At 70.4% G+C, this 57,671-nt stretch carries 48 protein-coding genes and 2 pseudogenes (1 of these 50 only partly in view); 15 read left to right on the forward strand and 35 right to left on the reverse strand.

Annotated elements, in window-relative coordinates; translation table 11 throughout:
• On the forward strand, window positions 1-822 hold the 3' portion of the coding sequence (locus ABZ842_RS23225) for a helix-turn-helix domain-containing protein (protein ID WP_361539701.1). Its footprint begins 723 nt before the window's first position; the window shows 822 of its 1,545 coding nt (coding positions 724-1,545); its start codon lies off the left edge, out of view; the stop codon is at window positions 820-822.
• Window positions 823-964: 142 nt separating this feature from the next.
• Window positions 965-1,702, forward strand: coding sequence for a class I SAM-dependent methyltransferase (locus tag ABZ842_RS23230; protein ID WP_361539704.1), 738 nt, complete (start codon window positions 965-967; stop codon window positions 1,700-1,702).
• Window positions 1,703-1,766: 64 nt separating this feature from the next.
• Here ABZ842_RS23230 and ABZ842_RS23235 read toward each other — a convergent pair whose 3' ends face one another.
• On the reverse strand, window positions 1,767-2,288 hold the full coding sequence (locus tag ABZ842_RS23235) for a hypothetical protein (RefSeq protein ID WP_361539707.1): 522 nt from the start codon (window positions 2,286-2,288) through the stop codon (window positions 1,767-1,769).
• 203 nt (window positions 2,289-2,491) lie between these two features.
• On the opposite strand from ABZ842_RS23235, the gene ABZ842_RS23240 reads away from it, so the two are divergent.
• Window positions 2,492-5,455: a BTAD domain-containing putative transcriptional regulator gene (locus tag ABZ842_RS23240; protein ID WP_361539710.1), complete on the forward strand. Its 2,964-nt coding sequence runs from the start codon at window positions 2,492-2,494 to the stop codon at window positions 5,453-5,455.
• Window positions 5,456-5,609: 154 nt separating this feature from the next.
• On the opposite strand, the gene ABZ842_RS23245 is transcribed toward ABZ842_RS23240, so the two are convergent.
• The 22 genes and pseudogenes from ABZ842_RS23245 to ABZ842_RS23350 form a co-directional block, all read right to left on the reverse strand.
• On the reverse strand, window positions 5,610-5,789 hold the full coding sequence (locus tag ABZ842_RS23245) for a hypothetical protein (RefSeq protein ID WP_361539713.1): 180 nt from the start codon (window positions 5,787-5,789) through the stop codon (window positions 5,610-5,612).
• Between the two features lie 18 nt (window positions 5,790-5,807).
• The gene (locus ABZ842_RS23250; RefSeq protein WP_361539716.1) at window positions 5,808-6,689 is read right to left on the reverse strand and encodes a peptidoglycan-binding protein; all 882 of its coding nucleotides are present in this window, start codon (window positions 6,687-6,689) and stop codon (window positions 5,808-5,810) included.
• A gap of 32 nt (window positions 6,690-6,721) precedes the next feature.
• Window positions 6,722-8,305, reverse strand: a complete 1,584-nt coding sequence (locus ABZ842_RS23255; protein ID WP_361539719.1) for a DUF6519 domain-containing protein — start codon at window positions 8,303-8,305, stop codon at window positions 6,722-6,724.
• Window positions 8,306-8,428: 123 nt separating this feature from the next.
• Window positions 8,429-10,615 carry a hypothetical protein gene (locus ABZ842_RS23260; protein ID WP_361539722.1) on the reverse strand — a complete coding sequence of 729 codons (2,187 nt, stop codon included), beginning with the start codon at window positions 10,613-10,615 and terminating at the stop codon, window positions 8,429-8,431.
• Window positions 10,612-14,406 carry a putative baseplate assembly protein gene (locus ABZ842_RS23265; RefSeq protein WP_361539725.1) on the reverse strand — a complete coding sequence of 1,265 codons (3,795 nt, stop codon included), beginning with the start codon at window positions 14,404-14,406 and terminating at the stop codon, window positions 10,612-10,614. Before ABZ842_RS23265 ends, ABZ842_RS23260 begins: the two co-directional genes overlap by 4 nt.
• Window positions 14,403-17,594: a putative baseplate assembly protein gene (locus ABZ842_RS23270; RefSeq protein WP_361539728.1), complete on the reverse strand. Its 3,192-nt coding sequence runs from the start codon at window positions 17,592-17,594 to the stop codon at window positions 14,403-14,405. Before ABZ842_RS23270 ends, ABZ842_RS23265 begins: the two co-directional genes overlap by 4 nt.
• Window positions 17,591-17,959, reverse strand: a complete 369-nt coding sequence (locus ABZ842_RS23275; RefSeq protein WP_361539731.1) for a GPW/gp25 family protein — start codon at window positions 17,957-17,959, stop codon at window positions 17,591-17,593. Before ABZ842_RS23275 ends, ABZ842_RS23270 begins: the two co-directional genes overlap by 4 nt.
• Entirely contained in the window at window positions 17,956-18,318 is a 363-nt protein-coding gene (locus tag ABZ842_RS23280) for a hypothetical protein (RefSeq protein WP_361539734.1), read from the reverse strand. Before ABZ842_RS23280 ends, ABZ842_RS23275 begins: the two co-directional genes overlap by 4 nt.
• 68 nt (window positions 18,319-18,386) lie before the next feature.
• On the reverse strand, window positions 18,387-18,911 hold the full coding sequence (locus ABZ842_RS23285) for a phage baseplate assembly protein V (protein WP_361539737.1): 525 nt from the start codon (window positions 18,909-18,911) through the stop codon (window positions 18,387-18,389).
• 57 nt (window positions 18,912-18,968) lie between these two features.
• The gene (locus ABZ842_RS23290; RefSeq protein ID WP_361539740.1) at window positions 18,969-20,108 is read right to left on the reverse strand and encodes a hypothetical protein; all 1,140 of its coding nucleotides are present in this window, start codon (window positions 20,106-20,108) and stop codon (window positions 18,969-18,971) included.
• Complete coding sequence (locus ABZ842_RS23295) at window positions 20,101-20,460, reverse strand: hypothetical protein (protein WP_361539743.1); 360 nt, start codon at window positions 20,458-20,460, stop codon at window positions 20,101-20,103. The genes ABZ842_RS23290 and ABZ842_RS23295 overlap by 8 nt, the downstream gene beginning before the upstream one ends.
• A 6-nt stretch (window positions 20,461-20,466) precedes the next feature.
• Window positions 20,467-21,159, reverse strand: coding sequence for a hypothetical protein (locus tag ABZ842_RS23300; RefSeq protein WP_361539746.1), 693 nt, complete (start codon window positions 21,157-21,159; stop codon window positions 20,467-20,469).
• On the reverse strand, window positions 21,156-21,728 hold the full coding sequence (locus tag ABZ842_RS23305) for a hypothetical protein (protein WP_361539749.1): 573 nt from the start codon (window positions 21,726-21,728) through the stop codon (window positions 21,156-21,158). The genes ABZ842_RS23300 and ABZ842_RS23305 overlap by 4 nt, the downstream gene beginning before the upstream one ends.
• Window positions 21,729-21,853: 125 nt before the next feature.
• On the reverse strand, window positions 21,854-28,537 hold the full coding sequence (locus ABZ842_RS23310) for a DUF4157 domain-containing protein (protein ID WP_361539752.1): 6,684 nt from the start codon (window positions 28,535-28,537) through the stop codon (window positions 21,854-21,856).
• Window positions 28,534-28,818, reverse strand: a complete 285-nt coding sequence (locus tag ABZ842_RS23315) for a hypothetical protein (protein ID WP_361539755.1) — start codon at window positions 28,816-28,818, stop codon at window positions 28,534-28,536. Before ABZ842_RS23315 ends, ABZ842_RS23310 begins: the two co-directional genes overlap by 4 nt.
• Window positions 28,809-30,722, reverse strand: coding sequence for an ATP-binding protein (locus tag ABZ842_RS23320; RefSeq protein WP_361539851.1), 1,914 nt, complete (start codon window positions 30,720-30,722; stop codon window positions 28,809-28,811). The genes ABZ842_RS23315 and ABZ842_RS23320 overlap by 10 nt, the downstream gene beginning before the upstream one ends.
• 96 nt (window positions 30,723-30,818) lie before the next feature.
• Entirely contained in the window at window positions 30,819-31,691 is an 873-nt protein-coding gene (locus tag ABZ842_RS23325; RefSeq protein WP_361539758.1) for a DUF4255 domain-containing protein, read from the reverse strand.
• A 4-nt stretch (window positions 31,692-31,695) separates the two neighbouring features.
• Window positions 31,696-32,442 carry a hypothetical protein gene (locus ABZ842_RS23330; protein WP_361539760.1) on the reverse strand — a complete coding sequence of 249 codons (747 nt, stop codon included), beginning with the start codon at window positions 32,440-32,442 and terminating at the stop codon, window positions 31,696-31,698.
• Entirely contained in the window at window positions 32,435-33,181 is a 747-nt protein-coding gene (locus tag ABZ842_RS23335; RefSeq protein WP_361539763.1) for a hypothetical protein, read from the reverse strand. The genes ABZ842_RS23330 and ABZ842_RS23335 overlap by 8 nt, the downstream gene beginning before the upstream one ends.
• 81 nt (window positions 33,182-33,262) lie before the next feature.
• Window positions 33,263-33,787: a phage tail protein gene (locus tag ABZ842_RS23340; protein WP_361539766.1), complete on the reverse strand. Its 525-nt coding sequence runs from the start codon at window positions 33,785-33,787 to the stop codon at window positions 33,263-33,265.
• Window positions 33,788-33,815: 28 nt separating this feature from the next.
• Complete coding sequence (locus ABZ842_RS23345) at window positions 33,816-35,666, reverse strand: phage tail sheath C-terminal domain-containing protein (protein ID WP_361539769.1); 1,851 nt, start codon at window positions 35,664-35,666, stop codon at window positions 33,816-33,818.
• A 576-nt stretch (window positions 35,667-36,242) separates the two neighbouring features.
• A pseudogene (locus ABZ842_RS23350) lies at window positions 36,243-36,616 on the reverse strand (transposase family protein); the annotation flags it as partial.
• A gap of 201 nt (window positions 36,617-36,817) precedes the next feature.
• On the opposite strand from ABZ842_RS23350, the gene ABZ842_RS23355 reads away from it, so the two are divergent.
• Window positions 36,818-37,072, forward strand: coding sequence for a hypothetical protein (locus ABZ842_RS23355; RefSeq protein WP_361539772.1), 255 nt, complete (start codon window positions 36,818-36,820; stop codon window positions 37,070-37,072).
• A 53-nt stretch (window positions 37,073-37,125) separates the two neighbouring features.
• Here the strand turns inward: ABZ842_RS23355 and ABZ842_RS23360 are convergent, their stop codons facing one another.
• Complete coding sequence (locus ABZ842_RS23360; protein ID WP_361539775.1) at window positions 37,126-37,614, reverse strand: helix-turn-helix domain-containing protein; 489 nt, start codon at window positions 37,612-37,614, stop codon at window positions 37,126-37,128.
• A gap of 118 nt (window positions 37,615-37,732) precedes the next feature.
• Between ABZ842_RS23360 and ABZ842_RS23365 the strand changes: the two genes are divergently transcribed.
• Complete coding sequence (locus ABZ842_RS23365; RefSeq protein WP_361539778.1) at window positions 37,733-38,059, forward strand: hypothetical protein; 327 nt, start codon at window positions 37,733-37,735, stop codon at window positions 38,057-38,059.
• A gap of 48 nt (window positions 38,060-38,107) precedes the next feature.
• Here the strand turns inward: ABZ842_RS23365 and ABZ842_RS23370 are convergent, their stop codons facing one another.
• On the reverse strand, window positions 38,108-38,500 hold the full coding sequence (locus ABZ842_RS23370; protein WP_361539854.1) for an ATP-binding protein: 393 nt from the start codon (window positions 38,498-38,500) through the stop codon (window positions 38,108-38,110).
• A gap of 714 nt (window positions 38,501-39,214) precedes the next feature.
• Between ABZ842_RS23370 and ABZ842_RS23375 the strand changes: the two genes are divergently transcribed.
• On the forward strand, window positions 39,215-39,961 hold the full coding sequence (locus ABZ842_RS23375; protein ID WP_361539781.1) for a phage Gp37/Gp68 family protein: 747 nt from the start codon (window positions 39,215-39,217) through the stop codon (window positions 39,959-39,961).
• Between the two features lie 46 nt (window positions 39,962-40,007).
• On the opposite strand, the gene tcmP is transcribed toward ABZ842_RS23375, so the two are convergent.
• Complete coding sequence (gene tcmP / locus ABZ842_RS23380) at window positions 40,008-41,204, reverse strand: three-Cys-motif partner protein TcmP (RefSeq protein ID WP_361539784.1); 1,197 nt, start codon at window positions 41,202-41,204, stop codon at window positions 40,008-40,010.
• A 37-nt stretch (window positions 41,205-41,241) separates the two neighbouring features.
• On the opposite strand from tcmP, the gene ABZ842_RS23385 reads away from it, so the two are divergent.
• Complete coding sequence (locus ABZ842_RS23385) at window positions 41,242-41,655, forward strand: hypothetical protein (protein ID WP_361539787.1); 414 nt, start codon at window positions 41,242-41,244, stop codon at window positions 41,653-41,655.
• A 131-nt stretch (window positions 41,656-41,786) separates the two neighbouring features.
• Window positions 41,787-42,029, forward strand: a complete 243-nt coding sequence (locus ABZ842_RS23390) for a hypothetical protein (RefSeq protein ID WP_361539790.1) — start codon at window positions 41,787-41,789, stop codon at window positions 42,027-42,029.
• Between the two features lie 30 nt (window positions 42,030-42,059).
• Here the strand turns inward: ABZ842_RS23390 and ABZ842_RS23395 are convergent, their stop codons facing one another.
• From ABZ842_RS23395 to ABZ842_RS23410, 4 genes are all read right to left on the reverse strand, one after another.
• The gene (locus ABZ842_RS23395; RefSeq protein WP_361539793.1) at window positions 42,060-42,581 is read right to left on the reverse strand and encodes a hypothetical protein; all 522 of its coding nucleotides are present in this window, start codon (window positions 42,579-42,581) and stop codon (window positions 42,060-42,062) included.
• 187 nt (window positions 42,582-42,768) lie between these two features.
• Window positions 42,769-43,062: a hypothetical protein gene (locus tag ABZ842_RS23400; RefSeq protein WP_361539796.1), complete on the reverse strand. Its 294-nt coding sequence runs from the start codon at window positions 43,060-43,062 to the stop codon at window positions 42,769-42,771.
• A 341-nt stretch (window positions 43,063-43,403) separates the two neighbouring features.
• Window positions 43,404-43,727: a hypothetical protein gene (locus ABZ842_RS23405; protein ID WP_361539799.1), complete on the reverse strand. Its 324-nt coding sequence runs from the start codon at window positions 43,725-43,727 to the stop codon at window positions 43,404-43,406.
• Between the two features lie 8 nt (window positions 43,728-43,735).
• Window positions 43,736-44,568 (reverse strand): IS5 family transposase gene (locus tag ABZ842_RS23410; protein WP_361539857.1). Its coding sequence is split into 2 segments (ribosomal slippage): window positions 43,736-44,221 and window positions 44,224-44,568, totalling 831 coding nucleotides; the frame shifts between segments, so codons are not numbered across the junction.
• Window positions 44,569-44,586: 18 nt separating this feature from the next.
• Here ABZ842_RS23410 and ABZ842_RS23415 point away from each other — a divergent pair.
• Window positions 44,587-44,841, forward strand: coding sequence for a hypothetical protein (locus tag ABZ842_RS23415; RefSeq protein ID WP_361539802.1), 255 nt, complete (start codon window positions 44,587-44,589; stop codon window positions 44,839-44,841).
• A 38-nt stretch (window positions 44,842-44,879) separates the two neighbouring features.
• Here ABZ842_RS23415 and ABZ842_RS23420 read toward each other — a convergent pair whose 3' ends face one another.
• The gene (locus ABZ842_RS23420; protein WP_361539804.1) at window positions 44,880-45,572 is read right to left on the reverse strand and encodes a hypothetical protein; all 693 of its coding nucleotides are present in this window, start codon (window positions 45,570-45,572) and stop codon (window positions 44,880-44,882) included.
• A gap of 911 nt (window positions 45,573-46,483) precedes the next feature.
• On the opposite strand from ABZ842_RS23420, the gene ABZ842_RS23425 reads away from it, so the two are divergent.
• The 6 genes and pseudogenes from ABZ842_RS23425 (at window position 46,484) to ABZ842_RS23450 (ending at window position 51,767) form a co-directional block, all read left to right on the forward strand.
• Window positions 46,484-47,806 (forward strand): pentapeptide repeat-containing protein, encoded by a 1,323-nt coding sequence (locus tag ABZ842_RS23425; protein WP_361539808.1) that lies wholly within the window; start codon window positions 46,484-46,486, stop codon window positions 47,804-47,806.
• Between the two features lie 738 nt (window positions 47,807-48,544).
• Complete coding sequence (locus ABZ842_RS23430) at window positions 48,545-48,961, forward strand: hypothetical protein (RefSeq protein WP_361539811.1); 417 nt, start codon at window positions 48,545-48,547, stop codon at window positions 48,959-48,961.
• A gap of 63 nt (window positions 48,962-49,024) precedes the next feature.
• Window positions 49,025-49,396 carry a hypothetical protein gene (locus ABZ842_RS23435; RefSeq protein ID WP_361539814.1) on the forward strand — a complete coding sequence of 124 codons (372 nt, stop codon included), beginning with the start codon at window positions 49,025-49,027 and terminating at the stop codon, window positions 49,394-49,396.
• Window positions 49,397-50,061: 665 nt separating this feature from the next.
• A pseudogene (locus ABZ842_RS23440) lies at window positions 50,062-50,939 on the forward strand (IS5 family transposase).
• Between the two features lie 27 nt (window positions 50,940-50,966).
• A complete protein-coding gene (locus ABZ842_RS23445; protein ID WP_361539817.1) occupies window positions 50,967-51,248 on the forward strand; it encodes a hypothetical protein in 282 nt (93 codons plus the stop codon).
• Window positions 51,249-51,548: 300 nt separating this feature from the next.
• On the forward strand, window positions 51,549-51,767 hold the full coding sequence (locus ABZ842_RS23450; protein WP_361539823.1) for a hypothetical protein: 219 nt from the start codon (window positions 51,549-51,551) through the stop codon (window positions 51,765-51,767).
• A gap of 52 nt (window positions 51,768-51,819) precedes the next feature.
• Here the strand turns inward: ABZ842_RS23450 and ABZ842_RS23455 are convergent, their stop codons facing one another.
• The 4 genes from ABZ842_RS23455 to ABZ842_RS23470 all read right to left on the reverse strand — a co-directional run bounded on the left by ABZ842_RS23455 (window position 51,820) and on the right by ABZ842_RS23470 (window position 57,661).
• On the reverse strand, window positions 51,820-52,026 hold the full coding sequence (locus ABZ842_RS23455; RefSeq protein ID WP_361539826.1) for a hypothetical protein: 207 nt from the start codon (window positions 52,024-52,026) through the stop codon (window positions 51,820-51,822).
• 542 nt (window positions 52,027-52,568) lie between these two features.
• Entirely contained in the window at window positions 52,569-52,829 is a 261-nt protein-coding gene (locus ABZ842_RS23460) for a hypothetical protein (RefSeq protein WP_361539829.1), read from the reverse strand.
• Between the two features lie 50 nt (window positions 52,830-52,879).
• Window positions 52,880-56,713 carry a hypothetical protein gene (locus tag ABZ842_RS23465; RefSeq protein ID WP_361539832.1) on the reverse strand — a complete coding sequence of 1,278 codons (3,834 nt, stop codon included), beginning with the start codon at window positions 56,711-56,713 and terminating at the stop codon, window positions 52,880-52,882.
• A 780-nt stretch (window positions 56,714-57,493) separates the two neighbouring features.
• Window positions 57,494-57,661, reverse strand: coding sequence for a hypothetical protein (locus ABZ842_RS23470; protein ID WP_361539835.1), 168 nt, complete (start codon window positions 57,659-57,661; stop codon window positions 57,494-57,496).
• Between the last annotated feature and the right edge of the window lie 10 nt (window positions 57,662-57,671).

Consider the following 57,671-nt stretch of genomic DNA (forward strand, 5'->3'; position numbering starts at 1 on the left):
ACGGACGGTACCGGCACACCGGACCTGCCCCCGGGCGTCGAGTTGACGGACGGCCAACGAGGGCTTTCCGTAGTTGAGTTGAAGGCGACGGACACTCGGCGCAAGGACCTGCCCGGGGCCAAGGTCGAAGCCTGGGGCAAGGACCACGACGCCGTCGGGATGTCCTTCGACGACACGACGGGATACTCCGTCGCCCTCCCGCCCGGCGCGTCCGCCGCGGACCTCGCGAAGGCGTCCACCGCCTCGGTGGGCGTCCCCTTCACCGTACGGCGCAGCAGCATGAAGAAGGCCGACGTCGAAGCCGTCGCCGCGGACATCAGGTCCTTCGCGGGCAAGCAACCGACGCACCAGTTCGGCTTCTCCCACTTCTACGGACAGATCGACAACGCCCAGTACCCCATCTGGGACCTGGCGAAGATCACCGGTTCCCAGTACCTGAGCGCCGTGTACCGGTCCGAGTTCACCGCCACCCAGGTGTCCGGCGCCTCCGATCCCACGCTCGGCCACCCCGGCCAGACGGGCATCTGCGTCAGCGGAGGAGGTTACGCGACCGAGGAGAGGTGCGGCGCCTCGATACGCAACCTGAACGCGACGCTGTGCGTCCAAGGTCAGTGCACCAACGGCCTCGCCACGTTCTCGCGCGGCAGCCAGAGCCAGATGGCCGGGTACGGCGACTCGGGCGGCCCGGTGTACTTCGTGAACAACAGCAACGGCCGGCTCCACATGCAGGGCATCTACGTCGGCGGCAGTCCGTACCAGTACTACCTGGAGAAGCACTCCAACATCCGCTCCCTCTTCTCCGGCAGCGTCCACCTCGGTTGAGGACGGCCACGAACCCGCGGGCCCGATGAAGGACACGTGAGCGGGGCCGGCCAGCTCGAAAGGGCAGCGCGCACACCCCTGCGTACCTCGCGAACCGAAAACCGCACGCGCTCCCGCACCGCGCCGCTGTACGGTCGGCCCCATGGCCAACGAGATCTTCCGGGACCACCGACTCGCCGCGATCTACGACCCGCTCCACCCGGACCGGAGCGATCTCGACGCCTATCTCGCGATGGCGACCACGTTCGGGGCGCGCCGGGTGTTGGACATCGGCTGCGGTACGGGAGTGTTCGCCCTGCTGCTCGCGGACCGCGGGATCGAGGTGACGGGCGTCGACCCGGCGCGGGCGTCGCTGGACGTGGCCCGGGCGAAGCCGGGCGCTGACCGGGTGCGTTGGATCCACGGCGACGCGACCGCGGTCCCGACCTCGCCGCCACCGGAGTTCGACCTGGCGACGATGACGGCGAACGTCGCCCAGCAGATCACCTCCTCCACGGAGTGGACCGCCACGCTCCGGGCCGCCCGCGACGCCCTGCGTCCGGGCGGTCGGCTGGTCTTCGAGACCCGCGACCCGGCCCGCCGGGGTTGGGAGTCCTGGACGCGGGCGGAGTCGTACGAGGTCGTGGACGTCCCCGGTGCCGGTGAGATCGAGAACTGGTTCGACGTCCTGGCCGTCGAAGAACCCTTGGTGACGTTCCGTCACACCTGTGTCTTCCGCACCTCGGGAGCTGTTCTGACCTCGGATTCGACGCTCCGCTTCCGCACCCGCGACGAGGTCGCCACGGACCTCCTGGCGGCGGGCTTCCGCACCCCCGAGGTCCGCGACGCCCCGGACCGCCCGGGCCGCGAGTTCGTCTTCGTCGCGGAACTCCCGGCGTGACCGCGGACGCGCCAGCCGTCTCCCGCGGCCACCTACCGCCGGCGCCCTCAGGCGCCCTTCCGGCCTACCGGTCCTGAGCGACCAGGGTGAGCAGGGGCGGAAGCGTTCGCCGTGCGCCACCGCACTCGTCACACGTGCCACGGATGGCGAACCACCACGCCGTCGTCACGCACGTGGTGCCCACGGCCGCCGCGAGCAGCGGTCGTCGCCAGCGGCGGCGAGCGGCCGAGGAGCCGGGCGCCGACTCGGAACGCGTCGGCGGCGGCACCGGGGACGGCGGGGCGGGGGACGGAGCCGACTGAGCCCGGGCGGCGATCGCGCCCCGCGCCCGGGCCCACGACTCGACCGCCTCCTCGTCGCGGGTGCACGCACGGACGAAGGCCACCAGGACTTCCTCGCGCGGAAGGGTGTCCCGGGCGAGCGCGCCGGCGATCGTGCTCGACGGCAGGAAGTCGCCCGATTCCCTTGCACGGACCGCGATCTCCCGGTAGGTCAGACCCGCCTCGTGCTTCATGCGGTGCAACTGGCGGATCAGATCGGCGGGCGACGACGCGGCGTCCGGGTGCTCGGCGTGACCGATGGCCATGGGACCTCCTGAGACATGAGACGTGAGACGGGTGGAGCGCCTGCGCGAGGTGAGGTGCTGGAGCTGAGAGGGCGCCCCCGAACTCCGCGTCGGGCAGCGGTCAGAGCATGCCCGGCCCACCTTGCCGGGACCTTGGCGTAACGTTGAACCCGCTGGTGGACGGCGCCGTTCGCGGCGGACGTCGGTACGGGGAGTCAGGAGACATGATGGAGGTTCGGTTACACCTGCTCGGCGAGATCACGGCATATGCCGGAACCGAGCCCGTGAACCTCGGACCTCCGCTCCAGCGCTCCGTGTTCGCCGCCCTCGCGGTCGACGCGCCCCGGGTCGTACCGGTGGACGAACTCATCAGCCGCGCCTGGGGAGACCGCGCACCACAGCGGGTCAGGGCGACGCTGTACAGCTACCTCTCCCGACTGCGGAACTCCCTCGCCCCGGCCGGTCCCGACGCCCTGATCGACCGGCGCTCCGGCGGCTACGCACTGCTCGTCGCACCCGAATCGCTGGACGTGCACCGCTTCCGCGCCCTCACCGCCCGGGCACGCGCCGCCGCGGCGGTCGCCGATGCGGCGGCGCTGTACGAGCAGGCCCTGGGCCTGTGGCGGGGCACGCCCTTCAGCGGTTGCGACACCCCGTGGTTCGACGCCCAGCGCCACGGGTTGCTGCACGAGCGCACCTCCGCCGAACTGGACCGCAACGACTGCCTGCTGAGGTCGGGACGGCACGGGGAGATCGTCGCGCGGCTCGCCGTCTCCGTGGAGGAGCAGCTCCTGGACGAACGCCTGGCGGGCCAGTACCTGCTGGCGCTGTACCGCTGCGGACGTGCGGCCGACGCCCTCGACCACTACCGGCGCGTGGCACTGCGCCTCGCCGAGGAGTTGGGCACGGACCCGGGCCCCGAGCTGCGACGCCTGCATCATGGGATCCTCAAGGACGACCCGGACCTACGCTCGCCGGTGAACACCACCGGCACCGCACCCGACCACGGCACCGACCACGGCACCGACCACGGCACCGGCACCGGCACCGGCACCGGCACCGGCACCGGCACCGATGAGTGTGCTGAGCCTCCGCCCCGACCACGGCAAATCCCCAGGGACATCCCGCTGTTCGTTGGGCGCGCGGACGTGCTCGCGGCACTGGACGACCTCCTCGCCCCCACCTCGGGTACGGAGCCGCCGGCGCCCGTGGTCGTTCTCCACGGTGCGGCGGGCATGGGCAAGTCCGCCCTCGCCGTGCACGCGGCCACCCGGTGGTCGGACCGGTTCCCGGACGGACAGCTGTACGTCAACCTCCACGGAGCCACTCCGCGCATCACCCCGCTGGCCCCCGCCGACGTGCTCGGAAGCTTCCTGCGCGCCCTCGGGACGCCCTCCGGTGACATCCCCCAGGACGCCGAGGAACGCGCGGCCCTCTTCCGTAGCCGCACGGCCGGGCTCCGGTTGTTGACCGTGCTCGACGACGCGGCCGACGCGACCCAGGTGCGGACGCTGCTCCCCGGCGCAGGCACGTCCGCCGTCCTGGTCACCAGCAGGCGCCGGCTGACGACGCTGGACGGCGCCACCCACCTCCTCGTGGGACCGCTCGACGCGACGGCGTCGCGCACCATGCTGGAGCACCTGGTCGGGGACAGCAGATTGATCGTCGATCCGTCGGGCACGGGGCGGCTCGCCGAGCTGTGCGAGCACATGCCGCTGGGGCTGAAGATCGCGGCGTCCCGGCTACAGGCCCGTACGAGTTGGCCCGTCAGCCACCTCGTGCAGCGCCTGACGGACGAGCAGCGACGCCTGACCGAACTGTCCGTCGACGACCTCGCCGTACGCGGCAGCCTCCACGTCAGCCACGCCTCGCTGGTCGCCAGCGAGAGCCCGGCCGAGCGGACGGCCGGCCGTGCCCTGGTCCTGCTGGGGACGCTCGGCCTGCCCCGGGTCGAATTGCACGCGGCGGCGGCCCTGCTCGGCTCGACGACGGACGACACCGACGACGTCCTCGGCGAGCTGCTCGACCTCCACCTCGTGGAGGAACCCCATCCCGGCCGTTACGAGATGCACGACCTGGTACGCCTGTACGCGCAGGAACGGGCCCACACCGAACTCGACCGCGCCCACGGCGACCGGGCGCTCCACCGCGTCCTGACATACTTCCTGGGCGCCGCCCGACGGGCCTGCGCCCTGCTGTATCCGCAGCGTGTGCACTACGTCGGCCCCGACGTCCCGGCGCCCGACGCCGCGGTGCCCACCGTGGACGCCGTGCTGACCGGTCCCGGGCCCGCCCGCGCCTGGCTGGACCAGGAGTGGGCCAACATGGTCGCACTGGTGCGCCAGTGCCTGCCCGATAGGCCTGCCCTCGCCCGCCCGGCAGCCGCCCTCGCGCTCTCCCTGCACTGGTTCCTGAGCCATGCCGGCCACGGCGGAGCCCACCTGGATGTGGCGAGCAGGGCCGTCGACGCGGTAGGGCTGCTGGACGATCCAAGGGCCCGGGCGGATGCCCACGGCAGCTATGGGAACGCGCTCACCGTGGTCGGGCGATGGGACGACGCGATCCATCACCACACGCTGGAGCTGGAGCTGAGCGAACGCGTCAAGGACTCCTTCAGCCAGCAGCGGGCCCTCGGCAATCTGGGTGCCAACCACTACATGGCGGACCGTCCGGACGACGCCATCCACTACCTGGAACGACAACTGGCCCTGGCGCGCGCCACCGGCACCGTGGTGACGGAGAGGTACGCCCTGACGTTGCTCGGCCTCGTCTACCACCGGGTCGGCCGGATCGACGAGGGGCTCCGGATGGTGACACGGGCCGCCAACTGGTATGCCGCGGACGGTGACCACGCGCGCAGCGCGGAAGTCCTGGAGACGCTCGCGCAGATGCATCTCAGCCAAGGCGACCTGCCGAAGGCGCTCGTGGTCTTCGAGCGGGCCCTCACCCAGGCCCGCTCCGGAGCCAATCGCCGCACCGAGGCGTACAGCCTGATCGGCATCGCCCGCGTGCTGCGGCTCCAGGACCACCTCGCGCAGGCGTACTCCTACATCCAGCGGGCCATGGAGCTGACCGAGGGCGAACACCACGCGCGCTATCGCGAAGCGGTCCTCGCCGAACTCGCCGCCTTCCGCGAGCACTCGGTGGCCACCGGCCCGGGCCACGACGAGGATGAGCCCCCCGAATAGCACGGCGGTGTCGGATCCTGCCGCACCTGGCCCGTGCGGCTGTCGTCGTGGCGGCGCATCCGGGCAGCAGCCGCTTCGGTGGGACTCGTGCTGTTCCCTGTGGCGTGCGGCGGAGGCGGCGACTGCGGTGGTCGTGGCGGCGACGCCGTACGGATCACGAGGGGACGTCGTGGTCGCGGCCGAGCGGCTGACCCGTACCTGGATGGGCGAAGGACCGGAAGCCGCCGGCGCGCTCGGGTTCCGCGCTGTCGAGGTGATCCGGATCTTCCTGACGGATGCCGTCGAGCCACCGGAACAGCGGCACAGGTGTCCAACGCGCCGTGGTGGCCTGCACGTTCACACCAGCGCCGGCTCACACGTTGGGCACCTTGAGCTTGTCCCAGCTCGTCTTCCCCGGTATCCCGTCGGCGTCGCTCCCCAAGTAGCCGAGCTTGCGCTGCCAGGCGGCGTACGACGTGCGGTCCGCCTCCGTCCAGTTCGGGCCCGGGCCCACTTCGTACCGTCCGCAGCCCTCCGCCACGAGCCGCTTGCCCATCGCCGTGATCACGGCGCTGCGCCGGCCGGCCGCGAAGAAGGCGGCCCCGGGGAACGGCTCGTACGCCGTCGGCGGCTTCTGCGGCGGCTTTGACGGGCCGTCCGGCTTGCCGCCGAGCCGTTTGCCCACCCGCTGGCGCATGGAGTCCATCGTGAAGCCGCGCGGGTCGACCTTCCCGGGCTGCCACTCCTTGTGGCCGATCACCGAGCGCTGGGTCCAGCCGTGCGCCCGGCAGACGGCCGCCGCCGCCCTCTCGATCGCCTCCAACTGGGCGGCCGGCCAAGGGTCCTTTCCGTTGCCCAGGTTCACGCACTCGAAGCCGTAGAAGTAGCGGTTGCCATCGGTGTTGGCCTCGTTGTCGGCGGGCAGCGCCGATTCGTTGATCACCGCGCGCAGCACGTCGTCGTCGCCGGATCCGGCGTGGTTCGCCCGGCCGTTGCCGACCAGGTGGACCGAGCCGTCCTTGGCGATCACACCGTGGCACAGCGGTCCCGGCAGAGTCGTGTGGCCGTTGTAGCAGAGCTCCACGGAGCTCTGCGTGCCCGACGACACCGTGTGATGGATCATCACTCCGTGCACCGGTCCCCAGGAACCCTTGTGGTTGCGGTTGTGCGTGCGCCAGCTCCGGTGCTCGACGACGTGCAGCCCTTCGTTGCGCAGGGCCTGTAGCAGTTTCGCGGCGGACAGGGGCGTTGCCATCGTGGTGCTCCTTCGATCGTCTGGCGCTGCTTTCAGTTCTCGGTTCCTTCGGCGCTGCCGCCCTCGGCCGGGGGCTGGGCGGCTTCCTGCGCCGCGGCGAGTTCGGCGCCCACGGCCTCCTGCTCGGCCAATTCCTCCGCCGCCAACTCCGCCGCGTTCGCCGCGGGCATCGCGCCGGCCAGCGGCGCGAACGTCAACCGCAGATCGGCGGCGGACCCTTCGCCGAGCACCCACGCCAGTGGCGCGTAGTGGACCTGGACACCGCTCGGGGCCCGCAGCAGCGGCCTGCGGGCCGCGTCGGTCGGCCACTCGACGTCCCCGGTGGCGACCCGTGCGGGCACGGCCCAGAAGTCCCCGGAGCGATAGGTCCCGCCCGGCTCGAAGTACACGTGGACGCCGTCCTCCAGCGGCAGCCAGCCGCCCTCATCGACGCGCAGCGCGCCGTCACGCGGCTGGGGCGCGCCCCGCTTCCCGTGCGCCGAACCGCCCTGGTGCCGAGTGCCGGGCCGGTGATCCCAGCGGCGCAGGAACGGGTGCAGTTCGGGGCGCCGCCCGACGGCCGGGTCCGGCTCGGCGGACAGCCGTACGCGCCGCCCCGGCAGGTCGACCTCCTCCACCCGCAGCAGCGGCAGCGGCTCGCCCCGGCTCAGGTACGCGGTGTCGGCGAACTCGACCAGGTCGCCCACGTTCAGATCGAGCTTGTCGTCGCTGCCGAGCGAGGCCAGCTCCACCCAGGTGCCGTCGAGGCCGTCCACAGGGAAGGTGACCGAGCCGTTCTCCCTGGACCACTTGAACGTCGCGTCCTTCGCCGCGCCGCCCGAGTGGATCTCCACCCGGTACATCTGGTTCTCCGGCCCCCGGTACCGGGCGTCCGGCCGCACCAGGCACGGGTCCTCGTCCGCGTGGTCCGGGCGGCGGCTGCGCGCCGCCAGCCGCGCCGTGGGCGCCTGCGCGGCCACCCACCGGCTGAACGCCGCCCGGACCTGCTCCTGCGGCGTGCCGTCCGCGGAGTCCAACTCCAGCCGCTCGCCGGGGAGCGGCAGCACCTGCCAGACGACCTTGAGCCTGGCCGCGGTGTCCGGCAGCGCCGAACCGAGGGCGACCTCCCGCAGCAGCGGGTCCTCGGCCGCCGAGACCGAGCGCTCCCACACCTTCAGATAGGCCAGGTACGGGAAGTGGGTGGGCAGCCGGTCACCGGGGCGCTCCGGGTCGCGGAACGCGTCGGGCTGGTCCCAGTACGTCCAGGTGGCCGGCGGCTTCGGCGCCTGCGGGGCGTCCTCGTCACCGTCCTTGGCCGCCGCGTCGTCCTCGACGGGCACCCCGGGCGCCGGGCGCGTGGCGTCCACCAGGATGCCGTCGACGTAGTACCGGCCGCCCGCGATGGACAGGTCGTCCAGCTCACGGCCGCCGCCCACGAAGTCCAGCGCGAACCCGGTGGCGCCGCGCGGGCCGCCGTGCTGCCCGATCAGGTCGGCGGCGATGGTACGGGCCTGGTGCAGCTGGATCGCGGCCTGCTCGTTCGCGTCCGCGTCGACCTGCACGCGGCCCTGCTGGGCGATCACCGCCGAGTAGTGCCGCTCGGGTCGGAAGGTGGTGCGGGAGATGTCTGCGTGCATGGGAAAGGCGTCCCCTCGGAAGTTCGGCATTCGGTCGCGCGGGCTGAGGGCGGAGGGCGGAGGGCGGAGGGTTGAGGAGTGGAAGCTGGGGGCTGCGGTCGGTACGGCACGGGGAAAACGGGCTCAGTTCACGATCACGATCCCCGCGTCGGTGCCTGCCGGGGTGTACTCGGCGAGCCGCGCCCGCAGGCTGTCCAGGCGCTGCGGCTGGTGGAGGTCGTGGAAGGAGCCCAGCTCGGACCCGTCGTCGGCGCCCCGCGTGATCTCCTCGGCGCAGCCGGCCGCCAACTGCCCGTACGCCGCGGTGCCGTACCGCTCGCTGGTGAACAACGGCCGCACCCGAGCCGCCTCGTCGCCGCCCACCAGGTCCGGTTGGCAGCGGTGCCGGCGCGGCGTGCGCGAGCCGGGCGGCACGTAGCAGAACCGCAGACAGCCGACGCCCCGTCTGGCCACCCTGAGCACCCCGGTGAACAGGGAGTTCTCCGCGATCGCCACCGCATGGGTGTGGACCTCGCCGATGACGGTGGTCCGGTGCGCCAACAGCACGGCGTGGGCGTGCCGGCAGTCCGGCGCGGACAGCGCGGCCCGGTCGTGTCCGGTGGCGTCCAGGACGCTGTCGCGGAGGTGGATCGGCAGCGGATCGTGCGCCACCTCGTCACCGATCACCTCGATGGTGCCGAGGACGCAGCGATCGATCTCGACGCAGGCCGTCGTGCGCTCCAGGACCAGGCTCGGCTCCTCGGGCGACTGCGGCTCGCAGTGCGGCTGCAGCGACCAGCCGGGGACGAGCGTGCAGTGGCGCAGCACCACCGCGCCCACGGGGCCGGCGACGTGCAGCCCCCGCCCGGTGATCAGCAGGCCGTCCAGCACGATCCGGGGCGCCTCGTTCGCGCCGCCGCCGGCGCCGTCGCCCCTTTCGTGGTCGCGGGCCCGGATGTTGAGCGCGTCGGGCCGGTTGCTGTACCAGTCGAGCAGCCGGATCACCGGCCGGGTGCCCTCCGCGGCCCGCACCTCAAGCCGGTCCCCGGCGTCCAGCTCGAAGTCGAGCTGTTCCTGATAGGCGCCGCTGTGCGCGATCTCGATCAGCCCGTCCGGCCCGCAGCGCCCCGCGCGTCGATCTGCGCGCCACTGCTCGTACGCGTCCGTGATCCGCTGGTACGGCTCGTCGGGGCCGACCCGGTACAGCGCCGTGGACCGGGGAGTGTCGCGCTCGCGCGGGTACTCGCCGCCGCCCGTGTCGTCCGAGAACGCGTGGTGGTAGGTGACCCAGACGCCCTGGCGCGGCGCGCAGCGCGACCCGAAGGCGAGCCGACCCGACTCGGGGTCGACGGCGACCTGTCCGCGCCGTGGGCGATAGCGCCAGTCCGACAGGTCGGCGACCACCAGATCCGCCGGCGCCACCGGCTCCTCCAGGCCGTCCCGCCAGATCGTGAAGCTCCTGCCGGGGCCGTAGTAGTCCGCGAGCCGGTCCGCGAGCTGTCTGCGGCGGATGGCGGCGGGCACGTTGTCCAGGGCCGCCACATGGGTGGCGGACGGCTCCGGCACCGGCCGGGTCACCAGCTGGGTGTCATGGCCCAGGATCGAGAACGTGAAGAGGTTGCGGGCCCGGTCGACGCAGTACGCGGGCGACTCGCTCAGCCGGTACGGCTTGAGCCGCCACACGAACAGGCCCACCCCCGCCGGGGACTGACCGCCCTGCGTACGCGCCGAAGCGGCCCGCCGCACGTCCACCGACCGCGCGACGGTGCCGAACGGCCCGCCCGCCAGATCCAGCGCCCCGCCGTCCCGCAGGTCCACGAGCCGGCCGCGCTCCAGGCGCCGCGCGTGCCCGGCCGCGGTCCCCGATCCGTACAGCTTGACCGGTTGGTGGTGCGCGAGGAGCCGGGAGAACTCCACGGCCCTTGCCGGCCACCCCGCCACGTCCCGGGCCAGCTCCTCCAGCAGCGCCAGGGTGCCCTTGCGGCGCCGGTTGGCGATGGTGGCGGCGACGTCGCGTCGCGGCGCGAGGGCTTCGGCGAGCCGGTCCCGGGCCTCCTCGGCGCTCCCGCTGCCGCCCAGCCCCCGGGTGAGGGTCCGCTCGTACCCGGGCAGCGGGGTGTAGCCGACCAGATCGCCGAGATACGGCAGCACCCAGGGCGCCGCCGTCTCCACGAACCAGTCCTCATAGCTCTGTTCGACCCCGTCGCGGACCCGGTCGACCTGCTCCGCGATCACCGCGAGGAGCGCGCGCAGCGGCTCCCCGCCGTCGGCGTCGCGCAGCCGGTGCCACTGCGGCAGCAGCTCCGCGAGCCCGTCGGGTTCCCTGCTCATCGGGTGACCTCCGTCAGCATCAGCGATTCGGGTACGTGCGGTGACAGCAGGGCGAGCTCGGCCGGCCGGACGCCCCGGAACACGCACACCGCCCGGCCCTTCGCCAGCCGCCGGGTGTCGACGACGTCCGGGTTCAGCCGCAGCAGCTCGGCCAGGGGGACGCCGTAGCGGACGCTGATCCGGGTGAGCGTCTCGCCGTCCGGGTCGGCGACCACATGCACGTCCTCGTCGTACGTGGCGAGCCGGGCGGGGACCGTCGGGCGCGGGCCGTCCAGTTCGTCCGCGAGCGCCCGCAGCCCCTCGGGGGTCACGGACGCGGGCACCCCGGTGAACACGTCGACGTCGACGTGGTCCACCCCCGGCACCCGGTGGGCCGTCGCGAGCACGTCCGAGAGCCGGGCGGGCTGGCCCAACTCGCGGCTGCCGCTGCCGAACGCGTCGAGCAGCGCCCGGCGCAGCCGCGGCTCGACCACGCTCCAGGCGTGGTCACGCGCCACCGCGACCCGCGCGGCGAGCAGCAGCAGCACCAGCGCGCGCACGTCCACCCGCACCGGCAGCCGCGCGTCGCCGTACCGGGCGAGCGAGGACCGCAGGGCCCGCAGCACCTCGGAGTCCTCGGTGATCGCGCCGTCGTCGACCCCGGCGACCGTCACGTGCAGCACCGGGCGCCGCCCGTCGAAGACCTCGCGGGCCGCGGCCCGGCCGATGCCCGCCCGGGAGCGGGCGAAGTCCTCGTAGTCCCGCACGGACACCAGCCGGTCCAGGGCGGAGGCGGCGAGCGGGATCGTGCGCCGCGTCAACGCGGGGCCGTCGGCGTCCGCACCGCCCGAAGCGGGCTGCGGATTGGTGACGGCGGTGACGCCGAGCGGACGGGTGACGGCCTGGGTGATCCGATCCGCCGCCACGTTGGCGGCGCCGCCGGTGCCGAAGCGGTACCGGGCCCGCACGTTCTCGTGCCCGGACGGCAGCCGGGCGCCGAACACCCCGTCGCCGAAGGTGACCGTCGTCCGCCCGTCTGCGGCCGTGCCGATGACGTACACCCGCTCGCCCGGCCCGCGGCCGGCCAGACTGTCCACCGCGTGCCACAGCAGGCCGTCGACCCGTACCTCCAAGGTGGGCGCGGCGCCCAGCGGACCGTCGGCGGGCAGCCACGTCAGCGGCGACTGCCACAGGGCGAACGTCTGGTTGGTCCGCTCGGTGTCGCCGCTGCCGATCGGCTCGTCGCGGCTCTCGCCGTGCGACGCGGCCACCACGTTCCCCTGGACGCGCACGGTGTCCCGACGGTACCGGTGGGCCAGGTCCGTGGTGAGCGTGAGCCGGGTGTGGACGTGGTCCCCGGGCAACTGGGGGTCGAGGACCTGCTCCACGGCGGCGATCACCACCAGTTCGGTGCCGCGCACACCGCTCGTGCGGGGGATGTCGGTGCGCTCGCCCGACACGATCAGGCGGCGGCCCGGCCGCAGGCCGTCGTAGAGCTCGGCCAGTTCGATCTCGTTGCCGTGGACGTCCTCGCCCAGCGGTTCGCCGGCCAGCCGCAGCGCCTCGCCGCCCGCGTGCACGGTGGTGTCGCGGATGGTGGAGAGCAGGACGTCGTGTTCGTCGAGCCACGGGTCGGCGAGCGTCAGTTCGGTGCCGCGGCCGGTGATGCCGTAGTCGGTGTACACGGCGGTGCGCACCGCGGTCACCCGGGTGGTCAGGAACGCGAGCTTCTTGTCACCCGGGATGCCGTCCGCCCCCTCGGCGCCCTTGCGGGGGCGTTCGACCGCGACCCAGCTGCCGACCGTGATGCCGTCCTCGACGGAGTCCAGCGGCAGCACGTGCCGGTTGGCCTGCTCGGGGACGGTCGCGATGCCGATCTCCACGTTCGCCGGTTCGCTGCCGACGGCGTAGCGCACCGTCAGCTCCAGCCCGCCGTGGGTGACCTGCTGGTGTTCGCCGGGCGCGAGCCACCACTCCCGGGCCTCGCCGTTGTGCACCGCGACGTGGACCCGGCCGTCCTCGCCCGGCCGGGACACGAACAGCGTCCGCTCCGGCAGCTCGGGCAGCAACCGGGCCGTCACCCCGGGCTCCTGGGAGTCGGCGGGGCGCCGGGACAGCCAGCTCAGATCGCGGTCCTGAGCGGTTCGGGTCACCAGCGACACCCGGCCGGGCGCCAGCTCGAACGTGGTCTCCACGGGCAACTGCTCCGACCGCTGCACCGACGCCCCCGCCTGCGTGTGCAGGAACTCGGCGCGCACCGGCACCCGGCCCGCCGCGTCGAACACGACCCGCATCGTGGTCAGCGACGCACCGCCCAGGGGCCAGTCGGCCTGCCGGATGACGCGCCCCCGCTCGTCCTGTACGGGTTTGAGCGGCGCCGTCGCCCCGAACGGCGCCGCGGTCACCCGCATCGCCTGGAGCTCGCGCAGCAGCGCTGGCGCGGTGGGGGCCGCACCGCGCCACGCCGCGTACATGCCGTCCGCGATCCGCGGATCGAGTGCGGACAGCAACTGCGCGCCGAGGTCGGAGCCGGGTGCGAGGAGCCGCGCCGGGTCGTGGGCGAGCGCACCCGACGGGTGCTTGACGACGCGGGTGCGCAGCGCGGGCAGTACGGCGCCGAGCGCCCGCAGGGCCGCCGAGTCCGCCGCACCGGCGTGAGCCGGGTCCGGGGGTACGGGCCGCGAGGGCTCCAACTCGTCGGCGCTCTCGATCACCTCGCCGACCACCGCCTCCAACTGCTCGAACCAGGCCGCGACCGCCTCGTACGCGGCTGCGACGGCCTGCGCCTCCGCCAGCCGCTCGTGCGGGTCGGCGAGCCGTCGGGCGAGCGCCGCCGGTGAGGAGACGTCGTCCAGATCGGCGCGCAGCGGCGCCAGCACCTGCCGGTCGAACTCGTCGATGTGCAGGCTGACGGGGCGCGGGTTGGGGTTCTCCGGGGTGGGGTCGGCCTCCTCCGCCTCCCGCCCGTCCTTGGTGATCCACCGGCGCAGCTCCGCCACCAGCTCCGCCAGCGACGGCGGCGCGGACCGGGCCAGGCCGACCGCCGTGACCCCGTCCTCCTGGTCGATCCGCACCCGGGCGATCGGCAGCAGCAGCCGCTGCCCGCCCGTGTTCCCGTCCGCGCCGAAGACGAACAGCAGCCGGTCGCCCACGCGCAGCGACGGGCCCGTCCCCAGGACCTGGATCTCGGAGCGCTTGCGCAGGTCATCCGGGGTGAGCAGGGTGGGCCGGCGCCGACGCACCGGCAGGGTGTTCCACGTCCACCGCGCCGTCAGGTCCTCATCGGTCTCGAAGGTGCTCGACTCCTCGTCGACCGACGCGGGCACGCTGTTGCTGCGCGCGCCGCGGGGGATCAGCACCGGCAGGTCCCCGGCGTGCGGATCGCGATCCAAGGTGTACGCGAGGTGGGTGTCGGCCGCGATGCCGGGCCGTGGCCGGTGCCCGACCAGCCGCCCCAGCAGGGTCAGCGACCGGTGTTCACGGGCCGTTCGCAGGTACCCCTCCTCGGCGATCCGCTCGGAGTGGAAGGTGAGCAGGTCGCCGACGACCGCCCAGGAGTCCAACAGCCCGATCGCCGGGTCGTCCGGCGCGCGGGCGGTCAGGGCGCGCAGCGCGGGATAGGCGGGCGAGGCGAGCCGGTCGACCATCGCCGCGAGGAACGAGCCGTAGTCGCCGACCCGGTAGTCGAGGGACGTGCGCCCCGGCGGGTTGTACGGCGCCGCGGGGGGATGCCGCTCGTCGTGCCCACCGCAGCCGCACGCGCAACCGCCGGAGTCGGGGTGCGGGGAGCCGTGACCGCTGGTGGTGTTCATCGCGTGCCTCCGCGCAGTTCGATCGAGAGCCGGCCGTTCTCGGGCCGGTCGGGGTCGTTGTCGCAGCGCGCGATCTCCAGCGGGCCGAGCCGCAGCAGCCCGGTCTGCCGTGCCGAGTCGTCCACGTCCGCGTCGCGCGACGGCGACGCGGAGAACAGCCGGCCCAACCGGGTCACGGTGACGCTCTCCACGCCCGGTACGCCCGCCGCCACCGCCACCAGCCGGCTCAGCCGCACCGGTTCGCCGAAGGTCAGCGCGTCGGGGTGGAAGAACCCGAGCCGGCCGCCGGACAGCCGTCCGCTGCCCAGCAGCCCGTACAGCTCGGCCAGGATCTGCCCGTGCTGGTGGCCGGGTGCGGCGCACACCGCGATCGCGATGTCCAGCGGTACGCTCCGGGCCGGGCCCACGATCAGGTCGTGGCCGATCCTGCGACAGCCCTCCAGGGCGTACGCCACCGAGTCGAGCAGTTCCGGCGGGGGATCGCCGACGCCGAGCGCGTCCACGGCGACGTGCGCCTCCTGGACGCTGCCCGTCCAGCGGATCTCGGCCGCCGCCCGCTGCACCCCCGGCAGCCCGGCGGCCAGCGCCGCGTAGTCCTCGGCCGTCACCGCACGCAGCTGGGTCCGCTTCAGGTCGAGCGGCGCCAACTGCCGTACCTGCTCGATGGGTTCGGGCTCGACGCCGCCGACGGCCGGCAGCGGATTGCGCACGCCCGCCACCGGCATCGGCTCCCCGACGTCGGACGCGTCGTCGTCCCGGTGCAGCACCAGATGGTTGATGGCCTCCGCGCCCACGTTGCCCGCCGGCCCGCCCCCGAGCCGGTAGTGCACCTCCAGCCGGGCGCCCGGCCGCGGTCGGCCGCCGTGCCGCCCGTCACCGAAACGCAGGGCGAGCCGCCCGTCGTCCGCCAACTCGCCGACGACGTGCCGATCGCGCGGGCCGCTGGAGAGCAGGTCCCGGCGGGGTGCCCAGGACGTGTCGCCGTCCGTGATCCGCACCGCGGGCAACGCGGCCCTCGGGTCCTGCACCAGGTCCGCGGCGGGCCCCCGGAGCACGGCGTCGTCAGGGTGCAGCCCGACCGCGTACCCGGGCCCCCAACTGTGCGCGACCTCCCAGGCCACGGAGGCGTCCAGCACCGCCCCGCCGCGCGCCCGGGCACCCAGCACCCCGAGCCGGCGCAGCTTGGCGGCCAGCAGCCGCCGGCTGTCGTGCAGCAACGCACGCAGCGCGCGCACCGGGTGGCGCCGCAACTCCAGCCGCTCCAGGACCCGCAGCCCGAACAGCACGGTCAGCTCGTCGATCTCCTGATCCGTCAGCCCGTCGTGGTCGCGGGCGCTGCGCCACAACGCCACCAGCCGCTCCCGCACCCGGCCCTCGATGGCCGCCAGCCGGGCGGCCTGACCGGCCGAGACGTGCCGCGGCTGCGGAAAGGGGACGGACTGGACGACGGGGGAGCGGTCCAGCACCGGACGGAACCGGGCCGGGACGGCGGGATAGCCGACCTGGGCCAGCAGGGTCGCCAAGGCGTCCGCCTGCGCGTACGCGGTACCGGGGACGACCTGCTCCGCGCGCCGCCCGGCCGACTCCAGACCGATGCCGGCCCGCGCCGTAGCCTCCGCACCGACGACGGTGTCCAACTCGCGCACCTGGTCGGCGGTGAGCGCCCGGCCGCACCGGGTCTGCTCGATACGGCTGTGGATCAACTCGGCCGTCGCGTTGCCCGTACTCCCGCCCGAGCAGCCGAACCCCGTCGGCTCGCAGGAACCGACGACGGCCGGAGCCGGCGGGACGACGACCGCTTGCGCCGCGCCGCCGTGCCACGTCAGGGACCGGCCGTGGTCGACGAGCACCACGTTCCCCCGCGCCACGCTCACGTCCTCGACCAGTGCGCAGCCCGGGCCGCCGAGCGTGGACAGACACACGGGAAAGACGAGTGCGTCCTCCCGAGCCCAGGTGACGTCCAGGACGGGCTGGTCGAGCAGCCGGTCCACGCCGGGCGTGACGGAGGCGAGACGGACCACCTGCCGATGCGCCGGGTCGGCGTCGCCGGGCGTACCGGACCGCGGCCCCCGCACCTCCTCGATCAGCAGCAGGTCCCCCGGCGCGAGCTCCAACTCCCGCACCTCGCACGCCTCGTCGGCCCACCCGTCCCGCAGCGTGGCGGCGGTGGCCCCCCGGGGCAGTGCGCACGCCTCGTCGCCCCACGTCCAAAAGCGGATGGCGTTGTGCGCGGGCGTGAGCGCCAACGGATCGTCGACGGCGATCGGTTCGAAGACCTCCACCGAGCCGCGTTCATCCAGGACGGCCAGGTCGCGTTCGTCGATGACCGTACCGACCTCGGGCCGGTCGCGCGGCCCGAGGGTACGGACGTCGACAGCGGCGAAGCGGAACCCACCGGGCGGCAGCGTCAGCCGGCGCGCGACCTCCACCGTGACGAAGGCGCGGGCGTTCACCCCGTCGTGCATGGAATAGTCGATGAGCCGCACGTGCCGACGCACCGAGACCCGGCGCCGCGCCGTGTCGAGGTACGCCTCGGTGGCGACCGCGTCCTGTTGGTAGCTGATCAGGTCGGCGGTGTGCGCCAGCAACTCGACGAGCGTCGTCCCGAGGTCGGCCGCACTGCGCTCGACCCACCCCGGCGTCGTCAACGCCAACCGGTCAAGGATCAGCTGGCGGATCGTGTCGTAGTCCCGCGCCAGATAGTTGACGAGCGGCGCGGGCGGGTACGCGGGCGGGCACTCGGGGCGCCGGTCCGCACAGTCGAAGGACGGGACCGAGGGGGCACAGGCCGCCCGGAAGTCGAAGTCTGCCCAGAAGTACCGCTGGTCGAAACCGGGGAACGGTTCGGTGCCCGGCCGTCCGTAAGGGTCCGTCGCGACGACGGACAGCCGGTAGCGGGAGGTGTCGCCGGTGCGGTCGAGCGTGACGAGCAGCCGGTCGTCCAGCTCCGGGTCCTCCTCCCGCTCGACCGACACCTCCACGGCCTCGACACCGGTGATCCGCCGACCGCCGTCGATCCGGACGTTTTCCGGACACAGCCCGCGCGGCGCCTTGCCGAGGAAGGTGACGGTGAGGGTGAGCCCGTCGTCCCCGACCTCGACCGCGTCCACACCACCGAGCCGCGCGGCCCGGACCTTGGTACGCCTCGCGTCCGTACGGCACACCTGCTGGTACCTCGGCTCGCTCATGCCGGGCCGCTCCCCTCGAACACCTCGTCGCGCCGGCTCGCGGTGGAGCGCACCACATAGCGCAGCTGCACCCGCACCACGTTCTCCTCGCTCACCACGTCCAACGCCTCCACCTCGATCAGTTCGCCGAGCCAGCGCTGGAGCGACGCCTGCACGGACAGCTCCAGGGCCGACGCCAGTTCGGGGCTGTTCGGCGTGAAGACCAGATCGAGCAGGCCGCAGCCGAAGTCGGGCCGCATCACGCGCTCACCGGGGCTGGTGAAGAGCAACTGCTCGACCAGATCCCGTACGTGGTCGTCGTAGTCGGCGTGCGCGGTGCGCCCCCGGCGGTCGATGCGGAACGGAAAGGCGATGTCGCTCCTCATCGGCCGCGCACCCCCCGCGGCGCGGGCGCAACCACCGGCGGGCCCTGCGGCAGCAGCGCGGCGCTGAAGCACAGCGCGGACGCGGTGTCGAGCAGCACGGGCGCGCCGTCGAGCAGCACCCCGCCGCGCTCCGGCGTCCAGCGGACCGTGACGCACGGCTGCGGCACGCCGTCGACGAAGTGCGGGCAGCCGCTGACGGTGAACACGTCGTCGGCGGTGGGCACCGGCAGGCCGTCGATCCGCACCGCGGACGACGGGGCGGCGACGGGCTGGACGCGACCGCCGTGCGGGCACCTGATCGTGGACCCGCTGTTGAGCACATTCCCGGAGTTCCCGGAGTTCCCAGAGTTCCCGGACAACAGACCTCTCCCCGTTCCGTGTTGCGCGTTCCGTTCGGTTTCCGTTCTCCGCATCGCCATCGCCATCGCTAGCGCTTCCTCGGCACGACCAGCCGGCCCTCGTTGATGCTGACCTCGTCGCCGATCAGCACGATCGACGCCCCCTTGCCGTTACCGATGGTCACGCCCCTCTCGTCGATCTGGACGTACGCCCCGCCCCTGGCCTCCAGCAGGATTCCGTCGCCGCCGGGCACGTCCGACAGCACCAGCTTGTGATCGCCTGGCGTCTGGATCACCACCGGCTGCGAGCCGGGCAACTCCGCGCTCGCCCGCGGCGGCAACTCGGCGACGTCCCCGTACCAACACCCCGTCCAGACCGGGAAGCTGGCGTCCCCCTGCTCGAACTCCACCCACACCCCGGCGCCGATCTCCGGGACGGCGTACTGACCCGACCGCCGCCCGGTGAACGGCAGGCACGGCAGCGCCCAGGTGGACGCCTCGTCACCCAGCACGTCCGGCACCTGGGCCGTGATCCTGCCGATCCGCAGCGGATCCCTGTTGTCGATCACGCGGCCCCGGAACTTGCCGAGGAAGCGGTTGTTCGGTGCCGGCATACGGAGGTCTCCTGGTCCTTGTCCTGACGAACGCCCCACGGGGGCCTCGCGGGGTTCCTAGGGGCGCACGGTCGAGCTGCGGGCGATCAGGCCCTCGCGGGAGAGCGTGAAGTTCTGCTGGTACGAGCCGGGCCGCAGGGTGTGGGTGACGCTCTTGACGTAGTAGTCGCCGTCGTAGGTCACCCCGGACCCCCGCACTCCGACCAACTCCCGGGGCCGCAGCACGTACCCGTGCCGGTTGACGTCCAGCGACCCCGAACCGGAGATCGCGTCCGCCGACGTCGCGGCCCTCGCGAGCGCTTCGGCGCTGGCCTGCCCGAGGTCCTTCTTCGCGGTCCCGGAGAGCGTCCTGCGCTTGAGCGCCGGCGTGGCCCGCCGCCCCAGCGGTGGCCGCAACGGGCCGATGTCGGGCTGGGCGAGCAGCCGGGAGTCACGGGACGCGGGGTCCTGCACGCGCGCCTGCGGCTCCTCGCGGGCCGTCCCGTCGTACGCGAACGTCAACTGGTCCACCGTCGAGTTGCTGTCCATGTTCACGTTCAGCGCGTGCTGACGCTGCCCGAGCCGCTGCTCGGGCCCCCAGTACGCACTGGACCGACCCGGCACCGGACCGGGGTCGAGATAGAACGTGTACCCGTTGGCCTTCGCCAACTCGTTCACGTACTGCAGATCCGTCCCCGTCTGGTAGTCGACGCGGTACCGCTCGCGCGCCGGCTGCTGGATCTGCTCACGGATCACCCGGCCGTCGATGCCGTAGTCGGCGTACTTCGCCAAGATCCGCTCCACGCGCTGCGACGGCGCCAGATTGGGATACCGGTCCGTCCGCTCCTCCAGGTCCATCAACAGCGTCAGGTCCTCACCGGTGACCGTGAGCGTCGTCTGCCCCGGCTGATTGCTCGCCCCCACCTCCTGCCGCACGATCAACCCGTCGAACAGCACGGTCGTCGTCCCCTTCACCGCCACCGCGGCGATCACCCGCGTCCGCGGATCGAAGAACCCCTCCGGCAGCAACCGCCGCGCGATGACCCCCTTCTTCGTCAGATCGAACGCGAGCTGGAAGCCGCTGCGCTCCCCGGCCGTCGTCGTGATCTGCGCGGACAACAACGCCTCGGACACCTCGACGGGCACCGGCCGGGTCAGCTTCGGCCCCATGCGCAGGGTGAGGTGTACGGGCCCGGCCCCGATCGGCTCGTCAGCCACGGCCCTGCTCCCCGGCCCCACCGGGCAGCGGAACCCCGATCACCCGCCCCGGCCCGGCGGTCAGTTCACGGGGATCGAGTACGGGGTTGGCATCGGCCAGCTGCCACCACTGACCCGGGTCGCCGAAGTACCGCTGCGCCAACTGGTCCGGCCGCTCCCCGGCACCGACGACGTGCGACGCATCCGACCGGCCGTCTTCCAGCGGCGGCAGCAACCGCCGCTTCGCGTACCGCACCTCGGTCCCGTCCGGCTGCCGGTGCACCCCGATCTCGACGTCGTGGTACCGACTGGACCGCGGATACGGATGCGCCCCGGGCACCCCGTCCAACGCACTCTCATACGGCTCGATCACTGCGCTCTACCTCCCCGTCTCGATGCCGCCACCCAAGCCGCCGCTCAGCCCCAGCACTCCGAGGTGTCCGGTGGCGACCCGGGCGGCGAGCCGTTCCTTCTGCGCGAGGTGCGCGAGGTACAACTCGGCGCCCCGGTGTCCCGCGGGCAGATCGCTGACCGTCAGCACCTTGAGTCCGATGCTGAGCGAGGCCCGGATGGGATTCAGATTCACGTCGAACGCCGACTCGTTGACCGACAACTCCGTCAGCCGCACGGGCATCACCCGCTTGCTCCCCCAGGTGAACAAGGTCAACGGCGTCTCGATCGGGCTGATCTCGATGGTCCCGTTCTTCGCCAGCCGCGAGGCGGCGCGCAGCTGCGCGGTGGTGGGCTGCACCAGCATCTCCAACACGGCGAGCTGCGGATGAATCCCGTCGGGCGCCGCGACCTCCAACTGATCGGTCGCGTCGATCTCCGCGGTGAACTTCCACGTCTCCTGCGCCGGCCCCTTCAGCCGCAACGCCTCATTCCGATCCCCGCTCCCGCTCCCCCCACCCCCGGAATCCCCACTGCCACCGGCGGCCTGCGGCGCAACGGAGCGTTCGAGCGTGTCCGGATTGAACTGGAGCACGATGATGCGCTGCGGGGTGCCGCGCTCGGGGTCGACGATGACGATGCCGGAGCGAATGGGCTTGGGGATGTCGGCGTAGCGGGTCACAAGCGCTCCTGGAGGCGGGTCTGGAGGTCGGAGTAGTCGTGGTCGGGGAAGAGCCGGGGGAAGACCTCCAGCATTTCCTTGAGCCCTCTCGCGAGAGGGGCCAGCCCCGAACCGGATAGCTCGGGCGGGCAGTACAAGAACTGCCAGCCGATCACACCTTTGGTGGCGAGTAGGGCTTCCAGATATCCGGGGTAATCCAACTCCATCGGCATGGCGCCATGCCGCATGTCGAAGAACCAGATCTCGGGATCGGAAACACCCGGGGTTGCACGCATCAGCGCCATATACCCGGAACCGGTCTGCGGAGTGTCGTCGAAGACCCGAAGTTCGCTGTAGAGCGCGCGCTGCCGGCCGTCCTCGCCTTTCCAGACTTTGTCCATGCGCTTGTTGACGAGCGCGCTCATGATATGGCTCAACTTGAACTCGCCGACCAGTTCGGAATCAGGTTGCCGTAAGCGCCACGCCGCCTCGATCGAGCCATACCTGAAGAAGTAGTCCTGGATAATTCTGCTGAGCGGTAGGCTGTCATACTCGGTGAGGCTCTCGAAGACGGTATCAGCGTCATCCATGGCGTAGGGAGGCTCTCCGAGGTGAGCTCGGTGCACATCGAACTCTGCCGTCTCGCTGATCTCCTGGAGGGCCCTTGCGCAGCGTTTCTCGAAGGGGTATCGAAATTCTACGTCATCGTTACCTGTCATTGTTCGCCCATGTCCCAGTTCACGTCGCCGTCATCGATTAACTTTTCGTAGCTACTCACCATGGTGTCCAGCCCCTCCAGGGAGATCTTGGTGCCCTTTGCGTAATCTCTGATGACCTGCCTGAGTTGGACTGTTCCCCCATCTCGTGTGAATTTTCCGCCATTCTCGAACATCTTCTCTCTGGCCTTGGTGAAGTGCTCCGCCAGGCGTGGGTGATTGCCCCCGAGAAGTCTGCTCCGAACAGTGTCCCGGCCGACCGAGTTCATAAAGAGAAGAGCCTTCTCATTGTCGGCGATAGGGGCGGTGTTCTGATCCCAGATCTTCTCCTGCCCCTGCTCTTCCCAGTCTTCTGGCCTTTTTCCTGTGCCGCCGACTTTTTCGTACCCCCCATACCTTGCATAGATATAGCTCGGCAAGTGGGGCCAATCGACATGGTCGAATTTTGCGCCCGCTTCGTACCAAATAATGGCATGTGGGTCAGGGATGGCTTCGTATGCTTGATTTTCGACTCCGTTGAGGGCGGCGATGTTCGTCTCCGGGCCACGCGCAGGTACGAGATTGCTTCCCTTGGCCTTGCCGCCGATTCGCTCCGGCAGGAGGTGCATCCGGACCCATCGAGCGGCCTCGGCAAGCCCTCGCGTTAGTACTTCGTTCCAACCGGGTGGTTGCCCCCACTTTGCGTTGCTCGCAATCTTTCCACCGCCACCGAAAACGGTCTTCGATCGCGTGCTGATGTAGTGGGACTTCTGCTGCTCTTCCTGCCGCCTGTCCCGTGGGCCGAGACTGAGGTCGTGGGAGGGGTATAGAACTTCATCGGGAACATCGAGGTAGATTCGATGGCGTGCTTCCTTGGCGAATTCTCTCATTTTCGCTCTAAGTTCATTCTTCTTCTCATCTGCCTCCTTTTTCTCTTGCTCGTTCGTTGTTTTTGCGGGAATTTGAGACTTGATTCCCATCGCTTCTTTATGCTTTTCCTTCGCTGCGGCCAGGTAGCGAACCTGAGTCGTCCAGTGCGGCCCGGCTTCCCTCCGCAGGAGGTCCTTGCCCCAGGACTCCAGGAACGGCTCTGCCTCCTCCGGCGTGCTGTGGATGTACAGCCGTGCGCGCGGCCCCCGCCCGTGGAACATCAACGTGTGCCGCTCGCCGTCGTCCGCGTCCGCGTACCGCACCTTCGGTAGGTCCACCGGCTCCGTGGTGTCACCCTGCCGATCCCGGCGACGGTCCGGCCCCGGCCGGCGCGCGCGATCGTCGCGCAAGCGGTCCTTGCGGCGGCGCCACAGGTCCCGCAGCCGGCGCAAGCGGTCGTTGAGGCGGCTGCCCACCTTGCGGCGGGCCTTGCCGCGGAGGTTGTGCGTCGCGCGCTTCGCCCTGCGTTGCGCGGACCTGACGGTCTGGCGGGCCCGGCGGGTGCGGTTGGCGGGGCGGCGGTCGCGGTTTTCGTTCCGGCGACGGTCGTCGGTGTCCTTCCTGTCAGCCGGCCGGTCCGCGCGCTGGTCGCCAGAGCGGTCGCGGTCCTTCGGACGGTCCGTGCCCGGTCCGCTCCGATCGGGCCTGCTCCGGTCGGGGCGGAGCGTGTCGCGGGCGGGGCCGTGGCGCTTCGGCTCGCCCGCGGGGCGGGTGTCCCGGTCCTCGTCGCGGGTTCGGCGCTCCGCGTCCCGCGCCCGCCGCCTCGCCGCGTTCACCTCGCGGCCCTCCGCCCGGCGCTCCTCGTCGTCACGACGCTTCTTCGGGCGCGTGGTGTGCGCGGGGCGCGGCTTCCGCTCCGGGGTGGGGCGCTTGGAGGGGCGCGGCTTCGGAGTGGGGCGGGACTTCTGGTCCGCCGTCGGCTCGCGCGGTACCGGACGGTCGGCAGGCTTCGACTCGTCGTCCTTCGGCTTGTCGTCCTTGGGCCTGTCGGGCGCGACGGGCTGATCCGGCTTGTCCGGTGCGTCGGGCCGTTCCGGGGTCTTCTTCTTGCGGATGTCCGTGAGCATGTCTTCGAGCCGCCTGCCCACACCGCCCATGAAGAGGCTCAGCCGTTCGAGCAGGAGTTCATAGACGAACGCGAGCAGTGCGACGACCCCCGCCGCGACCGCCTTCGCGAAGGGCTGTGCCCCGTTGCCGCTCTTGACCGACTTCAGGAAGTCCATGAAGAGTCCGTAGGCGGCGAGGATTTCGCTGAGCGCTCCCCAGGCCGCCTTGAGGGCGTCGATGATGGCCATCACCCACCCGGGGCCCGGAATGAGCCTGGTGGCGACCTTCTCGAAGACCACGGTGCCGATGATGAGCGGCAGTTGTTGCAGGGCGGCGTCCCACGCCATCTGGCCCATCTGCTCCGCGGTGACCCCGCCGTCGAGGAGTTCCTGGAACATCTCCGGAGCAATGCCGACGATCTCTTGGATCTTCTGGTTGAACCAGGCCCGGATGGCGGTCTTGATCTCATCGAAGAGGTATTCCCTGGAACCGGTGTCGACGGCGGCGCCCGCCTTGCTGATCCAGTCACCCGGGTCGGAGACGATGTCGTTGAAGACGGCCGCCCACTCGCCGAGGCCCTGGACGAAGGCGATGCCGAACTCAAGGGCGCCGACCGTGGCGAACTCGGCGATGTCGACGGCCGCCAGCAGTTGGGACTCCATCAGGTCGAGCCCGGCGAGCAGCGCGCCGCCGAAGACGTCGAGCAGGCCGCCGGCGACCTTCTTCAGACCGTCGGCCAACTCGTTGACCCTCTTCACGGCCCAGTCGCGCGCGCCGTTGATGCCCCTGCGCCACTTGTCGCGCATCGCCGGGTACTCGGCGAGCAGTTCGTCGCCGAGGGCGATCAGTTCATCGGCGAAGTCGTTGATCTGGGTGACGACCCACTTGCGGGCGTCGTCGATGAGCTCGAAGATCTCCTTCTTGAACCTGTCGATGACGTCGGTGACGAACTTCCGGGCCTTCTCGAAGACGTCCTTGATCGCGTTCTTGAGCTCCTCGAAGAGTTCCTTCAGCTTCTCCAGGGCCTCTTCGATCCAGTTGTCGGCGTCGCTCTCGCCGTCCTTCTGCTTCTGCTCCGCCTCCCGCTCGGCGTTGCCCTGCTCCTTCGTGATCTTTTCGTTGTCCTTGAAGGTGCGATCTTCGACATGCTCATCGGTCTTCTGCTGCTTCTCATCGATGTCATGACGGACCTTCTCGTACTTCTTGCCCTTCTTCCCGTCGATCTCCGCGACCTTGGTGTCCTGCTCCTTGATCCAATCGGCGCGGGAGGCGGAGACGTCGGAGCGGCCCTTGTCGCGTGTGTCCGCCTGCTTCTTGCCGCTGGCCAAGACCTCACGCTGGAGGTCCCGGTCGTACTTCTCCCTGTCCTGCTGCGCCCTGTCGTCCTTGGCGCGGCGCTCCTTGGTCATCTTGCCGCGGCCCTCGGTGAAGCCCGCCCGGAGCTGCGGGCCGCGCTCGTGCTCGGCCACGGCGGAGGCGGACTCGATCGGGACGCCCCCGGTCACCGTCCGGGGACCACCGGCCTGTACGGCGCCCTTCCCGCCGGGCACCTTGCCGGTCAGGGTTTCCTTGGGGACGTCCGGGTAGATCTGGTCCTCACCCATCGGCAGGCCCGCGTCCACGCGGCCCGCCCGGTGCAGTTCGATCTTCCGCTCGTCGAACTTCTGGCCCTGCTCGTCCGTGCGCTGCGGGTTGGAGTCCTTCTCCATCGGCAACTTGGGTGCGTCGCCCACACGGTTGTTGTCGAGCCCCTTGTCCTCGGTGGGGAGGTTCAGGATCGAGTCGATGAGGTCGTCGACCGGGAGGATCTCCTTGAGGAGCTTGCCGAACAACGCGGCGCCGATCGTCACCGTGATGTCCCACCAACCGGGCTCCGGCGCGTTCGCGACGGGAATCTCGCCCTGCGGCTTCTGCTCGCCGGTGACCTCGGGGGTGTTGCCCCCGTCGGCTTCGGTGCGGGCCACCTTGGCGTTGGTGTACGTACCGGGGGCCGCCACCGTCGGGCCGCCGGGCACGGTCTTGGGCGAGCCCGAGGGACGTTGGGCCTTCGGCGGTGCCTTGCGCAGCGCCGTTCGTTCCTTGTTGACCGAACGGCCCACGGCGCCGTCGACGCCCTTCAGCGTCTTCAGGGCCTGATGTGGCTTGAGCCCCGCCGCGATGGACAGTCCCGCCTCGGGCGTGGCGTTCGAGACGTCGGGGGCCGGAGCCTCCTTCGCGGCCCCGGGCCCTGACCCACCGGCCCGGCCGGCGCCGCCACCGCGCCCACCGCGGGCGGGCGCCGGGGCCGGGCCGCCGCGACCGCCCGCCCCGCCGCCGCGCCTGCGGACGTTCTTGGCGGCCTGCCGCGCCGCCTGCCGCTTGCCGCCCGTCGGCTTCTGCCGCGGCCGTGGCCCCGCGGCACCGGGTGCGTCGCTCTTCTCGCCCCGGCCGGCCGCCGGCGCGGGGGCCTTGCCGGCCCCAGGAGCCGGGGCCGAAGTCGCGGCCGGACCGGCCGGCGGAGCGGGCGACGCGCCCGGGCCACCCTGGTCCTTCGGGGCCGCATCGGATGCCGGTGCGCCCTGCTGTGGGCCATCAGCCCGTCCCCCCGCCTCCCCGGCCTTCCCCTCGGACCCCTTCGGCTGCTCCGACTCCTTCGGCTCCTTGGACTCCTTCGCCGCGACGGTGGCCGACTCCGGCTCCTTCCCACCGCCCGGGCCGCCCTTCCCCGCCGTCTCCGCCTTCCCGGAACCCTCGGTCCGGGACTCAGCGGCTGATTCGCGGGCCGGCGCCGCGGCGGCCCCTTGGGTACGGGCGTCCTCGTCCGCCTTGGACAGTTGGTCGGGGCCGGCCGAGGTGTCGACGGCAGCGGCCGGGCCTGCGCCGTCGGCGGCGAGGGCCTCTTCGGCGCGCTGCCGCGCCGTCGCCTCGTCCCCGCCCCGGCCGTCCTGCGCCGGCTGCCGCCCGGCCCAGTCCCGTTGGGTGTTGCCGTCCACCATCGTGGAACCCGACGAGGCCAACGCCCCGGCGTCGCCCGCCGGACCGGACTCCTGCTCGCCGGACAACACCTCCCACATCTCCTGGAGGGTGTGGCTCTCCGAGTCCTCCTCGTCGCTCCGGTCGGCGGCGGCCCGGGACCCCTCGGGCCCTGTCGCGTCCTGGGGGGCGGCCGGCTCCGTGTCGCCTTCGGTGGACGAGATACCGGGCGTTCGGGCCTCGCCCCTCTTGCGGCGTTGGAACAGCCGGGGGTCGTCCGTGGTGTCCGACTCCCGGGCCCCGCCGTCGGCCGCGCCCGCACCGGAACCTGCCGTTCCCGCCGGGTCCTCGTCGCGCGTCGGCTCCTGCTCCGCAGGTTCCGCCTCCAGCCCCAACGGCTCGTCGTCCGCGTCCTGTTCGTTCTCCGGGTCGCCCCGGGTACGGGACCGGCGCAGGTCGTCGCCAGTACGGAGCTTCTCACCGGGGTCGGCACCGCTCCGGTCCACCCCCGCCGGCGCCGCCGCCGGGCCGGCGACCGCAGCGGCGTCTTCCTGCCGTGGCTCCCGCTCGCCCGCCTGCCGCTCCGGCTCCTGCGGGACCTCTTCCTGCGCTTCCGCGCCCTCCTCTTGTTCCCCTTCCGGCGCGCCCGCGTCGTCCTTCTTCTCCCCGGACTCCTCGGCCTGCTGCCGCTCCTCCTGCGCCGCGGCATCCCTGTCCTCCTGCGCGGCGCTGTCGCGGTCCTGCTGCTCGGAATGCGACCGTTCCTGCTGCCGCTCGGCCCCCTCCGCCTGCTCCTGCGCGGCCGAGGACTCCGCAGCGTCCCGATCGCCGGAGGCGGCCGGTGGTCCGTCGCCTTCGCGGGGCCGGTCCTGCTCGTCCCGCGGGGCGGGCTTCCCTTCGCCCTTCGCCGGTTTGCGCGCGTCCTCCCGCTCCTGTGCGACGTCCTCCGCCCCGTCGGGCACGGCCAGGGGAACGCCGGTGGCCTCCAGCGGCAGCGGCGCCTGCCGCTCCGTCTCCTCCACCAGATCCAGGAGATGGTCGAGTACGGGGCTGGGCAGCCGCAGCTCCAACCGGTCCAGGACGACGTCCTGCACCTGCGGCGCCAGGCGCGCCAGCTGGAGCCGTACCCGACCCGACCGGTCCTCGGGATCGCCGCGCAGGGACCGCAGCACCCCGTTCGCCAACCGGTCGACGAGCGTCGCCGGGTCCAGCTCCGCCATCCGACGCTGGTCCGCGTCCACGGTGGCGTACCGCAGCCACCCGGGGGTGACCGGGCTCGGCTCGACCTCCCGGGGCGCCGAATCCGCGTCCCGTACGAGGTCCTGCGCCGCCGACTCCGCCGCACGCTCCATCGCCTGCTGCGGCAGGCTCACCGCGCCCAGGTCGCGCCCGGCGCGCAGGGCGCCCAGGCCGTCCGGGTTCTGCACCGTGTGCAACAGCTCATGGGCCAGCAGGCGCTGGCCGTCGACCGTGCCCGGGCGATAGGCGCCGGGGCGGAAGAAGATGTCCTGGCCGACCGCGACCGCGTCCGCGCCCAACAGCTCCGTGAGCGCGCCCGCGTCGCGGTCGGTGTGCAGCCGTACCCGGCCGAAGTCGTGGCCGAGCCGTTCCTCCAACTCGCGGCGCACGCTCACGTCCAGGGGCTGCCCCGCGCCACTGACGATGTCCTTCGGTTCCGGCGTACGGGCGGCGCCCCGCGCCTTCCGCTTGCGCCGCTTGTCCCGCACCGACCGCTGCGACGGGTCGTGCTGAGCTCCGGGGTGAGGGGCGCTCATCGCGGCTCACCCCGCCCCGACAGGCCCGCGTGCACCGCGCGCGCCAACGCCTCGCCCAGGCGGCGCGGCGACGTGGTCGACGGCAGCGCAGGCAGGCCGGCGATGGCGTCGACGGCCCGGCCGCCGTCCGCGGCCAGCGGCACTCCCCGGTCCCGTACGAGCCGGGCCAACTCCGTCTGGAACGCCGCCGACAGCCGATCACGGTCGATCCGCTCGAAGCCGTCCAGGACCAGTTCACCGATGTCCACCCGGATGGTGCGCGCTGGCTCGTTCAGACCCATCCGTCCACCTCCGACGGGGTCAAGGAGCGGTCCAACTTGAGGTATTCGGTGCGCGCCGCCTCCAGCATGTGGCGCATCTGGAGCCGACCGCCCTCCTCAGCGGCGAGGAAGGCGCCCGACAGCGCGATGTTGCGGATCGAACCGCCGGCGACCGTCAACCGGGCCAGCTGCGCCGGATCGATCCCCTTCGTCGGGGCGCGCGCGGGCAGGACGCGCCGCCAGATCTCCGCGCGCTCGGCCTCGCCGGGGAAGGGGAAGTCGACGACGAAGCGGATGCGCCGCAGGAACGCCGTGTCCAGCGCCTGCTTCATGTTGGTGGTGAGGACTGCCAGACCCCGGTACGCCTCCATCCGCATCAGCAGATAGCTGACCTCCAGGTTCGCGTACCGGTCGTGGCTGTCCTTGACCTCGCTGCGCTTGCCGAAGAGCGCGTCCGCCTCGTCGAACAGCAGCAGCGCGCCGCCGCGTTCGGCCGCGTCGAAGACCCGGCGCAGGTTCTTCTCCGTCTCACCGATGTACTTGCTGACGACCTGCGACAGATCGATGACGAACAGGTCCAGGCCCAGCTCCCGCGCCATCACCTCGGCCGCGAGCGTCTTCCCGGTGCCGGAGCCGCCGGCGAAGAGGGCCGTGACGCCCAGGCCCCGGCGCAGCGTCGCCTCGAAGCCCCACTCCTGATAGACGGTGGCCCGCTGCCGTACGTGCGCGACGATCTCCCGCAGAATCCGCAACTGCCGCTCCGCCAGCACCAGGTCGTCCCAGGACGCGTCCGGTTCGATGCGCCGGCCCAACTCGTCCATGCCCGTCCGCGCCTCGGCGAGCCCGGCGCGCCACGCGAGCCCGGCCGCGTCCGACCCGTTCCCACCGGCCAGCTCCCCGCCGGACAGTTCCCCGGCGACCGCGGCGCCCACCGAGCGGACCAGATGGGGCGGCAACGAGAACTGCTCGACCAGCTCCCGCAGGTCGTGCTCCGACAACGCCGGCACGTCCCGGAAGGCGTCCGCCCACACCCCCAACTGCTCCTCGGCGTCAAGCGCGGGCACGCTCACCCGCTCGCCGCGCGGTCGGGCGCTCGGCCGTGGATCGAGACTGGAGACGACGAGCGGCACGCCCGCGCTCGCCACGAACGCGTCCATGGCGACGGCCTGCTCACGATCCAACTCGTCGACCTCCACCAGCAGGGCCGCGGGCAGCAAGACGGCCTCGCGCTGCCAGAGCCGGGCCAGCCGGTCGCGTTCCGCCGGATCGGTGGGCAGGTCGGCGGCGGCCAGTGCGTACAAGCCGAGCCCCGAGCCGTGGGCGGCGACGGCCGCGATGTCGGCCCGCGAACGCAGGTCCCCGCCGACCAGTTCGACGCGGAGCGGGGCGTACGGGCCACCGCCCGCCAGCGCCGCCGCCACCCGCCGCGCCGCCCGTTCGTACGACGGGGGGAGGTCCGCGGGCGCGGTCGTACGGCGCAGCAGGCCGTGGAGCCGGGCGTCCAGGTACGGCGAGCCGAGGAGGAAGTGCAGGATGCGTTCGTCCAGGCGCAGTCGGCAGCTCGTCAGCCGCGTCTCGTCGTCCAACTCGACCAGCCGCCAGTGGCGCAGCGGGGCGACGGGCGTCAGCGCGCTCCAGTGCGGCTCGGTCAGCGCGGCGAGGGCCAGCGAGAAGGTGGGGTGCGTCCGCGCGGGGTCGCCGCTCGCGGCTGCGCACCGGGGGCCGGTCGTGGGGTCCAGCTCCGCCGCGGCGGCGAGGAGGACCACCTCACGTTCGAACGCACTGAGCCCGAAGCAACTGACGAGCGCTGTCAAAGCGGCGGGGCCGGTGGCGGCGCCCTGGGACGCATCGTCGGCCGGGGGCCGCGTGCGGTCTCCGTCGGTGTGCTGCGCATGGGCGTCGATCCGCGCGAGGACCGACGCCACGGCAGCGGCCAGCGCGTGGGCGTCCCCCCTGGCGCCGGCTGCCGCGCCCCGGCCCGTACCCACGCCCTCGTCCGCCCCCGTCCCGTGCACGGCGCCTCAGCTCTCCGTACCGTCTTCGGGCGCCGCGGGCTTCCTACGGGTACGCGCACGAGAGGCGGCGGTCTTCGCGGACGCGGCCTTCTTGGCAGCTGGCTTGGCGGCCTTGGCAGCCGTCTTGTTCGTCGCGCGCTTCTTCGCGGCTGCGGTGGCTGTCGTCGTGGTGGCCTGCGCGGATCGCTCCGGCGCCGAGTCCTGTGGCGCGGCGGCGGCCTCGCCCACGGGCGGTGGGTCCTCCACCGTCGGAGGAGTCGGCGCACCCGGCGCCCCGAACGGCAGGGCGCGCACCGTCCGCCGCTCCACGGGCTTCACCGGCGCGGGCGACGTGCGGCCATCGATCAGCACCAGCGACGCCTGATACGCCACCGACATCGTGTACGGGGTGTGGTGGAGCATCCCCCACAGCTTCGACGTCTCGTCGATGTCCAACTGCGTCTGGGTGAAGCGCACCCGCTGCGGGGAGTCGGCCAGGTCGCTGCCCGCCAGATGCGGGCGCGCGGCTGCCAGTTCGATGATCTCCTTCGGCAGCACGGGGATCTCGTGCAGGGTTCGGACCACGCAGCCGATCAGCCGCTGCCCGACCAACTCGGCCTCTTCCCCGTACGCGCTGATCAGATAGTGCAGATCCAGCGGAGCCGCGGGCCGCTTGAGCAACGTGCCGTCCGACGCACGGGTCGGTAGGTCGCTGTGGCGCATCGACGCGTTCGGGGTGACCTGGTAGAGGAACACGTTCACGGTCGGCTCGACCGGCGGTTCCGTCGGCGGTTTCCGAGTCTCCACCTTGACCGCGATGTCCATCTCCGGGCCGAGATTGCTCTCGATCAGCAGGGCCAGGGCCTGGGTGACCGTGGCGACGGCGAGGGCGTTGCTCATGTCCTCAGTTCCCCTTCTCGCCGCGCGACAGATAGTCGTCCAGCGTCAGCGCGGGCGCGCGCCGTCCGGTGCGGTCGAAGCGGTCGGCGGCGGGGGAGCGGCCCCGGTCGGCCATCGGTGCCGCACTCACTTCGAGCCGGCCGATCTGCACGTGCACGACGCGTTCGGCCTGCTTGGACGCGCGACGGCCCACCCCGTACGGGGCAGCGCCCCGGGCGGCAGCGGCGTCGGCGGCGCGCGGGCCGAGCGGCGCCGGTGCGGCCGGGGGAGCGGGGACGGCGGGGCGCGGCGCGGGGTCGGCCGCTTCCGGCCGCGGGCCGGCTGCCGAGGAGGGCGCCGCGGGCCGCCACGGTGCGTGCGGGCCGCGGTCCGGCGCCGCACGCGGCCCCGGAGCCCGGCGCGCCGGCGGCGGCAGCGGTGCCCCCCTGCCCGGCGTGGCAGCGGCGTCGGCGGGGGCGTCGGGCCCGTGATCCGAACGGACCGTCTCGGTGCGCACCACGGTGTGCCGGTCGGTCCGTACCGTACGTTCCTCGTGCACCACCTCCGCCGTCCGGCTAACGGAATGCGGGGCGGACGGGAGCAGGGAGGCGGGCTCGTCAGGCTCCTGCGGGCCGGACCGCAGCGCCTCCACCCGCTCGTACGGACCGGGCAGCCGCGGCCGGACCCGGATGGTGCATCCGGCGCCCTCGGCGCCGCCCGGCGCGGGCACCGGCGTGTACCGGGCGAGCAGCCGGTCGAAGTAGTCAGGCATCCGCACACAGCTCCAGGTAGTAGCGACGCCGCAGTGGGCTGAGCGCCAGGATCTCCGGCTCGCTCCACCCGTAGGCGCTCGCGAGCAGATGGACGTCGAGCAGCAGGTCCCGGGCCCAGGTGTCCAGTTCGGTCCACAGGTACGAGGTGATGTCCAGGTCCGCGGGCGTGGCCGCGCCGCACTCGGGGCAGGTGACGTTCAGTGTCACGTCGGCCGCCGGGTCGGCGTCCGCCGCCGCCTCGGCCAACCGCCGCCGGACCTCCGCCGGCAGCAACGCGTCCAGCCGCTCGGGCGGTACGCGCTCGCCGCCGCGCACGGCCGAGACGGTGCAGCGCGCCACCAACAGCCGACGGGCCTGGGCCGCGTCCGGAGCGGAGCCGACCGCCGCGAGGTCGGCGACGGTGGGCAGCCGGAACTCCACCGTCCAGTCGCCCTCCTCGATCCGCAGCGGCCCGTACCCGGCCCGCTCCCGTACGTCCAGGAGCGTCGCGTCGAGGTCGAACTCCATCGCCTCCCTGCACGACGTGCACGCCACGCACACCTGCATGCGTTCGCCGAACAGGGCCCGGCGCAGAGCGAGGAGGTCGCCCTCGCGGGCGCCGACCGGCATCGACAGCAACTCGTCCGTGCTGGCGTCCGGACGGGCCGCCCGGTGCAGCAGCAGGGACCGTTCCGCGTCGTGCCGCGTCAGCCCGGCTTCCCAGGTGGCGAGCAGTTCGACCGGCCCCGTCGGCGTCATCCCTCATCCTTCCGGTGTGCGCGTGGTGCAGGCAGTGCGTTCGGTGCCGACGGCGCGGGTGGCGCTGGGGGCCCGCGTCGATCAGGCCGGGTACGTGAACGACGGCTCGACCGGCTCCTCCACCTCGTAGTCCCGCTCCCAGCCCTCGCATTCGAGCTTCACGCTCTGGATGGCGACGGCGTTGGCGTTGGCGTCCAACTCGCCGAGCACCTGGTACTCGCTCACCCAGGCCCGATAGAGCTTGTGGGAGACGGCCACCTGCCCGGCCTCGTTGAGGACCTGGATGATGATGTCCTTGCGGAAGTCCCGCAGGGAGACCTCCGCTCCCAGCCCCGCCCCGACCTGCCAGACCTTGTTGGCCCACCGGTCGAACTCCGGGTCGTGGGTGACGCCGCGTTCGAGCGTCACGCCTTCGAACTCCGAGCGCCCCGGCGACTTCCGCGGCGAACTGGGATCACCGCCGTGCCGGTGCTTGACCACCTCGGTGGTGCGCTTCAACGGACTGATCTTGCTGACGCCCGCGACCGTCCGACCGTCCCACAGAACCAGGAACTTGAAATTCTTGTAAGGGTCGAAGCGATGGGCGTTGATCTGGAACTCAGCCATCGGTTTCCTTCGTGTTCCGCTTCCTCGGTTACGAAAGGTCGAACTGTCCGGCGACCTGTTGGATCTTCACGATCACGAACTCCGCGGGCCGCACCGGTGCGATGCCGATCACGACATTGACCACTCCACGCGCCACATCGGCTGCGGTGGTGGTGTCCTTGTCGCACTTGACGAAGTACGCCTCGCGCGGCGTACTTCCCTGGAAAGCACCCTGCCGGAAAAGATCATTGAGATAGGCCGAGGTCTTCAACCTGATCTGCTGCCACAGCTGTTCGGTGTTGGGCTCGAAGACCACCCACTGGAGATCACGGTGGAGGCTCTCCTCGACGTAGAGCGCCAGCCGGCGCACCGGCACGTATTTCCACTCGCTGTCGAGCCCGTCGGCGCCCTGAAGGGTACGGGCGCCCCACACCAGCGGGCCGACGACCGGGAAGGTGCGCAGGCAGTTCACCCCCAGGGGGTTGAGCAGTCCGTTCTCGCGGTCGGTCAGCCTGACCGTGAGTGAACGCACCCCGGTCAGCCGCGCCTCGGTGCCGGCCGGTGCCTTCCACACGCCGCGTTCGCCGTCGGTACGGGCGAAGACGCCGGCGACGGCGCCCGACGGCGGGAAGGAGCGCAGCCGCCCCGTGAGCGGGTCCGTCAGCTGCAGGTGCGGGAAGTACAGCGCGGCGTGATCGCTGCGTACGGGCTCGAAGGCGCCGATGCCGGCGCGCGCGGCGTCCACGCTGCCCCAGGCGGACGGCGCGTCCACGAGCAGGAAGATCCGCCGCTCCCGGCACAGCCGCTCGGCCGCGGAGAGCACCGTGACCATGTCCTCGGTGGTCTCGTACGCCGAAAGCTCCGGCAGCGCCAGTAGGTTGACGTCGTCGATGTCGCGCAGCGCCTGCACGCCGGTCTTGCGCGCCTCGCTGCCGATGAGGTCGCGCGGACCGGGCGGATCGCCGTCCTTGCCGCCCTTGAGGGCGAAGACGGGGGGGTTGACCGACGCCTCAAGCCCCAGATCATTGGCGCACTCCCCGACGAAGCGCACCACGTCGTCGGGGTCGACCGACCCGGCGACGACCTGGATGCGACGGCCGAACGCGGTGACCTCGGCGCCGGCGAAGGCGTGCTTGCCCGGGGCGTCCGGCAGCGAACGCAGCTTGCGCTCCAGCAGCAGGGCCAGTTCCGTGACGCTGCTCGGCGCCTCGCCGTCCTGGTCCGGGTCGTAGAGCGTGAACTCGCGCTCCACATCACCGATCTTGACCGTGAGCTCGACGTTCAAATCGGGCAGCTCGGCCGCGAAGGGCTTGGACACGGTGCCGGAGGGGTCGGGCCTGCCCTCGTCCAGCGCCTTGACCCGGACCAGGGAGGACCCGGCGTTGACGACGGTCTCCACGAACCGTCCGTGGCCGCTCTCCATCGACAGACCGGTGAAGGCCTCGCGGGCGCCGCCGCGCGCGTCGAGAATGCGAAGGTTGAACGTACGGTCCGGGGTCGGCGTGTCGTGATCGACGACCACCCGCAGCCCCGAGCCCCAGACACCCGGCTCCTTCGCGCGAACCTCAAGCACCGGGCACTGGCTGCGCCCCTCGGTGGACTCCAGCGTGACACAGGCTTCTTCGCCGGTGCCGGCCTTGGCCACGCGCACGACCACCGCCACAGAGCCGCCGTTGCCGAAGAACTGGTGAACGGCGTAGCCCACGGCGCTACGGGACGTGAGTCCACCGAAACGGCGCTCGAAGTCCGCGAAGCTGGTGATCCGCACGGGTCGGTTGAGCGGACCCCGACGGGTGTGCCCCACGAATGCGGTCACCGAGGTGGTGACGGGGGCGGCAGTTCGGATGCTGCTGGGAAGCTCTTCGATGTAAACGCCGGGATAGCCCATGTGCGTCGGCATTCCCCCTCCATTCCCTTCGCGCACCAAGAGATGAGGAGGGGAAGTGAAGGAATGCGCTTATATGTAAAACTTGTGTGGGCGCTCTCTGTCGATTTTCCCCCGTCACACACCCCGTGCGACATCGGTCTCGCCGGGCCATTCGCAGGTGAACGGCGCATGTGCACGCTTCAGTGTCTTCTGGTGCATGCGTGCCGATTGCGAGTCTGGATTATGAGACAAGGGGGGTCAAGGCAACGATCAGGCCATTGGGTGATCATTTTCCCTGACGTCGATGACATGTGAAAGGGCGTGGTCAGGGGGGTATTGCTGAGTGAATATGGAGATGAATTCACGACCGCTTCACGGGATCACTTGATGCAGCGTGGAGAACAAGCCGATTGAAAATTAGCCCGGCGCGCCGGCTTTACGTGCAGACGCACGCGATGGCATCGGCTTACGTCTTCCGCTGTGTGGCGCCTGCGCGGAGATTGGTAGGGCAACCTTCAGCGGGTGCTTGAAGCGGTTCCCAAGGGTTGTCCCATAAATGATCTCTGAGCGTCCTCGGGCGAGTAGGCCGCTCGGTGGTCGGCTCGCCTAGTTCTTGGACTGCGCGGCAATGGTGTGGTCCCGGGTGGGCACCAGGGTGCCGTCCACGATGAGCACGGTGTCCTTGGCGAACCGCTTGCGTGGCTGGCGTGCGAGCCGCGGCCCGAGGCGGTCGATGATCCGGTCCGCCGCCGACTTCGACAATCCGAACAGCGGGGCGAGCTGCCGCATGGTCAGGTTCGTGCGCCAGTAGGCAGCAACCAACAGTGCCCGGTCCTCCAGCGGAAGACCCCACGGCCGGCCCCTGCGGACCGAGTCCGCCCCTCGCACCGCAGCACCGTCACCAGCTTCTCGAACTGCCGCGGGCTCAGCCCGGTGAACGGGGATATCCAAGACGGCTCCGACGCCGTGATCACACCAGCCACCGCTGGACCATCTCAGTTGCAGGCATCGCCGGTTCGGGCTGATCTTTTACGCATCCGACGATCTGAGGGAGTTCGACGTGGGGGCTGATTCTGTTCCCGGGAGACGGAGACGCGGGCAGTCCGGACGTTGGCTGGCCCTACAGCGGCTTCGCCGCGTTCCGGCGGCAACTGGCGCGAGCCGAGGGCTTCGACCTCGACGAGATGTGGGGCTTCGGCGGAGAGCGCGGCTGGAGTGACGTCTCCACCTCGCTCGAACCGCTCCTGGATCGCCCCGACGACGGTGGAGGCGAGCTCTCACCCACCGAATGCGCAGCGATCCTGCCGCGGATCGAGGGGATCGTCGACCACTGGCAGAGCGAGGCCGACGTCCCTCGAACACACATCGATGCGGCCCAGCAGCTGGCGGTCGTTCTGCGGCTCTGTATCGCGAAGGACGTTGAGCTGATCTTCCTGTAACGCTCCATGGAGCCGGGCCGAGCCCTCACGCTAGGGGAGTAACGGGACAGCCCTTAACGCGGCTGCGCGTTCCGTTGCTTCTCTCCGGCCTGCTCCAAGGCGGCCTCGTAAGCGTGCAGGGCCGCGATGACCGTGGCGCGTTCCGCGGGGTCGAGACCGCGCATGACGCATTCCCAGGCAGAGGCACTGCCAGAAAGCCATTCGTCGATCGGTGCGGCGTAGGCGGGGGCGATGGCGACGATGCGGCGGCGGCGGTCGGCAGGATCGGCAGTGCGCTGCAGGACGCCCAGCCGTGATAGGTCGCTAACCATGAGACTGACGGTCGTCGGGGCCACCTCCAGCCGGGCGGCCAGGTCGTTGACGCTGGTGGGACCGTCGTACTCCAGGTGGGCCAACAGCGCGAGATGCCGCGGTGCCAGGTCCAGGCCCTGGAGCGCCGGAGGGATGGGCAGGCGCTTTGCGCGGCCGACAAGCCGTGGCATGAGCAACAGCAGGGTGCGGACGGCCTCATCGACGGCTGGGCCGTCCGATTCCGTGGACATCAGCGACCTCTCCCGGATACCTTTACAAACAAAGGCTTTGGATTCAAAGGGAACGAGGTTCACTATGCCGCATCTGACCCTCCACCTTCCGGAGAACAGGCTGACCGGTAAGGAGCCCATGCTCGTAGCCGCACTGACCGACGCGATCGTCGACGTCTATGGCGAATGGGCCCGCGACCTCGTAAGCGTCCGCCTGGCCGGAGTCCCCGCAGGCCGTTTCGCGCAAGGCGGCAAGGCCGTGGACACAAACGCTTCGGTGATCTTGGGTGTTCGAGCTGACGTCTTCGACCGCCCCGACGCCGCCCAGATCACCGCGCGCCTCGGCGCCGCGCTCACCGATGCGATCACGTGCGTCGTCGGCGATGACCTCCGCGCCGGCACCATGGTCGAACTCGTGGCGTCACCGCCAGAACGAACCTTCGTAGGCGGCGCTCTCACCGTGTGACCCCCCATCTGGGCCACCTCATGACCTGCCCTTTTCCGAAAGAGGTACTCAGACGACTGCTTGCTGTTCGGCTCGGGCTCGGGTGGTGGCGAGGCGGTAGGAGTCGGTGCCGGTCTCGATGATGTTGCCGCCGAAGGTGAGGCGGTCGGCGATGGTCGTGCAGAGGCGGGAGTCGGTGAAGGTCTTGGTCCAGCCGCGCTTGGCGAGAGTGTGGATCACGGCTGCGTCGATGTTGGGGTTGGCCTCGAAGTCGAACTTCCGCAAGGACTTGTCGCGAGGGAAGCCTGCGGCCTTGATGCGGCACTCGGAGCGACGACGAGCCCGGTCGTCACACTCGGCCAGGAGGAGCTCGGCGAGGAAGCCGAGGTAGTACATCTGCTCACGGCTCGCGGTCTCGGCGAGGTCGGGGAACTGGGAGCGGATGGTGGGCAGTCGGAGCATGCGGCATGCCTGGTCGACGGCGGTGGTGGCGGCCTGCTCGGTGAGTCCTCGCTGGTGGGGAAGGGGCCGGCATTCTCCCTCTTTCACGGGGGGAGGTAGTCGGGTCGGCGGAGCCGCAGGAGCTGGTCGTAGGGGGCGACGGAGGGCAGGGGGTGCTTGTCGGGTGGCAGGTTGACCCTGACGCCGCAGGCAGCGGGGCGATGGCGGTCTGGCTGGTAATGGAGGGCGGCTGCAAGGGATCTTCGGGCCCGGTGTCGGCGTCGGCAGCCTTGCGGGCTTCGAGAGCGACGGCATCGGCGGTGAGGGCGCCCGTCCTGAGTGCTGCGGCGAGGCCGGTGACGAGGTGGTCGTGGGGCAGGCGGCGGCTGAGGAGGAGAACCTCGATCAGGGCCCGGGTGCCGTCGCGTTCACCGTGGGCTTTGACGGCGGCTTTCCACCAGTCGTCGTGCATAGGAGTGAACCGGCCGGCGGCCCGGGCCCGGTCAAGGGCGGTGGCGCCAGGCAGGACACCGGATGTCGGCATCGACGCGATGGACCTCAACTACTAAGTTCTCAAACGGAGGTTCGAATTTTGAGGTTACGAGATGCGATCGAATGCGTGCCGATACCGATGTTCGGGCCCTGGTGTCCCTGGCGGGGCGGCATCGTTAGCCAACACACTGTGGCCGCCGTGGACAGCGGGGCCGCGTGCACGACAGCAGCAGGAGGAATCCGGTGAGCGACCGTAGCGCCATCGAATGGACCGAGGCGACGTGGAACCCGACCACCGGCTGCGATCGTGTCTCTTCCGGATGCGACAACTGCTACGCCCTCGCCTTGGCGAAACGTCTGAAGGCTATGGGGGCGGCGAAGTACCAGAACGACGGTGACCCCCGAACCTCCGGGCCCGGGTTCGGAGTCACGCTGCACCCCGACGCCCTGGACGTGCCATACGGATGGAAGAGCCCGCGAGTGGTGTTCGTGAACTCGATGTCGGATCTCTTCCATGCCCGTGTCCCGCTCGACTTCGTCCGTCAGGTCTTCCAGGTCATGGCGGACACACCGCAGCACACGTACCAGGTCCTCACCAAGCGGGCTCGTCGCCTGCGCCAGGTCGCACCGAAACTGAACTGGCCGGACAACCTCTGGATGGGCGTCTCGGTTGAGACGGAGAACGAGCTGCCCCGGGTCGACGACCTCCGCCACGTCCCCGCGGCCGTCCGGTTCCTGTCCTGTGAGCCGCTTCTTGGGCCGCTGCCCGACCTTCGGCTGGACGGCATCCACTGGGTCATCACCGGAGGCGAGTCCGGCCCGCGCCACCGCCCGCTGGACGAAGCCTGGGTGACCGGGATCCGCGACACCTGCCAGGACGCCGGCGTTGCCTTCTTCTTCAAGCAGTGGGGCGGCCGTACCCCGAAGGCCGGCGGTCGCATGCTGGAAGGCCGCACCTGGGACCAGATGCCGCTGCCGGTCGCGGCCTGACCATGCCGTTCGTTGTGGCCGGCCCTGCCCGGGCCCGGCCACAACGTCAAGCCGCGAGGTTCCCCGGAGAAAGGGTGATCTCACGGGTCTTCCTCACGCCCACCCCGTTGTCGGGCGTGACGCCCTGCGCATGCAGAAGCTGGACCGCCTGACGTACCACCGGCTCCGTGACCTGCCCGTAGAAGGATCCGAAAACCTCCAGCGTGTGGTCGACGAGCTTGACCGGCCGCCGGGTCCGCGCGAGCAGCCGCGCCAGGTTCTCGGCGATCTGAGGTACAGCCTCAGCCTCGACCTCTTTCGGGTCCTTCCGGGCCACCGAGGCCACGGAGAAAAGCGCGTCGTCGTCTTCCCGCTCCTCCACGGTCTCCCACCACGTTGCCCGGGCTCGAGCAACGGTGTCACCGAACACCCACAGGCCATACGGGCTGCGGGTGGCGAACACCAGGCGGTACACGGCCCGTTTTCGAGGGGAGTGCGAAACCGGCACCGACTGCACGCGCATCCCGGTGCGCTGCGCCAGCCGGAGGGCGTACTCGGCCGCCACCGCGTCGATCGCATCTTCGGCTGCGCCGTCCTTGTCGCGGGAGGCCACCGCGTCAGCGAAGTACTCCCGCCACCAGGTCCCGCCGCACACGTCATCGAACCGCTGCAGCGACTTCTCGTTGCCTTTCGGGGACCGGACGTGACCGCCCAGACGCCACACGGCCATCATGCTGAAGTTCATCAGCAGTTCGGTCGCCGGCCGTCTCTGTGGGCGCTGCCGGGCCAGCACCTCTACGAGACGGTCCTGCGGCAGGACCAGCCCACACGGGTCGAGGAAGAGGAACAACGGCTCCCGGCGCGCGCGCTCCACGACTTGGTCGAGAACGCTGTCGACCTCACCGCGGTGGGCGTGCGCTCGCACACCACGGGCCAAGTACTGTTCGACGACCTCCCGCAACCGGTCGAACGACTTCCCTTGGGGCTCCGAGAAGAAGCACTCCAGCGTCAAACCAGGCCGGGAACGCAGGTACGAGGCCACCCGCAGTGCGATCTCCGCGGACGCCGGCTCACCGCTCTCGTACCGGCCCTCGCCTGCGTATCCGTCCAGGTAGACCACGCGCTTGTCGTGCGACTGCGTGCCCGTCATCCCACCGAACTGCGGCAGGTAACGCCGCAGTAGTTCATGCTTGAAAACGCTAGGCAAAGACTTATCTGCCCAGTAATCTCCGTTGGTTCCTGACGACATCGCCCACCCCCACATTCGACGGTATCCGTCTGATCACAGATGGTGAAGCACCGTGTGGAGATCAGACAAGACCAACGCCGCCACCAAGCCGCGCTGCGCCGGACCCGCCCTCGAATACGAGGTCGTGGGTCAGGATGGCGGCATGACGACCTGGTTCCGCACCTACTACGAGGACGAAGATCTGTTGCTGTACTTCGAGGCCGCTGACGACGGCTGGGCAACGCGGCAGGTTGAGGTCCGAGGGAGGGACTCGCGACCGGTGACGGCGGCCTCTCTGGAAGAGGTGCTGCACTTGCGTGATCACGCCGATCTCGCGGCGAGGTTCCGCTATGAACGGCAGTACGGCGTTCTCGCCGAAGGCCCCATGAACGGCTGGCAGGACCAGCCCGAGGCAGCCGAGATCTCCGAGGAGGAGTTCGAGCGACTGTGGACTGAGGCAAGGCGGGCTCTCGGCGATTCAACCTAACCTGGCGGGTCGTAGTGGTCGTACACCCTCACCGAGGAGGATCTGCTCGAGCTGGCTGCCGCGGCCGGCCCGCTCGAAACCGCCGCCGCGCTGGCCACCGCCGAGGACGCCAAGGCCGACGGTACGCGATCGTGCTGCACCGCCTCGCCGCCGGCGCGGCCACCTGGACCGCTGATGCCCCCGCCGTGCTGGCCGCCCTGGGCCGGGCGGAGCTCGGTGCGTTCCACCTGGCCGCCGCCCGCGAGTGCCGCACACCGCCCCGGCGCCCTGCCGACCGGCCCGGCCCCCGGCGGCACGCGCCGCTCTCGCGTTGCGCCGCCCACCCCAGTGCTGACGGGGCTGCCACCTACTCCATCCTGGTCGGCGGCCGGTGATCACCGGCCGCGAGCCTGGAGTTTCCCACCTCACCCGCGCGGCGAGGAGGGTTCCTTCGGTCGTCCGGGTGAGGTGGGTGCCGGTGGACGGTTGCCGGCCAGCACCTCGAGGATGCTCAGCGCCGTGGCGGCGTGAGCCGCGACGAAGTCGTCGCGCTCCAGGTCACCTTGTGGAGGCGTGGTGCCGAACGGGACCAGGCGGTGGTTGGGCTGGGTGATCCAGCCGAGCAGGGGGACGCCACTGGTGCTCATGTCCTGGGTGAACGCGGCGTAGAAGACGGGGTCGGCGGAGCGGGCCGGCTCGCGGCCGTGGCAGACGAGGCCGTGGACGGCGACGTCGTGGCGGTACAGGAAGTGCAGGTGCCGGTCGCGGAGCACGGCAGCGCTCTGCTGGGGGGTGAGTTGGGGCTCGTGGACCACCTGACGGGTGCCGGCCATGCGCAGCCGTCGTTCGTGGCGGGGGAGGTCTGCGGTGCCGGCGATAGCGACGAAGTGGTCCACGAACCGGTAGGGACGCCACAGGTCAGGGAGGAAGTTGGGGATCAGGACCACGAGGTCGAAGGCGTCCCGGCCTTGACGGACCGTCCCTCAGCGGCGTGTCCTCCCGCGGACCCGACCTGGTGCGCCCGGTGTACCACTCAAAGTTCTGCTCGACCAGGTATCCCGTGCTGGGGGCGGGAGCGGAACTCCAAAGGAGTTTCGAGTACGCGCCGGGCGGCGCGGGCGGGTCCTCGGAGACCTACCGTCCCTTGACCCGCTGCATCTTCGGCCTGCGGATCTCGTTCTTGCGCTCGCGCAGGAGGAGCACGCGCAGTCCGGCCCGGGCCCAGGCGGCGGCGATGCCTCCGACGACGTAGACGTGTTCATCCAGGCTGCGCGCGAGGAACTGGATCACCTGTCCGCGCGGCGGGTGCGCCCCGGTGTGGGTGCGCAGCGCGGTGGTGTACTTGGCGCCTTGGCGGGCGTCGCGGCTGGCACGTTGTTCGGGGTGGACCGTGCATTCGGCATGGCGTTCTCCCGCAGGCAGAGCCACCCCTCTGTCGGCACGACGGCAAGCCGTGGTGCGAAGGTTGATGCGCGGGACTCGGAAGCCCTGGACCACGGTGCACACCCGGCGGCGTGGGCCTGGTGGCGGCGGTGAACGGCGTACGCGCCTTGCCGTGGCCGACACCGTAGCGGAACGCGCCCTTCTCTCCGGTGCGACCCGCCGGCCGACGGCAGGCGCGGAATCCCCCTGGCCGTCCGCGGGGGTGAACTCGGGTCCGGTCCGGTGCCCCGGTGCGTTTGGTCGGCGTACGGTGAACGGCCAACGAGGGAGGGCGCAGTGCCGTGGATGAGAAGAGGAGTTGGGGCACGCTCGTCTAAGAGGTCATCTCATTTGGTGGCTACGTGTGGGGAGCCCGCGGCAAGTCGAGCCATCTCATGCAGGCGGTGCCAGTACGCAGGGGCGTCCGCTTCGCCGAGTACAGGTATGACCTGGTCTAGGCGGGCGATGCAGCGAAGCAGAATGCTTCGGCCCCGCGCCTCGAGCTCGCCGCCGTTCTTGATCCACGTGAGAACGCAGCCTGCGGTGTCCGAGTCCAGCATCACCACGTCGAAGCCGGCCCGGTCTGCTCCGGCCAATCCGGGAGGAAACGGTAGTTCCATGAACTCTTGGTACAGGCGTGATACGGCCTCAAACACAGTCTCTTCGCTCACGCGGACCATCATGGCGCAGCTTTCACAACGCCTGGAGTCGTCTTGAGCCTGCGGTAGCAGATGAGGGTGCAGACGATGCTGGTAAAGGCGAGGAAGTGGTCGGCCTTGCGTTCGTAGCGTCGGTGGAGGCGCCGACAGCCGGCGAGCCAGGCCATGGCGCGTTCGATGGTCCATCGGTGACGGCCCAGCCTCTGCGAGGACTCGACACCTTTACGGGCGATGCGATGGGTGATGCCACGCTGGCGTAACCATTGCCGCAGGTGGGAGTAGTCGTAGCCCTTGTCGCCGTGGAGCTTGCCGGGCTTGCGTCGCCTGCGTCCGCGGCGGGACCGGATCGGCGGTATGCCTTTCACCAGCGGGGTCAGGGCCTGGCTGTCGTGCAGATTCGCCGCCGAGATCCCGACAGAGATGGGCAGACCTGTCTGCTCGGTGATCAAGTGGATCTTCGAGCTGTACTTGCCCCGGTCCACAGGATTCGGACCTGTCAGGTCCCCCGTTTCAATGCCCGCATGTTCACCGAGTCGATCGCGCAGTGGGACCGGTCCAGCTCGCCTCGGGACCCGAGCTCGTCGAGGACTAGGCGGTAGAGCTTGGCCCACACCCTGGCCTTCGTCCACTCAGAGAAGTGCCGGTGGGCCGTCGCTCCCGACGGCCCGAACGACGCGGACGGCAGCTGCTGCCGCGTACAGCCCGACGTGGCCACGAACACGATCGCGGCCAGCACCTCCCGGTCACCATGCCGCCGCCGGTCACCACCCTGGGGCCGCGACGGAGCCTCCGGCACCAGCCGCTCAACAATCCCCACCACAGACCGAAGCCTACTGACCCTGCCAAATGAGATGACCTCCAAGGGCGGGAGGTGTGGATCCCGGCGACGATCGATGGTGCCCGCCAGGTCCTTGCCGATGGTCCTGAGCGGCTGGCGCAGTTCGAGCGGGAGCAGGGTGGTTCTCCGGCCCTGGAGCTCCCGGCGTTCCTGGCGGCGTACGTACTGCCGCAGCAGGTGTGGGGCGAGATCGAGGCGGCCATCGAGCGTCTGCGCGCCGGGGACTTCTCCGGCTGTACCTCGCTAGAGGACTTGAACGACGCGGTCGCCGGACCGGAGGCGCCGTAGCCGCTACCGGAGCCAGTACTCCGACCAAGCTCTCGCCCCTACAGACTCAGCACGTACCACTGTTTTACGGACCGGCCACGCAGATAGAGGCGCCGACCTCGGCCGACGGGGCGTGCATACCCATGGAGCGGTGATCCGTTGGGCATCGTGAGCACAGCTTCCTCGGCCACGACGACTTCACCGTCGGTCATGCTGCAGTAGTGCAGCCTGTCCCTTCGATCGGAGTCACGGGCACCCCCGCCTAGGAAGACAATCCGGTCGCCCTGAACCGCCAGGCCAAGAGGGGATCCAACAGGGTTCTTCCGCACGCAGAGCCGCCCGTTGGGCTGTGTCTCAAGCAGCGGGAAAGAAGGCCAGTAGACGGCCCAGGCAGCTGAGTCGGCGACGTTGAGGGCGTAGACAGTGTCGATGTGGGCGACGTTCTGGGGCGGCCAGTACCCCCACAGGTGGTTACCCCCGCTGTCCCATCGGGCCAGACCGGCCGCGCTGATGGGATCAACGTAGACCCCTTCGTCGTAATAGGCGCTCCAGAGGTTGTTCCGACGGTCCGCCATCATGAACTCGACCGCAGTACCCATAGCGAAGCTGCGGCGGGGACAGCCATCACGACCGAAAATCTGAGCATTGCGGTCCCCTGAGGAACCGCTGCCCTGCAGGACAACACGACCATTGGGCAAAGCGTCAAGGTGGTACGGCGTCAACGTCACGCCTCGCAATACCTGCTCATGCACTTTTCCCGCTTCGTTGACGACAACAAGAGCGTCGAAAGGTAGACTCCGAGGCTGAGGTCGGGCTCTCCCATACGGATTCCGTGGGAAGATCGCATCGGGGCAAATCAACCACAGTGCCCTTCCCCAAGCGTCTACCGTGGAAGCCAGGACCTTACGGTCGTCGTACTGCCGAGGCAACAGTGCGTAGGGGCGCAGTGCCACCTTCTTCAAAAGACCACCTCGCGGGGGAAGGAATGCAGCAGCTCATCATCCCAGAGAGCCCTCGACTCGGTGCACGCAGTACCCGTCCTCCGCAGTCTCAATCGACCCTTCATACGAGGCAAAGCCACCTTCGCGTCTCTGAGTTCGCGATGCGGAGCCCTCGAATTTCCTGAACCCACGGAAGGTCGGATTCACCGCCTTCTACTGCGAACCGGGCCTTCACAGGCCCATGAGAAAGGCGGAGTGGAAGAAGGCCAGGTCGGCTAATTCCGCCGCAACTACCTCACGCTCGTCCCGAAAGTCCAGACTCGGGAGGAACTCAACCTGCGCATCATCCAGTTCGAGGAGAGTGAGGCGGGCCGCCGCATCGGCTCACGGATCCGCACGATCGGCGAGGACTTCGCCCAGGAAGCAGCACACCTACTGCCGCTGCCAACCGACCCGTTCGAGATGGCGATGACCCTCCATCCGCGGGTTGACCGCTACAGCCAGATCACGGTGAAGATGCGCTCCTACTCTCAGCCTGCGCCAGTTCTGGCCCTGCGCTCCTGGACCTCGGACCGGACGTCGACCGCGTCGAGGGCGGCCGGGAAGTGAGGGATGCCTTCTGTTCGGGGCGGGGCAAGCCCACGAGGGCACGATACCGGTCTCTGAGTCGGAGACTTGCGCTTTGCTGCAACCGTGATTCTCCAGGTTCTGTCTCCTCTTCCATGACAGCCAACCGACGGCGACGTTCAGCCCCGGATGCTCGGTCCACCTCAGATCGGGAGTTACGGCTGTGGAGGGTCGGTCGGGCCCTGACCGTCGCCTTCGTCGCCGCAGTCGTGGTCGCGGGTGGTGTCTTCTTCGGCCTGGTGGCTCTGCTGGGCTTCCGGGAGATCGAGAGCACCACGAAGCTTGACGCGAAGACGCTCTTCGACCTGGTTAAGCTCTCCTTCGGAGTGGTCGCGGGAGCCGGTGCGCTCGTCGCCTTGGTCGTCGCCTACCGCCGCCAGCGCGTCGACGAGGCAGGCGCACACCGGGAAGCCACCCGACTTCACACCGAACGCTTCTCCCAAGCCGTCGAACAACTCGGCTCCGATTCCCCAGCCGTCCGCCTAGGCGGCGTCCACGCCCTCGCCGGCCTCGCCGACGACGCCCCCACGCAAGACCTACGCCAGACCTGCATCGACGTTCTGTGCGCCTACCTCCGCCTGCCTTCCCCTGCCAAACCCGGCGACTTGCCCGACGGCACCTCACCCACCGATGAGCGACGAGAAGCCCACCAGGACAAGACAGACCGATACCACGCACTACGCGAGGTCCGGCACACGATCTTCCGCATGATCGGAGACCACTACCGCGTCCCCAAGGGCGGACATCGCTCATGGCAGGGCTGCGACCTCGACCTCACCGGCGTCACCATCGACAGCAGCTTGAACTTCAGCAGGGCAACATTTTCCGGCAGCATCGTTTCTTTCAGCAGGGCAACATTTTCCGGCGGCATCGTGTACTTCGGCGGCGCGACGTTCGGCGACGGGGTGGTGTCCTTCGGCGGCGCAACCTTTTCCGGCGGCGAGGTGTCCTTCGGTAAGGCGACGTTCGCCGGTGGCGAAGTGTCCTTCGGCGGCGCAACCTTTTCCGGTGGCGAAGTGTCCTTCGGCGGCGCAACCTTTTCGGGCGGCATCGTGTACTTCGGCGGCGCGACGTTCGACGGCGGCACGGTGTACTTCGGCGGCGCGTCGTTCTCTGGCAGCACGATGTACTTCAACGACGCCACGCTCTCCAGCGGCGCAGTCGGCTTCGTCGACGCGACGTTCTCCAGCGGCAGGGTGGACTTCGCCAACGCCACATTCTCCGGCAGCAGGGTGGACTTCCACAGCGCGGCCTTCTCAGACGGTACGGTGCACTTCGTCGACGTGACGTTCGCCGACAGCACGGTGGACTTCACCAACGCGACAGGCCCGGCTCCCAGCGGACTTCTTACTCCGACCGGTCCTCCTGCTTCTACAACGGTCATTCTCCCCTCCGCTTGGTTGCCCTCACCTTCGTAGCCTCGAGCGGCTGAAGCCGTCGAATACACCCTCGCCAAGTTCCTCCACCATCTTGTTCGGACCAAGCCTTCATGCCTTTCGTACGTCAGCGGCGGACGGCCACTGCCGCCGCCTGCGCCGGTCACGGTGAGCACCGTCCTGAACTCCAAGGACCTGGCCAAAGTGACCGCCGCAGGCCTACGACACCCTGGCGTCTTGGAGGGCATGGACTTCCAGCTGATCGTGTTGCGATCCTCGGTCACCCTCCGCTGCGACCGAGGATCGCAACACGGCGAGCACGTCGCCACCAGGCCCATGCCGGCAGTGCTGGTCACCCTACAGAGCGGCGATATCTGATGGCCGCACGGTGCGCTGGTGCGGACCGAGATAGCCGAAACCGAGGCTCGCCGGGCGTATGGGGGGCACGCTGGCTTCAGCACAACCTGCAGGCGCGGGACGCCGTGCCGTCGCGACGTAGGCAGCCGTCTGCGCCCACGGTGAGGCCGTTGACCAGCTTTGTGGCCAGGGCGTGGAGCAAGTAGTTGGGCGTTCCCTCACGAAGGCGGGGGAATCTCGGGTCTTCTCCGGCGGCCCGGTAGATCGTGGCGTGCGAGGACTGCGGTCGTGCTCGGTCGGCGTCGGCGGGGCTGTGGGGCTGTGCGCGGTGTGTGACCACCGGCGTCAGGTCGAGGTCCTGATCGGGAGGCCGGTCTCCTCGCGGCCACCTGGTCGGCCGACCCGACCGACTCGTCCACGGTCGTGGCCGTTGCGGCCGAGGTCCGTACGACCATCGAGGGCGCCATCGCCGCCGAGTGGGCCCAGTTCCAGGAGATCACCGACCCGGCCGCCCTGGAGGCAGCCGGCCCGGACGCCGTCGAGGACGCCGCCGCGCACAACGCGTTCCTGACTGCCGAGAGCGCGGCCACGGAGTACCGGCAGCAGGCCTTGGTGATGCTCGGCCGCGGCGAGGATACGCAGGCCGAGGCCCGCCAGGCGTACGCCACCGAGCTCGCCAAGCCGTGGCACCGGGCTGTGCCCGACAGCGACGACGCCCTGCGCGCCGCGACCGACGCCGCCGCGAAGGTCCAGACCCGCACCGCCGAGTACCTGCTCGCGGTACGGCTGGAGCAGCTGCGCACCCAGGACCGCCCCGAGCCGGTCCGGCCTGCGTCGTGAGCGCAGCGCCTGCGTGGACTGGCCGCGCCCGCTGGACGGCGACGCCACCGGGGCAGTGATCACATGACCGGCGAGCTGAGCGGTGTCGACCTCGCCCGCCAGGCCCTGATCGCGGCCCGGGAGGCGGCAAAAAGGAACGGCGCCACCCAGACGATGCAGCCGAAGCGGCGCACCACCACCGTCGTACTGCGCTACGGGCGCGAACCGCTCGCCTTCGGTACGGAGATCGGGATGATGATGACCGAGCGCGGCCTAGTCGCCCCGGCCGCCGGCGGAAGCGTCCTCGCCGACTTCGACACCATCCTCGCCGTGGCCGTCCCCGAGCTCGCCGGACGCGTGAAGGCCGTGAAGTTCGACGCGGACACCGGCCGCCTGGACGTCGTCCCCGACGCCCCGGCCGTCAGCACGAAGCGCGCTGGAGCGCGCCGGAGCTGATCGCGGCGGCCAACGAACGGGTGCCGACCGCGGATGTCCGCCCTGAACGTCCTGGCGACCGCGCCCGTGAAGGCGGGCCCCGCCACGGCTGCCTCCGGCCGTACGGTCTGGGGATGACGACCCGACGCCGCCTCGGCAACGGCCTTGTGCTGCACGAAGCCGGCCACTAGGAGCACGACGAGGTACCCGCCCGGATCAACGCCACAGCAGCCGACATCGACGACAGGCCGCTGTACCGGCCGGACATCGCAGTCGCCGAGCTGCGGGCCCGCGGAGTCTTCGGCCCGCCGGCGAGTGCCGGAGCAGAGGATCGCGGCGCCCGCCCACCACACACCCTGCGCTAGGTGTATTGCCCATTGCCCAGTGAGGTTGGGGACGCGGCTGGAGCAAACCCCGGTTCATCAGTGAAGGCTGGCGAGACACCCGCGAGGGAGTAGGGAAGGAGCTGTATGCCCGTGGTGGGTCCTGGAGCAGCGAACGCTCCAGGACCCACGAGGGATCACTGTGGGGTGTCAGTCACCAACGATGTAGAGCCAGCCCGACTTCTGGATGGCGAGGTGGGCGCACTCCCGTACCCGTTGGATGACTGGGGCCACCTCGTTCTCGGGGAGGGCTTCTAGGCCGTGCGTCGAAAGTGGATCTTGAGCCCTGAATGATCACGGCTCATGGGCCGGGGTGATCTCACCGATGAACAGTGGGCAGTGCTGGAGCCGTTGTTGCCGAAGGGGATCAAGGCGGGGAGGCCGCCCGTCTGGTGCCGGCGGCGGCTGATCGACGGCATACGGTTCCGGGTCCGTACTGGTGTGCCGTGGCGGGACGTGCCCGCGGAGTACGGGCCGTGGGGCCGGGTCTACGACGTGTTCCGCCGGTGGCAGCGGGACGGCACCTTTCACCGGCTCCTCACCCGGCTGCAGTCCCTGGCTGACGCGAAGGGTGCGATCACGTGGGACCTGAATGTCGACTCCACGGTGTGCCGCGCGCACCAGCATGCGGCCGGGGCCCGCAAGCAGGGTGTGACCTGCAGAAGGAACCACCGGGCGGCATCTTCACCGAGCCCCGTGATCACGGACTGGGGAGGTCGCGCGGCGGGTTCACGACCAAGCTTCACCTGGCCGTCGAGCAGGGGCAGAAACCCATGTCGATCGTGGTCACGGCAGGCCAGCGCGGCGACTCACCGCAGTTCGAACCCGTGCTGAAGAAGGTCCGAGTGCCCCGCATCGGGCCGGGTCGACCACGCATCCGCCCCGACCGCGTGCGGGCCGACAAGGCGTACGCCTCCCGCAAAAACCGCGCCTACCTGCGCCAACGCGGGATCCGCTGCACCATCCCGGACAAGGCCGACCAAGCGCGCAACCGGCAGAAGCTCGGCTCCCGCGGCGGACGGCCGCCACATTTCGCCCCGGTCGACTACCGCCAGCGCCATGTGATCGAGTGTGGCATCAACCGCCTCAAGAGACATCGCGCTGTCGCCACGCGCTATGACAAGCTCGCCGTCCGGTACGAGGCGACCGTGCTGGTCGCGGCCCTTAGCGAGTGGCTGTGAGAGGTGCCCTGCTGGGACCATGCGTCGGTGAACTCAAGACTCTCCGCCGGATGGACGATTGAGCGCGTACGCGCTCTTTCCGGAGACCCAAGCGCCGTCCCGCTCTCCCTCGATCGGCTCGTAGTCGTCGAAGCGGCCGGTCAGGGCGACTACGAGCCGCTCCAGCCCGATGCGATTCTTGCGTTCCACGAGTTGTGCCTCGTGAGGGACGACGGCGAGTGGTTCATGGGGCAGCTTGACGATGACGGCTCGGTGATCTGCTGGGCCTCCTATGGATCTGACCTGGTCGAGGCCATCCGCAGTCTTTGAACGACACCCTGCATCTTCAGCCACTTTCGCAACACGCCCTAGTTCAGCCACGAGACGGTGCAGTTGGTACGAGTTGAACATCGTGTCCCCGTACTGCATGACGCCACGCCGCAGAATGCTGTCCGGTGCTCAGCGGCACATCTTACGGAAGGAGTCGTCGGGGTCATCGGTGAAGAACTCAAGGGGCTGCCCTCCGAGACCGTTGACATGTATTCCCAGTCCCATTTATTCCCTCCTTGAAGGCTGTCCTGCAAAGACCGCCCGGTGCGCCCGGCCTCAGTGCCACAAGGCCCGGGCGGCATGTTGTCCTTCGTGATGAACAGCGCGGACCTGCATTCTGCCCCGATGCCGGGGCACGACGCCGTCGCGGACGACGCGCCGGCCCCGATCGAGCAGGCCCGCACCGAGCGCCGCCGCCAGGCCGCGGTCACCGAGGCCGCCGCGCTGCGCCGGGCACGTGCTGAACGGGCTGGGGCGACCGTGCTCTCGGCCCCCCGGGTCCCCGCAGGCGCCCGGTGAGGTGGCATGAGCCCCCTCGAGTTCGATCGGTGCGGTTGCCTATGGGCTGCTGTCAGAGGCTGATGAGCCGGACGGCGGTGATGGTGAGCGCGGCCGGGGCGCTGACGTAGTAGGCGACGACCGCCTGGGCGCCGGGGAGGGCGACCTCGCGGTAGTCCCGCTCACGGGGCCGGGGCGCGGTCGATCCGTGGCCGTAGGGGTCGTGGGCGATGGTGGAGCGCATCGTGGCGTCGATCTGCGTACGGCGTGGGCGGGGCACGGCCTGCGGCGCAGACTCGGCCTGGCCCGAGCAGCGCAAGCCACTGCCGCCACGGCCGGCAGTGATCGACGGGATCCTGCGGGCGGACCTGGACGCGCCGCGCCTCCGGCGGCGAAGCGGTGGCGCCGGCCCGGCGCGCCGCCTGAACGACGCCGAGGGGTGGGCCGGGTCGGCCCTGGCCGGGTCGGGGGTGTGCGTACGCAAGACGACGCTCATGTGGCCCCGTGTAACGCCGAGTTTGCACCCGCCCCCGTTTTGTGTCGCGGCCATGACAGTCTTGTGGGGCGGGTTGCTCCCCTCGCGGCTCGGCGCCATCGTCGGAGCGCGCCGGATCACCGGCGCACCCCCGTTCGAGGAGTTGCATGGCTAGCTCGTGCCCGGGGTCGAGGAGACCCGCCATCAGGCGCTACCGCAGTGGCGGCGTCACTGTCCCGGGGCGCGACGGGGCCTGGCCGATTACGGGATGACCGCCGCTTCTGATGAAACGGCGGTCATCCCGCGTTGTTAGTGGCCCGTTATGGGATCACCGCGACGAAGTCGTCTCAGTCTCCGATGAAGAGCAGGTAGCCGGAGTGGCGAATCGCCTTGTGGGCTTCCTCGGTGACTCGCCTTACCGCAGGTGTCTGTTCCTCGTCGGGCAGCTCCTCGAGCTCGGCGACAAGGCGCAGTAGCTGGTGGGGGTTGAACATTGTCAGGTCGTACGGTGTGATGCCCCGTCGGAGACTGTTCTCCGGTGCCTGTGCGCACATGGCGCGGAAGGAGTCCTCGGCGTCATCACCGAACTCCTCCAGGGTGTCCTGCATGCGGTTCAGTCTCCGTATTCCCAGACCCATGGAGGTGCTCCCCTCTCGTTTCAGGTAGTTGACCGGATCGGATACATGGTCACGAGATCCCCGTACTCGCTCACCACGATGGTGAGGCAGTGGGTACGGTGCTCTCCCGATTCTTTGGAGGATGTGCCGAACTTCTTTTTGGGGTCAAGGCAGACGTTCTTCTCATGATAGAGGGGACCGCCACTGGCCTGCTTCCAGGTGCCCTGGTCCTTCATCGCCCTGTCAAAGATGCTCCGCATGTCGGCAAGTGTGAGGTCAGAGTTGAAGATTCCCTTCTTGTCGCTGACCTTGCCTCCGCCGGCAAAGTGAAACTCCCGTAGCGATCTCAGCGCGAGTGTGTCGAGGGCTACTTCGGCGCCGCCCGCGGGGAGGTTCTGGCCGGTGGGAATGAACACACATTTGGCCCAGCCCTCCCATCCGGGCCAACCGTCGAAGCCTCCTCCAGCCGAAGAGGTAGCGAGGTTAACCTGCATGGCGTTAGCGCCGGTCTTGGCGAGAGCCGTCATGCAGGGGGGCTTAGGAGCGGTATTCCCCTTCGCTTCCTCGATCTTCTCCCGGTAGCGTTCAAGGGTGCGCTTGGCGTCTTTGGCGTCGCTGTAGAAGGTGTTGATTCCGCTGACGATCCGTTCGATCGCCTTGACGACCGCTGGCGCTTTGAGGAAGCCGACAACGATGCTGCCAGCGTCGACCAGCGCCCACAGGCAGCTCTCGATTTCACCGGTGGACACGCACGCGATGATGTTGTCGACGCCGAACAGCTCGATGAGGATTTCCCCACCATTGTCACGGATCCAGTCGATGACGTCTCCGGCGGCGAGTGCCCTCGCGGTGTTGAACTCGTCCACGCATACCTGACCGCACAGTCCACGCAGAAGCGTTTCGTCGTCGATGCCCAAGGCGGGGCCGGCGTTCTGAGCCCCGGCCCGCACCCATTCGGCGTGGAGGGCCTCGGTCCTCTTACGGGCTTCTTCCTCGGCGCGGGTGGCCGCGGCGTCGGCGTCCTTCGCGGCGGTGTCGGCGTTCTTGGCCGCTGTCTCGGCGGCTGTCGCGTCCGTCTCGGCCTTGGTCGCGGTGTTCCGCGCGTTCGTGGCGTCGGTCTCCGCCGCAGTGGCCGCAGACCGCGCTTGGGTGGCGTCCTTCTCGGCATCGGTGGCGTCACGTTCCGCCGCGGCGGCGGAGTTCGCCGCCGCATTGGCCGCAGTCGCAGCCTGGACCGCGTACTCACCGGTTTGCGCGCTGTAGTTGCCCGCTCTCACCCCCGCCTGCTGGGCAGCGGTGGCGGATGCCGCAGCTTGGGCCGCGGATGCCCGGGCGGCTTCCATCGCCCGTAGAGCCCGCTCGGCATCGAGCGCGGCAGCGTAGGCGGCCTGTGCCGCGATCTTGGCGTCCCCGGTGGCCTTGTCGGCGAGTGCTTTCGCCGCTGCTGCCGCTTTCCCAGCCTCGTCGGACTTCGCCTTGGCGGAAGCGGCCTGCTGTTCCGCCAGCGTCTTCGACGTCTGACCGATGAGGACCGCGAAAGCCGCGGAGAGATCCGCCTCCCGATAGGGCGTGCCGAGGGAGATGGCCTGATCGGCGGCCTTGACCACGGCATCGGCCGCGTCTCGGGCGGCCAGGGACGACTGGGCGGTGGCGTAAGCGTAGCCCGCTGTCTTGATCGCCCAGTCCCTGGTCTTGGCAGCTTCCTCCTGCGCGGCCGTCGCTTCGGTACGGGCCTTGGCGGCGGCCGTCTGAGCCTTCTTCGCTTCGGCTTCGGCGGCCTTGGCGTTCTCCTGCGCCGCGGCGGCTGCGTCGATGGCCTCGGCCGCAGCCGCGTGCGCTGTTTGCGCGGCGGAGTAGCTCGTCATATACGCGGACCAAGCGCTGTCCGCGGCCGATTGGGCTCGGGAGGCCGCAGCCTGTGCTCGGGTCGCTGCCGCTCTCGCGTTCACCGCCGCGGTGGTGGCGTCGTTGGCCGCGGTGCGGGCCCGGGTCGCAGCTGTGGTCGCCTGGTTCGCCGCGGTGCGGGCCTCGGTCGCGGCCTGACGCGTCTCCCCGGCCGCACTGCTGCCTTCGGCTGCTGCTGCCGCGGCTTCGAGTGCCTTCGCCCGGGACTCTGCCGCGCTCTTCTGCTTCTCGGCCCGGCGGGCCGCGTCGCGTGCCTGGGAGGCGCGGTGCTCGGCGTTCTCGGCTTCCTGCCGCTTGGCTGCGGCCGTGGCGCCGGCAGTGTCCGCGGCGGCACGCTGCTCTCCGGCTGTGGCCCGCTCGGTTTGAGCCCGGTTCTCCGCCGCCTGCGCCTTAGCGCGCTCATTGGCCGCCGTGCCGGCCTCCGCTGCGGCGGTGACCTTCTCCTTCTCGGCGATGTCCCGTTGCTTCTTCGCCACGGCCGCGGATGACTTCGCAGTCTGCTCGGCCGCCTCGGCCGTGGTCTGGGCCTTCTTCGCCGTAGCCGCGTTGTCAGCCGCTTCCTTGGCCAGCTTCTCGGCGGAGTCCGCCGCCGCCTTGGCCTGAGTTGCGGCCTCCTGGGCAGCTGCCTTGCGGAACTCGGTCGCCAGAGCGTGGGACTGGGTCTGAGCCAGCGCAAGCAGCGTCGCACTGGTGCTGACGGTCGCGTTGGTGGCCTGCGCGGCCGTCTCCGCCGTCTTCGCCGCCGCCTGCGTCGCCGCGTACGAAGCCTTGGCCACCTGCACCGACTGCTGTGCGTGCATCAGCCCGCGCCCACGCGGGACCCTGGTCTGATCCGCGATCGCCCAGGCTGCCGTCTGCTGACCTGCGGCCTGCTCCGACGCCGCCTTCGCCCGGGCCACGGCCTCGTTGGCCTTCCGAACCTCGGCAGCCGCCCACCCCTGGTTCGTTGAGAGCATCCTTTGCGCCCGCGCCAACTCCAGCCCGCTCGGGTAGGACAGGGAGTCCTTGTTGTCGGCCCAGTACTTCTGCCAGAACAGGATTCTGTCGGACAGCCACGCCAGGCGTATGGACTCCATCATCGCGTCGGTCGCCACGCGGACTTCCTTCGCCGCGGCTGCCTCGGCGGTCACGATCTCCCTGCGCTGCGTGGCTTGGGAGGCGTACTCCGCTTCCCACTCCGTGTGCGCCTGCAGGACCGGTCCGGTCAACGCCCGGTAGTGGTCGACCGGGTTATCGCTGTCGCAGACGGACCAGGCCATCTTGAGCGCTTCGACCTCTGCCCGGAACTCCGGAGTGTTGGGCTCCGGCGCTTTGGCGGGGAAGCCTCCGAACCGCAGGAACGTGGCGATGTCGTTGGCCGAACCAGGTGTACCGGTCGTGACACCGAACAGTTCGTACCCGGCAACTGGCTTGTAGGCGGTGGCCCAGCGGTCCTCGCCGGTGTCGAAGGCGTCGAACACCTTCCGAGCCTGGTCCAGGGGGGCCTGCCCTGGTCTGGGCTTCGGGCTCTCCCAGATTTTCGTGTAGTAGTCACGCTGCTTGGAAAAGGTGAACGACAAGACGTCCAGCCCGAACTCCGGAACGTGGAACTCACGACCACCAGCCGTGTTCGCGTCCCGGTAGGTCTTGTCCGCGTTGGCAAGCCAGTCCTGGCGCGCCCCGTACGCGGCTCCGGCGGCCTGGGCCGCCTCGATGTCACGGTTGTGGGCTTCCCAGAATCGGCCGAGGCTCCATTCGGCCACCAGCCCTCTCAAGTCCGCGTCTGACCCCGTGAGGGCGTCGCGGGCGAGCGTCTTCACTTCTGGACCGCCATAGGGAACCGCCCGCGCCACCTGACATCGGTCATTGCGCGCTTGGGAGCCCAAGCTGATCCGGAGGCTGCGCTGCCACGGATCAGCCGGGTTGTCGCCCGGTTCCTCGGCGGCGGCAGGGACCGCGTACACCAGCCCTGCCAAGACGGCCGTCGTCATCGCCAACGCTGTCCCCAACATGCCCCTGGACAGCAATCTTCGTCTTCGCAACACGCCTCCGCCTCTTAGTAGATCGCCTGTTCTACTCGCGAAGAGGGCAAGGGGCAGGAAGGGTGATGAGTGACTATTCGGGTCAGCTCGTGACGGAAAGAGGCACTCCTTGTACCGCCATACCGACGCCCTCGCCTCCCCGAAAGTAATGTGATCATGACACAGCGTGCAAGATCGCGAAAGAGTCGCCATTATCCGGGGAAAAGCAGGAGAAGTACCCGTCGATCAGCAGCGAGAAGGCCAGCCGCGTGCCGGTGGCCGACCGCTCCGGTGCGGGTCGGGACGGTCGCGGTCAGGGCAGGCAGCAGCGGGGGAGGGTGCCTCTGCCGCCGCCCGACCTGGTGTGGGCGCGGCTGAACCGTCCGGCCGCCCGACGCCTGGTGGAGACCGCCACCCGCAGCGAGCTGACCCGAGTCGAGGGCTTCGCGGGCCGAGCGGACGCGCCGCAGGTCCTCGCCGACCATCTCGCCCGGCGCCCGGCCGAACAGCTGCGCACCGGCGGCCCGATCACTGACCCGGTCGGCTGGTTCCTGGCCCGCGGTCTGCCGCAGCATCAGGAGTGCAGCGATACCCGGTGCGACGACCGGCGCGAAGACCGCCGCGCCCAGCGGCGAAAGGTGGCGGCCGACGCCGAGGCCGCGATGCCGCACGCCTCCAAGGACGACCGCCGGGCGGCCCCACCCCCAGCAGCAGCCCCACCGGCAGCGGCTCCGGATAGGCCGAGACGATTCAGCGCAGCAGGAGTAGCAAGACGAGTAGCCCGCCGACGCAGAGGGCGTTGGTCGACCGTGCCTTGGCGCCGAATGTCAGGAGGAGCACGCCGACGAGCAGCATCGGGCCGTACCGTAGTTCCGCGTACTGCTCCACCAGGAACAGGGAAACCCTGGACCACACCACGACGCCTCCT

The organism is Streptomyces sp. NPDC047315 (assembly GCF_040643215.1).
Lineage (GTDB): Bacteria > Actinomycetota > Actinomycetes > Streptomycetales > Streptomycetaceae > Streptomyces.

What these genes read in the sequence shown, in the direction of transcription:
- ABZ842_RS23465 (WP_361539832.1), bottom strand. Translation starts at nt 56,713, where the DNA reads ATGACGACGGCCGTCTTGGCAGGGCTGGTGTACGCGGTCCCTGCCGCC.
- ABZ842_RS23275 (WP_361539731.1), bottom strand. Translation starts at nt 17,959, where the DNA reads ATGAGGAGCGACATCGCCTTTCCGTTCCGCATCGACCGCCGGGGGCGC.
- ABZ842_RS23250 (WP_361539716.1), bottom strand. Translation starts at nt 6,689, where the DNA reads ATGGCAACGCCCCTGTCCGCCGCGAAACTGCTACAGGCCCTGCGCAAC.
- ABZ842_RS23355 (WP_361539772.1), top strand. Translation starts at nt 36,818, where the DNA reads ATGTGGGGCTTCGGCGGAGAGCGCGGCTGGAGTGACGTCTCCACCTCG.
- ABZ842_RS23235 (WP_361539707.1), bottom strand. Translation starts at nt 2,288, where the DNA reads ATGGCCATCGGTCACGCCGAGCACCCGGACGCCGCGTCGTCGCCCGCC.
- ABZ842_RS23265 (WP_361539725.1), bottom strand. Translation starts at nt 14,406, where the DNA reads ATGAACACCACCAGCGGTCACGGCTCCCCGCACCCCGACTCCGGCGGT.
- ABZ842_RS23435 (WP_361539814.1), top strand. Translation starts at nt 49,025, where the DNA reads ATGACCGGCGAGCTGAGCGGTGTCGACCTCGCCCGCCAGGCCCTGATC.
- ABZ842_RS23270 (WP_361539728.1), bottom strand. Translation starts at nt 17,594, where the DNA reads ATGAGCGAGCCGAGGTACCAGCAGGTGTGCCGTACGGACGCGAGGCGT.
- ABZ842_RS23315 (WP_361539755.1), bottom strand. Translation starts at nt 28,818, where the DNA reads ATGGGTCTGAACGAGCCAGCGCGCACCATCCGGGTGGACATCGGTGAA.
- ABZ842_RS23255 (WP_361539719.1), bottom strand. Translation starts at nt 8,305, where the DNA reads ATGCACGCAGACATCTCCCGCACCACCTTCCGACCCGAGCGGCACTAC.
- ABZ842_RS23370 (WP_361539854.1), bottom strand. Translation starts at nt 38,500, where the DNA reads ATGCTCCGACTGCCCACCATCCGCTCCCAGTTCCCCGACCTCGCCGAG.
- ABZ842_RS23425 (WP_361539808.1), top strand. Translation starts at nt 46,484, where the DNA reads ATGACAGCCAACCGACGGCGACGTTCAGCCCCGGATGCTCGGTCCACC.
- ABZ842_RS23330 (WP_361539760.1), bottom strand. Translation starts at nt 32,442, where the DNA reads ATGCCTGACTACTTCGACCGGCTGCTCGCCCGGTACACGCCGGTGCCC.
- ABZ842_RS23345 (WP_361539769.1), bottom strand. Translation starts at nt 35,666, where the DNA reads ATGCCGACGCACATGGGCTATCCCGGCGTTTACATCGAAGAGCTTCCC.
- ABZ842_RS23335 (WP_361539763.1), bottom strand. Translation starts at nt 33,181, where the DNA reads ATGACGCCGACGGGGCCGGTCGAACTGCTCGCCACCTGGGAAGCCGGG.
- ABZ842_RS23260 (WP_361539722.1), bottom strand. Translation starts at nt 10,615, where the DNA reads ATGAGCAGGGAACCCGACGGGCTCGCGGAGCTGCTGCCGCAGTGGCAC.
- ABZ842_RS23450 (WP_361539823.1), top strand. Translation starts at nt 51,549, where the DNA reads ATGTTGTCCTTCGTGATGAACAGCGCGGACCTGCATTCTGCCCCGATG.
- ABZ842_RS23325 (WP_361539758.1), bottom strand. Translation starts at nt 31,691, where the DNA reads ATGAGCAACGCCCTCGCCGTCGCCACGGTCACCCAGGCCCTGGCCCTG.
- ABZ842_RS23340 (WP_361539766.1), bottom strand. Translation starts at nt 33,787, where the DNA reads ATGGCTGAGTTCCAGATCAACGCCCATCGCTTCGACCCTTACAAGAAT.
- tcmP (WP_361539784.1), bottom strand. Translation starts at nt 41,204, where the DNA reads ATGTGGGGGTGGGCGATGTCGTCAGGAACCAACGGAGATTACTGGGCA.
- ABZ842_RS23230 (WP_361539704.1), top strand. Translation starts at nt 965, where the DNA reads ATGGCCAACGAGATCTTCCGGGACCACCGACTCGCCGCGATCTACGAC.
- ABZ842_RS23285 (WP_361539737.1), bottom strand. Translation starts at nt 18,911, where the DNA reads ATGCCGGCACCGAACAACCGCTTCCTCGGCAAGTTCCGGGGCCGCGTG.
- ABZ842_RS23240 (WP_361539710.1), top strand. Translation starts at nt 2,492, where the DNA reads ATGATGGAGGTTCGGTTACACCTGCTCGGCGAGATCACGGCATATGCC.
- ABZ842_RS23460 (WP_361539829.1), bottom strand. Translation starts at nt 52,829, where the DNA reads ATGCAGGACACCCTGGAGGAGTTCGGTGATGACGCCGAGGACTCCTTC.
- ABZ842_RS23360 (WP_361539775.1), bottom strand. Translation starts at nt 37,614, where the DNA reads ATGTCCACGGAATCGGACGGCCCAGCCGTCGATGAGGCCGTCCGCACC.
- ABZ842_RS23365 (WP_361539778.1), top strand. Translation starts at nt 37,733, where the DNA reads ATGCTCGTAGCCGCACTGACCGACGCGATCGTCGACGTCTATGGCGAA.
- ABZ842_RS23310 (WP_361539752.1), bottom strand. Translation starts at nt 28,537, where the DNA reads ATGAGCGCCCCTCACCCCGGAGCTCAGCACGACCCGTCGCAGCGGTCG.
- ABZ842_RS23305 (WP_361539749.1), bottom strand. Translation starts at nt 21,728, where the DNA reads ATGGATGACGCTGATACCGTCTTCGAGAGCCTCACCGAGTATGACAGC.